General features: G+C 35.3%; 55 protein-coding genes and 1 tRNA gene (1 of these 56 only partly in view). 26 read left to right on the forward strand and 30 right to left on the reverse strand.

Annotated features, from left to right (window positions below):
* The first annotated feature begins 233 nt into the window (after nucleotides 1–233).
* The 3 genes from LUA86_RS17450 (at nucleotide 234) to LUA86_RS17460 (ending at nucleotide 2,940) form a co-directional block, all read left to right on the forward strand.
* Nucleotides 234–1,208, forward strand: coding sequence for a M28 family peptidase (locus LUA86_RS17450; protein WP_231465178.1), 975 nt, complete (start codon nucleotides 234–236; stop codon nucleotides 1,206–1,208).
* 176 nt (nucleotides 1,209–1,384) lie between these two features.
* Entirely contained in the window at nucleotides 1,385–1,753 is a 369-nt protein-coding gene (locus LUA86_RS17455) for a BlaI/MecI/CopY family transcriptional regulator (RefSeq protein ID WP_231465180.1), read from the forward strand.
* Nucleotides 1,754–1,755: 2 nt separating this feature from the next.
* Nucleotides 1,756–2,940, forward strand: a complete 1,185-nt coding sequence (locus tag LUA86_RS17460) for a M56 family metallopeptidase (RefSeq protein WP_231465182.1) — start codon at nucleotides 1,756–1,758, stop codon at nucleotides 2,938–2,940.
* Nucleotides 2,941–2,950: 10 nt separating this feature from the next.
* Here the strand turns inward: LUA86_RS17460 and rsmG are convergent, their stop codons facing one another.
* Nucleotides 2,951–3,586: a 16S rRNA (guanine(527)-N(7))-methyltransferase RsmG gene (gene rsmG / locus LUA86_RS17465; RefSeq protein ID WP_231465184.1), complete on the reverse strand. Its 636-nt coding sequence runs from the start codon at nucleotides 3,584–3,586 to the stop codon at nucleotides 2,951–2,953.
* 24 nt (nucleotides 3,587–3,610) lie between these two features.
* On the reverse strand, nucleotides 3,611–4,666 hold the full coding sequence (locus tag LUA86_RS17470; protein WP_231465186.1) for a glycosyltransferase: 1,056 nt from the start codon (nucleotides 4,664–4,666) through the stop codon (nucleotides 3,611–3,613).
* A gap of 299 nt (nucleotides 4,667–4,965) precedes the next feature.
* Here LUA86_RS17470 and tgt point away from each other — a divergent pair, with 299 nt between their 5' ends.
* The 5 genes from tgt to LUA86_RS17495 all read left to right on the forward strand — a co-directional run bounded on the left by tgt (nucleotide 4,966) and on the right by LUA86_RS17495 (nucleotide 12,379).
* Nucleotides 4,966–6,096, forward strand: coding sequence for a tRNA guanosine(34) transglycosylase Tgt (gene tgt, locus LUA86_RS17475; protein WP_231465188.1), 1,131 nt, complete (start codon nucleotides 4,966–4,968; stop codon nucleotides 6,094–6,096).
* Nucleotide 6,097: 1 nt separating this feature from the next.
* Complete coding sequence (locus LUA86_RS17480) at nucleotides 6,098–7,201, forward strand: LptF/LptG family permease (RefSeq protein ID WP_231465190.1); 1,104 nt, start codon at nucleotides 6,098–6,100, stop codon at nucleotides 7,199–7,201.
* Nucleotide 7,202: 1 nt separating this feature from the next.
* Nucleotides 7,203–8,081, forward strand: coding sequence for a DMT family transporter (locus LUA86_RS17485; RefSeq protein WP_231465192.1), 879 nt, complete (start codon nucleotides 7,203–7,205; stop codon nucleotides 8,079–8,081).
* A gap of 1,207 nt (nucleotides 8,082–9,288) precedes the next feature.
* Nucleotides 9,289–12,093 (forward strand): hypothetical protein, encoded by a 2,805-nt coding sequence (locus tag LUA86_RS17490; RefSeq protein WP_231465194.1) that lies wholly within the window; start codon nucleotides 9,289–9,291, stop codon nucleotides 12,091–12,093.
* A gap of 4 nt (nucleotides 12,094–12,097) precedes the next feature.
* Nucleotides 12,098–12,379, forward strand: coding sequence for a hypothetical protein (locus tag LUA86_RS17495; RefSeq protein ID WP_231465197.1), 282 nt, complete (start codon nucleotides 12,098–12,100; stop codon nucleotides 12,377–12,379).
* A gap of 220 nt (nucleotides 12,380–12,599) precedes the next feature.
* Here LUA86_RS17495 and LUA86_RS17500 read toward each other — a convergent pair whose 3' ends face one another.
* From LUA86_RS17500 to ispE, 5 genes are all read right to left on the reverse strand, one after another.
* Nucleotides 12,600–12,896: a hypothetical protein gene (locus tag LUA86_RS17500; RefSeq protein ID WP_231465199.1), complete on the reverse strand. Its 297-nt coding sequence runs from the start codon at nucleotides 12,894–12,896 to the stop codon at nucleotides 12,600–12,602.
* A 65-nt stretch (nucleotides 12,897–12,961) separates the two neighbouring features.
* Nucleotides 12,962–13,684, reverse strand: a complete 723-nt coding sequence (locus LUA86_RS17505; protein WP_231465201.1) for a pirin family protein — start codon at nucleotides 13,682–13,684, stop codon at nucleotides 12,962–12,964.
* A 413-nt stretch (nucleotides 13,685–14,097) separates the two neighbouring features.
* Nucleotides 14,098–15,264 (reverse strand): PLP-dependent aspartate aminotransferase family protein, encoded by a 1,167-nt coding sequence (locus tag LUA86_RS17510; protein WP_231465203.1) that lies wholly within the window; start codon nucleotides 15,262–15,264, stop codon nucleotides 14,098–14,100.
* Nucleotides 15,265–15,344: 80 nt separating this feature from the next.
* Complete coding sequence (locus LUA86_RS17515) at nucleotides 15,345–15,767, reverse strand: OsmC family protein (protein WP_231465205.1); 423 nt, start codon at nucleotides 15,765–15,767, stop codon at nucleotides 15,345–15,347.
* 341 nt (nucleotides 15,768–16,108) lie between these two features.
* Nucleotides 16,109–16,912: a 4-(cytidine 5'-diphospho)-2-C-methyl-D-erythritol kinase gene (gene ispE / locus LUA86_RS17520; RefSeq protein WP_231465207.1), complete on the reverse strand. Its 804-nt coding sequence runs from the start codon at nucleotides 16,910–16,912 to the stop codon at nucleotides 16,109–16,111.
* Nucleotides 16,913–17,345: 433 nt separating this feature from the next.
* Between ispE and LUA86_RS17525 the strand changes: the two genes are divergently transcribed.
* The 6 genes from LUA86_RS17525 (at nucleotide 17,346) to LUA86_RS17550 (ending at nucleotide 25,377) form a co-directional block, all read left to right on the forward strand.
* Nucleotides 17,346–18,140: a thymidylate synthase gene (locus tag LUA86_RS17525; RefSeq protein WP_231465209.1), complete on the forward strand. Its 795-nt coding sequence runs from the start codon at nucleotides 17,346–17,348 to the stop codon at nucleotides 18,138–18,140.
* 101 nt (nucleotides 18,141–18,241) lie between these two features.
* On the forward strand, nucleotides 18,242–18,622 hold the full coding sequence (locus LUA86_RS17530) for a four helix bundle protein (RefSeq protein WP_231465211.1): 381 nt from the start codon (nucleotides 18,242–18,244) through the stop codon (nucleotides 18,620–18,622).
* A 55-nt stretch (nucleotides 18,623–18,677) separates the two neighbouring features.
* Nucleotides 18,678–19,184 carry a dihydrofolate reductase gene (locus LUA86_RS17535; RefSeq protein ID WP_231465213.1) on the forward strand — a complete coding sequence of 169 codons (507 nt, stop codon included), beginning with the start codon at nucleotides 18,678–18,680 and terminating at the stop codon, nucleotides 19,182–19,184.
* Nucleotides 19,185–19,649: 465 nt separating this feature from the next.
* The gene (gene secDF / locus LUA86_RS17540) at nucleotides 19,650–22,625 is read left to right on the forward strand and encodes a protein translocase subunit SecDF (protein ID WP_231465215.1); all 2,976 of its coding nucleotides are present in this window, start codon (nucleotides 19,650–19,652) and stop codon (nucleotides 22,623–22,625) included.
* A gap of 369 nt (nucleotides 22,626–22,994) precedes the next feature.
* On the forward strand, nucleotides 22,995–24,317 hold the full coding sequence (locus tag LUA86_RS17545; RefSeq protein WP_231465217.1) for an NAD(P)/FAD-dependent oxidoreductase: 1,323 nt from the start codon (nucleotides 22,995–22,997) through the stop codon (nucleotides 24,315–24,317).
* A 199-nt stretch (nucleotides 24,318–24,516) separates the two neighbouring features.
* A complete protein-coding gene (locus LUA86_RS17550) occupies nucleotides 24,517–25,377 on the forward strand; it encodes a hydroxymethylglutaryl-CoA lyase (RefSeq protein WP_231465219.1) in 861 nt (286 codons plus the stop codon).
* 188 nt (nucleotides 25,378–25,565) lie between these two features.
* On the opposite strand, the gene LUA86_RS17555 is transcribed toward LUA86_RS17550, so the two are convergent.
* The 3 genes from LUA86_RS17555 to fbaA form a co-directional block, all read right to left on the reverse strand.
* On the reverse strand, nucleotides 25,566–25,988 hold the full coding sequence (locus LUA86_RS17555; RefSeq protein WP_231465221.1) for a GNAT family N-acetyltransferase: 423 nt from the start codon (nucleotides 25,986–25,988) through the stop codon (nucleotides 25,566–25,568).
* Nucleotides 25,988–26,470 carry a low affinity iron permease family protein gene (locus LUA86_RS17560; RefSeq protein WP_231465223.1) on the reverse strand — a complete coding sequence of 161 codons (483 nt, stop codon included), beginning with the start codon at nucleotides 26,468–26,470 and terminating at the stop codon, nucleotides 25,988–25,990. Before LUA86_RS17560 ends, LUA86_RS17555 begins: the two co-directional genes overlap by 1 nt.
* Nucleotides 26,471–26,593: 123 nt before the next feature.
* Complete coding sequence (fbaA, locus tag LUA86_RS17565; protein ID WP_231465225.1) at nucleotides 26,594–27,673, reverse strand: class II fructose-bisphosphate aldolase; 1,080 nt, start codon at nucleotides 27,671–27,673, stop codon at nucleotides 26,594–26,596.
* A gap of 602 nt (nucleotides 27,674–28,275) precedes the next feature.
* Between fbaA and accD the strand changes: the two genes are divergently transcribed.
* The 3 genes from accD (at nucleotide 28,276) to LUA86_RS17580 (ending at nucleotide 31,511) form a co-directional block, all read left to right on the forward strand.
* Nucleotides 28,276–29,121: an acetyl-CoA carboxylase, carboxyltransferase subunit beta gene (accD, locus tag LUA86_RS17570; protein WP_231465227.1), complete on the forward strand. Its 846-nt coding sequence runs from the start codon at nucleotides 28,276–28,278 to the stop codon at nucleotides 29,119–29,121.
* A 179-nt stretch (nucleotides 29,122–29,300) separates the two neighbouring features.
* Complete coding sequence (locus tag LUA86_RS17575; protein WP_231465229.1) at nucleotides 29,301–29,747, forward strand: nuclear transport factor 2 family protein; 447 nt, start codon at nucleotides 29,301–29,303, stop codon at nucleotides 29,745–29,747.
* Between the two features lie 216 nt (nucleotides 29,748–29,963).
* Nucleotides 29,964–31,511, forward strand: coding sequence for a M20/M25/M40 family metallo-hydrolase (locus LUA86_RS17580; RefSeq protein WP_231465230.1), 1,548 nt, complete (start codon nucleotides 29,964–29,966; stop codon nucleotides 31,509–31,511).
* A gap of 654 nt (nucleotides 31,512–32,165) precedes the next feature.
* Here the strand turns inward: LUA86_RS17580 and LUA86_RS17585 are convergent.
* From LUA86_RS17585 to LUA86_RS17620, 8 genes are all read right to left on the reverse strand, one after another.
* Complete coding sequence (locus LUA86_RS17585) at nucleotides 32,166–33,170, reverse strand: cytochrome d ubiquinol oxidase subunit II (protein WP_231465232.1); 1,005 nt, start codon at nucleotides 33,168–33,170, stop codon at nucleotides 32,166–32,168.
* Nucleotides 33,171–33,200: 30 nt separating this feature from the next.
* Nucleotides 33,201–34,523: a cytochrome ubiquinol oxidase subunit I gene (locus LUA86_RS17590; RefSeq protein ID WP_231465234.1), complete on the reverse strand. Its 1,323-nt coding sequence runs from the start codon at nucleotides 34,521–34,523 to the stop codon at nucleotides 33,201–33,203.
* 216 nt (nucleotides 34,524–34,739) lie between these two features.
* Nucleotides 34,740–35,639: an MBL fold metallo-hydrolase gene (locus tag LUA86_RS17595; protein WP_231465236.1), complete on the reverse strand. Its 900-nt coding sequence runs from the start codon at nucleotides 35,637–35,639 to the stop codon at nucleotides 34,740–34,742.
* Between the two features lie 73 nt (nucleotides 35,640–35,712).
* Nucleotides 35,713–35,916, reverse strand: coding sequence for a hypothetical protein (locus LUA86_RS17600; RefSeq protein ID WP_231465238.1), 204 nt, complete (start codon nucleotides 35,914–35,916; stop codon nucleotides 35,713–35,715).
* Nucleotides 35,917–36,051: 135 nt separating this feature from the next.
* Nucleotides 36,052–36,255, reverse strand: a complete 204-nt coding sequence (locus LUA86_RS17605) for a hypothetical protein (RefSeq protein WP_231465239.1) — start codon at nucleotides 36,253–36,255, stop codon at nucleotides 36,052–36,054.
* 494 nt (nucleotides 36,256–36,749) lie between these two features.
* Nucleotides 36,750–37,898 carry a cysteine desulfurase family protein gene (locus LUA86_RS17610; RefSeq protein ID WP_231465241.1) on the reverse strand — a complete coding sequence of 383 codons (1,149 nt, stop codon included), beginning with the start codon at nucleotides 37,896–37,898 and terminating at the stop codon, nucleotides 36,750–36,752.
* 3 nt (nucleotides 37,899–37,901) lie between these two features.
* Entirely contained in the window at nucleotides 37,902–39,290 is a 1,389-nt protein-coding gene (gene glmM / locus LUA86_RS17615; RefSeq protein ID WP_231465243.1) for a phosphoglucosamine mutase, read from the reverse strand.
* A gap of 127 nt (nucleotides 39,291–39,417) precedes the next feature.
* Nucleotides 39,418–39,633, reverse strand: coding sequence for a hypothetical protein (locus tag LUA86_RS17620; RefSeq protein WP_231465245.1), 216 nt, complete (start codon nucleotides 39,631–39,633; stop codon nucleotides 39,418–39,420).
* A gap of 214 nt (nucleotides 39,634–39,847) precedes the next feature.
* On the opposite strand from LUA86_RS17620, the gene LUA86_RS17625 reads away from it, so the two are divergent.
* Genes LUA86_RS17625 through LUA86_RS17635 form a run of 3 tightly spaced genes read left to right on the forward strand, consistent with a single transcriptional unit; the run spans nucleotide 39,848 to nucleotide 41,862 of the window.
* Nucleotides 39,848–40,579: a bifunctional 2-polyprenyl-6-hydroxyphenol methylase/3-demethylubiquinol 3-O-methyltransferase UbiG gene (locus tag LUA86_RS17625; RefSeq protein ID WP_231465247.1), complete on the forward strand. Its 732-nt coding sequence runs from the start codon at nucleotides 39,848–39,850 to the stop codon at nucleotides 40,577–40,579.
* Nucleotides 40,576–41,139: a phosphatase PAP2 family protein gene (locus LUA86_RS17630; protein ID WP_231465249.1), complete on the forward strand. Its 564-nt coding sequence runs from the start codon at nucleotides 40,576–40,578 to the stop codon at nucleotides 41,137–41,139. Before LUA86_RS17625 ends, LUA86_RS17630 begins: the two co-directional genes overlap by 4 nt.
* Before the next feature lie 3 nt (nucleotides 41,140–41,142).
* Nucleotides 41,143–41,862, forward strand: coding sequence for a ZIP family metal transporter (locus LUA86_RS17635; RefSeq protein ID WP_231465251.1), 720 nt, complete (start codon nucleotides 41,143–41,145; stop codon nucleotides 41,860–41,862).
* Nucleotides 41,863–41,950: 88 nt separating this feature from the next.
* Here LUA86_RS17635 and LUA86_RS17640 read toward each other — a convergent pair whose 3' ends face one another.
* The 8 genes from LUA86_RS17640 to LUA86_RS17675 form a co-directional block, all read right to left on the reverse strand.
* Nucleotides 41,951–42,094, reverse strand: a complete 144-nt coding sequence (locus LUA86_RS17640) for a DUF5522 domain-containing protein (protein ID WP_231465253.1) — start codon at nucleotides 42,092–42,094, stop codon at nucleotides 41,951–41,953.
* Nucleotides 42,095–42,183: 89 nt separating this feature from the next.
* The gene (locus tag LUA86_RS17645) at nucleotides 42,184–43,131 is read right to left on the reverse strand and encodes an MBL fold metallo-hydrolase (protein WP_231465255.1); all 948 of its coding nucleotides are present in this window, start codon (nucleotides 43,129–43,131) and stop codon (nucleotides 42,184–42,186) included.
* A 78-nt stretch (nucleotides 43,132–43,209) separates the two neighbouring features.
* On the reverse strand, nucleotides 43,210–43,836 hold the full coding sequence (coaE, locus tag LUA86_RS17650) for a dephospho-CoA kinase (RefSeq protein ID WP_231465257.1): 627 nt from the start codon (nucleotides 43,834–43,836) through the stop codon (nucleotides 43,210–43,212).
* On the reverse strand, nucleotides 43,836–44,783 hold the full coding sequence (locus tag LUA86_RS17655) for a YbbR-like domain-containing protein (RefSeq protein ID WP_231465259.1): 948 nt from the start codon (nucleotides 44,781–44,783) through the stop codon (nucleotides 43,836–43,838). The genes coaE and LUA86_RS17655 overlap by 1 nt, the downstream gene beginning before the upstream one ends.
* Before the next feature lie 100 nt (nucleotides 44,784–44,883).
* Nucleotides 44,884–45,198 (reverse strand): preprotein translocase subunit YajC, encoded by a 315-nt coding sequence (gene yajC / locus LUA86_RS17660; protein ID WP_231465261.1) that lies wholly within the window; start codon nucleotides 45,196–45,198, stop codon nucleotides 44,884–44,886.
* Between the two features lie 115 nt (nucleotides 45,199–45,313).
* Nucleotides 45,314–45,757 carry a DUF1573 domain-containing protein gene (locus LUA86_RS17665; protein WP_231465263.1) on the reverse strand — a complete coding sequence of 148 codons (444 nt, stop codon included), beginning with the start codon at nucleotides 45,755–45,757 and terminating at the stop codon, nucleotides 45,314–45,316.
* A gap of 1 nt (nucleotide 45,758) precedes the next feature.
* On the reverse strand, nucleotides 45,759–46,709 hold the full coding sequence (gene nusB / locus LUA86_RS17670; RefSeq protein ID WP_231465265.1) for a transcription antitermination factor NusB: 951 nt from the start codon (nucleotides 46,707–46,709) through the stop codon (nucleotides 45,759–45,761).
* Nucleotides 46,710–46,753: 44 nt separating this feature from the next.
* Complete coding sequence (locus tag LUA86_RS17675) at nucleotides 46,754–47,842, reverse strand: Glu/Leu/Phe/Val dehydrogenase (protein ID WP_231465267.1); 1,089 nt, start codon at nucleotides 47,840–47,842, stop codon at nucleotides 46,754–46,756.
* A gap of 608 nt (nucleotides 47,843–48,450) precedes the next feature.
* On the opposite strand from LUA86_RS17675, the gene LUA86_RS17680 reads away from it, so the two are divergent.
* Nucleotides 48,451–50,241: an ABC transporter ATP-binding protein gene (locus LUA86_RS17680; RefSeq protein WP_231465268.1), complete on the forward strand. Its 1,791-nt coding sequence runs from the start codon at nucleotides 48,451–48,453 to the stop codon at nucleotides 50,239–50,241.
* A 77-nt stretch (nucleotides 50,242–50,318) separates the two neighbouring features.
* Nucleotides 50,319–50,642: a DUF3276 family protein gene (locus tag LUA86_RS17685; protein WP_231465270.1), complete on the forward strand. Its 324-nt coding sequence runs from the start codon at nucleotides 50,319–50,321 to the stop codon at nucleotides 50,640–50,642.
* Between the two features lie 62 nt (nucleotides 50,643–50,704).
* On the opposite strand, the gene LUA86_RS17690 is transcribed toward LUA86_RS17685, so the two are convergent.
* The gene (locus tag LUA86_RS17690) at nucleotides 50,705–51,166 is read right to left on the reverse strand and encodes a DUF5362 family protein (RefSeq protein WP_231465272.1); all 462 of its coding nucleotides are present in this window, start codon (nucleotides 51,164–51,166) and stop codon (nucleotides 50,705–50,707) included.
* Nucleotides 51,167–51,344: 178 nt separating this feature from the next.
* On the opposite strand from LUA86_RS17690, the gene ychF reads away from it, so the two are divergent.
* Nucleotides 51,345–52,445, forward strand: coding sequence for a redox-regulated ATPase YchF (ychF, locus tag LUA86_RS17695; RefSeq protein WP_231465274.1), 1,101 nt, complete (start codon nucleotides 51,345–51,347; stop codon nucleotides 52,443–52,445).
* Between the two features lie 433 nt (nucleotides 52,446–52,878).
* Here the strand turns inward: ychF and LUA86_RS17700 are convergent, their stop codons facing one another.
* Nucleotides 52,879–53,493 (reverse strand): HAD hydrolase-like protein, encoded by a 615-nt coding sequence (locus tag LUA86_RS17700; protein WP_231465276.1) that lies wholly within the window; start codon nucleotides 53,491–53,493, stop codon nucleotides 52,879–52,881.
* Nucleotides 53,494–53,502: 9 nt separating this feature from the next.
* On the reverse strand, nucleotides 53,503–54,876 hold the full coding sequence (gene mgtE, locus LUA86_RS17705) for a magnesium transporter (RefSeq protein WP_231465278.1): 1,374 nt from the start codon (nucleotides 54,874–54,876) through the stop codon (nucleotides 53,503–53,505).
* A gap of 392 nt (nucleotides 54,877–55,268) precedes the next feature.
* Between mgtE and LUA86_RS17710 the strand changes: the two genes are divergently transcribed.
* Nucleotides 55,269–55,340: transfer RNA gene (locus tag LUA86_RS17710), tRNA-Arg, on the forward strand.
* A gap of 116 nt (nucleotides 55,341–55,456) precedes the next feature.
* On the opposite strand, the gene LUA86_RS17715 is transcribed toward LUA86_RS17710, so the two are convergent.
* Nucleotides 55,457–56,239 (reverse strand): phosphatidylinositol-specific phospholipase C/glycerophosphodiester phosphodiesterase family protein, encoded by a 783-nt coding sequence (locus LUA86_RS17715; protein WP_231465280.1) that lies wholly within the window; start codon nucleotides 56,237–56,239, stop codon nucleotides 55,457–55,459.
* Nucleotides 56,240–56,428: 189 nt separating this feature from the next.
* Between LUA86_RS17715 and map the strand changes: the two genes are divergently transcribed.
* Both map and LUA86_RS17725 read left to right on the forward strand, forming a co-directional pair.
* Entirely contained in the window at nucleotides 56,429–57,223 is a 795-nt protein-coding gene (gene map / locus LUA86_RS17720; protein ID WP_231465282.1) for a type I methionyl aminopeptidase, read from the forward strand.
* Nucleotides 57,224–57,236: 13 nt separating this feature from the next.
* Nucleotides 57,237–57,671 carry the 5' portion of an FAD:protein FMN transferase gene (locus LUA86_RS17725; protein ID WP_231465283.1) on the forward strand. Its footprint extends 567 nt past the window's final position, so 435 of the gene's 1,002 nt are visible here — the first part of the coding sequence; it begins with the start codon at nucleotides 57,237–57,239; its stop codon lies off the right edge, out of view.

Below are 57,671 nucleotides of genomic sequence, written 5' to 3' on the forward strand. Positions count from 1 at the left end.
TGAAAGTGAAAAGTTGAAAGCTCATATTTACTATAATGCACTTAGATTTTTAAAATTAGAAAAGCAAAGCAATCCTCTATGGCCGAATCCAGTCCTGCTGTACATTTTAGTCCCGATGAAGAATCGGGAGCTGCCATTCCCATCAGGTTTATAAACGCAATACAGTATAAAACACAATGTTTTCCTATCAATATCCCAATAATTAATATCTTTAGCTTTTAATAATCGTAAAAATGAAATTCCTTTACTTAATTCCATTAGCAATTACGCTAAGCTGTTGCTCATCCGTAAAAAATCAGGGTTCAACAGATTCATCTAAACTAGATACGCAACTACTAAAAGATGTTGAAACGCTTTCATCTGATGCATATCAAGGCAGAAAAACAGGGACAAAAGGTGCAGAAATGGCTAGAGCATACATCGTAGAACGATTTCAAAAACTTGGTTTAAAATCTTATCCACAAAATATAAATTATGCTCAGGAATTTTCTTTCAACTCAAGAGGCGGCACAAAAGTAAATGGCACAAACGTAATTGGATATATTCAGGGTAAAACTTCCAATGTAATTGTAGTTTCTGGACACTATGATCATCTGGGTGTGGTTAAAGATCAGGTTTTTAATGGTGCTGATGATAATGCATCGGGCACAGCTGGCTTATTAAAAATTGCAGCTTATTTTGCAAAACATAAACCAACTAACACCATTATATTTGCAGCCTTTGATGCAGAAGAAATGGGTTTACAAGGCGCTAAAGCATTTGTTGCTAATCCACCAGTACCAATTGAAACCATAGTGGTAAATTTAAATATGGATATGATTAGTCATAGCGATAAAGGAGAATTATATGTTGCCGGAACCTTTAAGTACCCATCTTTAAAAAAGCATGTAGATACCAATAGAAAGGATATCAAAGTAAGCTTAGGTCACGATGACCCAAAACTTGGCCATGATGATTGGACAAACCAAAGCGACCAGGGTGCATTTAATGCTAAAAATATTCCTTTCCTTTATTTTGGTGTAGAAGATCATAAAGATTACCACAAAGCAACTGATGAGTATCAAACCATTACAAAGCAATTCTTTAGCAATGCTGCAAATGTTGTTTTAGATGTTGCTAAAAGCATAGATAATCAATCGGGCTTACAACAGTTATTAAAAGATAAAATGATAATGATGGATAATCCGCGGAAGCAGGAAAAGTTCTAATCCATATAAAACAAATTAACACCTGCCCCAACGAGGCAGGTTTTTTTATGCCCTAAAAAAGGCTAATAGCTAATTAAAACGCTAAAAATCAATAAATTAAAAAAAACTATAAAAATAGTTTGTAAACTACATAAATAGTTGTAAATTAGATTAAGCAAACTACAAAAATAGTTAAGATGTTAAAAGAACTTACAAAAGCAGAAGAGCAAATCATGTTAATCCTTTGGGAAATGGGTGAAGCACTCGTAAAAGACGTTATTGAAAAGATGGACGAACCGAAGCCAGCTTACAATACGGTATCTACGGTTATCAGAGTTTTAGAGGGCAAAGGTTTTGTGGATCATAAGGCTATCGGAAACACACACATATACTTCCCTATTGTAGCTGAAGCTGATTATAAACGTTTTGCCCTGAATAAAGTAATGAACAATTACTTCGAAAACTCTTACGAGAGTTTAGTTTCTTTTTTAGTAAAAGATAAAAAAATGAATTCCGATGAACTTGACGAAATTATTAAACTAGCCGAAAAGCTTAAAAAAACCTAATTATGAGTTGGATATATTATTTACTCGAAGCAAATCTGTACTTATCCGTTTTTTACGTTTTTTACAGATTAGTATTGCATAAAGAAACTTTCTATGCAGCCAATCGATTCTATCTTTTAATCTCTTCAGTTTTAGCATTTACATTGCCTTTTTTACAGATTGGATTTCTTTTAAAGCCTGCGCTTCAATACCAACAAATTGCTTACAACCAAGTTGAAGAATCTCCCATTTTAACTTTAGAAAATGGCCTCTTACTTATCTATGGAATCGGAGCGGCATGCTTGCTATTAAGGCTTTTGGTAGGTTTTAAACACATTATAGCTATGCTGGCAAAAGCCGATGTAAAACTAGAAAACGGGCTTAAAGTTATAGAATTATCCAACACGAAAACTGCCTTCTCGTTTTTTAACTTACTTTTTATCGACCCATCCTTACCTCAAAAAAACATTGTAGTAAAGCATGAAATGGTTCATATTAATCAAAAACATAGCATTGATGTGCTCCTATTAGAATTCGTGCAAATTATAAGTTGGTTTAATCCTTTAATCTATCTTCTAAAGAAAGACATAAAGCTTTTACACGAATATCTGGCAGATGAAGCCACGACAAAAAACGAGATAGCAAAGTATGAATATGCAATGTTTTTAATCCAGAATACCTACGATAGCCAGAATTTATCGCTTACGAATCAAATATTTAATTCATCAATTTTAAAACAAAGAATCACTATGTTAAATCAAAAGAAATCGGCTAAATGGGCAAGGCTAAGATTGCTTGTTGCCATGCCACTTGTTGGTGCGATGTTATGCACATCAACAATGGCCTTTACAAAAGATTATGGAATTTTAGACTTGTATCCAAAAAGCAATTTGGGCAATTTTAGTCCAAAGCAAACAACGCCTAAAAAAGCAAAGGCTAAAGAAATTGTAATAGAAGAGCCAACGAGACAGGTTCCGCCGCCGCCACCGATTGAAAAGCCCAGGAATAAGAAGCTGTATGGCAAGAAAAATGGTCAAAATCCGCCACCTCCGCCAAAAGCTCCTGCTACGAAATCGTTGGACATAAAGATAGCACCACCGCCACCACCGGTAGAACCAAAAGCACCGAAAGCTGCTAAAGGTGAAGTTTTGGAAATAAGGTTAGCGCCACCGCCACCAATCGAGCCAAAGCCGGCAAAAAAAGGTTAGAAAAAATAGTCTACTGTGGAACGTAAACAACATATTTCGTTTCAAAGAAATCTTCCTCAAAATAATCTGAAAGCGGATATAATTCTGCTTTCAGTTTTGATTCTTTAATTTCTTCGGTCAAATCTCCACCTTTTAGGTATAAAATTCCATTCGGAATTGCGTTTAAAGAATCCTTTTTGAATTTGCCCTGAATCCAGGGATAAAATTCTCCCAAACGAGTTACTGCTCTAGAAACAATAAAGTTAAATTTATCTTTGATTTGCTCTGCCCTTAAGTGTTCTGCTTTTAAATTATCAAGTCCTAATGCAGATGCAACCTCATTTACAACCTTAATTTTCTTCCCGATAGAATCTACCAGGTAAAATTCTGTATCAGGAAATAAAATAGCCAATGGAATGCCCGGAAAACCACCTCCTGTACCAACATCAAGTACATTTTCCCCTTTTTTAAAATTACAGACTTTTGCTATACCTAAAGAATGTAATACATGGCGTTCGTAAAGCTCCTCAATATCTTTTCTCGAGATTACGTTGATTTGAGCGTTCCAATGGCTATACAAATCGAACAATTGAGAAAACTGTGAAAGTTGCTTTTCTGATAAATCGGGAAAATATTTGAGGATGATATCAGGCTTTATTTCAGACATATTATTTTTATTTCAGGCTTTGCTTTATTTCCAGTTTACTTTTTTCTTTCCAAAAATAGATAAAAAGCCATTTAAGATTAAAAAGAAGAACAAAAGTATATCTAAAATAGGGAACCACCAACGTAAATCTCTATAATTTAAGCGATTTAGCAACTTCGGATAAATTAAACTTCTGATGATAATACTTAATAATAGAATGCCGCCGGCGATATATTTAGCTTCTAAACTAAAGAACATACAAGCTGCAAAAGCGATATAAAACAGAAACTGAAAAACGATTTGAAAAGTGAGTACAAATTTATGCTTAGGCTTGTAAAATTTTCCAGCCCCAAAATGACGCTTTTTTTGTCGCAGATAACCTGCCCAGCTATGATTAGGTTCACTCCAAACCTGGCTATCTTTATTAATTCTTATTTCCGTATTCCTTTTATTTGCATGTGCATTTACAAACAAATCATCATCTCCTGATGGTATATGCATGTGGGCAGCAAAGCCTTTGTTCTTAAAAAATAAAGACTTTTTGTAAGCCATATTTCTACCTACACCCATGTAAGGCATTCCTTTTAAAGCGAAAGCGAGGTAATTTACGGCAGTGAAAAATGTTTCAAAACGAATAAGCGCATTCAATAAACTACGTTTCTTTAAGTAAGGAGAATAGCCGATGACAATTTCAGTCGCTTCATCAGCGGGTTTTTGCATACACCTTATCCAATTATCACTGTCCGGAACACAATCAGCATCTGTAAACACCAGCCAATCGTATTTGGCAGCTTTTATGCCCATTGTAACTGCGAATTTTTTGCCGGCGATAAATTTATCATTATCTAAAATCTTAACAACTTTTAGATTTGGGTGTTGCTTTTCCAGGTGTTCCAAATACTCTTCAGTACCATCCCACGACCTATCATTTACCACCACAACCTCAAATTGAGGGTAATTCTGATTAAAGATTGCCGGTAAGTGCTGCTGCAGATTTTTAATTTCGTTACGGGCACAGATAATTACGCTAACAGGCGCAACAGCAATCTCGGGTACCTCTTTTACAATTACGTTTGCAAGCCTTAGATGTACAAAAAGCACATAATATAATTGAATTAAGAAACAAAATATAAAAAATGAAATCAAACAGATTTCGACAAGGGTTAGTATCACAGCGTTAAAATAAGGAGGCGCAAATTTCTCATTTTAAATCTGCAATACCAGCCTTTTTCTTAAAAAAACATCAACATTATTAGTGAATGTTAGTATTTTGAAAGCAGATATTTTGGCAAATTTTTAATGAAAAGCATTAGTAAGTGGAATTTAGAGCCATGTGTTTATCCATTAAACTGATTTACTGTATATATAGATAAGGCAAATTTGTTACTTTTGCATCCTATATGAAATTTACTTTAAAGGCTAACGACCCATTATCTAAAGCCAGAGCCGGAACTGTAACTACAGCACATGGCGAAATACAAACTCCAATTTTTATGCCTGTTGGCACCGCAGGTACAGTTAAAGCCGTACATCAGCGTGAGCTAGAAAACGATATAAATGCACAAATAATTTTAAGTAATACATATCATCTATATCTAAGACCAGGACTTGACATTTTAGAGGCCGCCGGCGGATTACATAAATTTATTGGATGGGATAGACCGATTTTAACCGATAGTGGTGGTTATCAGGTATATTCTTTAAGTAAAGTTAGAAAGATTAAAGAAGAAGGCGTTACGTTCCACTCTCACATTGATGGCTCTAAACACCTTTTTACGCCAGAATATGCAATGGATATTCAGCGTACTATTGGTGCTGATATTATTATGGCTTTTGATGAGTGTACGCCATATCCATGTGATTACACTTATGCTGCCGAATCCGTAAAAATGACGCACCGTTGGTTAAAACGTTGCTGCACACATTTTGATAACACCGAACCAAAATACGGCTTCGACCAAACATTGTTTCCAATTGTGCAAGGCTCTGTATACAAAGATTTGAGAATTAAATCTGCAGAATTTATTGCAAGTATGAACCGTGAGGGTAATGCAATCGGAGGTTTATCGGTTGGAGAACCTGCTGATGAAATGTATGCAATGACTGAAGTAGTTTGCGACATATTACCTGCTGATAAACCACGTTATTTAATGGGTGTTGGTACTCCAATCAATATACTTGAAAATATTGCCTTAGGTGTAGATATGTTTGATTGTGTTATGCCGACCAGAAACGCCAGAAATGGAATGCTTTTTACCAAAAACGGTATTATTAATATCAGAAATAAAAAGTGGGAAAACGATTTCTCGCCAATTGAGGCTGATAGCGATTTACATGTAGATTTAGTTACCAGTAAGGCATATTTACGTCATTTGGTGCATAGCAATGAAATGCTTGGTGCCCAGATTGCAACATTGCATAATCTTCATTTTTACCTTTGGCTAGTTCAAACTGCAAGAGAGAAGATTATTAGCGGCGAATTTTACGACTGGAAAAACCAAATGGTTAAAGTATTGGGCAATAAATTATAAAATGAACTTAATAAAGGGAAATATAAAAATTATCGACCGCTTTATAATCGGCAAATATTTAGGCACGTTTGTTTATACACTTGCCATTTTTGTGGTTATAATTGTTGTTTTCGATTTATCGGAAAAACTGGATGATTTTTTGAAAAGTGGATTAAGCTTTTGGGGTGTTTTAACTAAATACTACGCAGGCTCTATTCCGTTTTACATTAATATGCTTTCGCCTTTAATTAACTTTATTGCCGTTATTTTCTTTACCGCAAAAATGGCCGATCAAACCGAAATTGTACCAATTTTGAGCGGCGGAGTGAGTTTCAACAGGTTCTTATGGCCATATTTTATTTCTGCTAGTGTAATTTTCTCCGCAAATTTATTATCGAATTTATACATACTTCCCTATACCAATACTTTAAAAAATAGTTTCGAAAATACTTATGTAAAGCGCAACGACCCATCAACAAAAGCGAATATCCACATGAAATTGGATAACAAAACGTATATCTATATACAGAGTTTCGATAATAAAACCAATTATGGTTATCGCTTTTCTCTTGATAATTTTGATGGCGATGTGCTAACCAAAAAGATTATTGCAGAAAACATAAAATGGGATTCAACCAAGCGAAAATGGCAGTTGAGCAATTACACAATCCGTAATATAAATGGATTGAAGGAAAGTATGATTTACGGAAGTGGAAAGCTTAAAGACACTATTTTAGATATGCGTCCGGATGACTTTTCTGCTTATGATAACGTGGTTCAAAACCTATCCACTACCGAACTTTCTGAGAAAATCAGAAAAGAAAAAATCCGTGGAACGGGAATTATGAACGACCTAAAATTTGAGCAGTATAAACGCTATCTGCATCCCCTATCGGCCTTTGTTTTAACGCTCATAGGAGTGGCATTGTCTTCTAGAAAAGTGCGTGGCGGTGTAGGTGTATCTTTAGGTATTGGTATCTTCTTTAGCTTCGCTTATATTGTGTTTAATCAGTTTACACAAATGTTTTCTACTAAAGGTGGTTTACCGCCATTTATTGCGGTATTATCGCCAACAATAGTATTTGGTTTGTTAGGATTTTTTCTGTTGAAACGTGCGCCGAAATAGCATGGAAGCAAATAAAAAAAATCTACTTATTCTTCATGCAACAGTGTTTGTTTGGGGTTTTACAGGTGTGCTTGGCAAGGTAATTTCTATTGATGCCGTACCAATGGTTTGGTACCGGGTTTTGATTGCAACATCAACACTTTTTGTATGGTTTCTAATAACCAAAAAAAGCATCAAAGTAACCAAAAAACAATTCATTCAATTCTTTTTAACAGGCGGAATTGTAGCCATTCATTGGATATTTTTCTTCCATGCAATTAAGGTTTCTACAGTTTCTGTAACGCTAGTTTGCTTATCGTCTTTTACATTATTTACAGCAATTTTAGAACCTTTAATTAAAAAACAACCCATTTATGGCGGCGATATTTTAGTTGGCTTACTAATTATTGCCGGTATTTATATGATATTTAAATTCGAAAGCCAGTACACTTTAGGTATTATTTTCGGATTAATGGCAGCCGTTGCATCGAGTTTATTTTCTACCATAAATTCTACACTTGTTCAAAAAAGCGAGCCCGCAATTATTGGATTTTACGAATTAATTGGTGGCCTATTCTGGATTACCATTTACCGTTTTTATGATGGTTCTTTCACCTCAATGCCATTTAATTTAAGTGGAAAAGACTGGTTTTATTTAACAATTTTAGGCACATTTTGCACCTCGGTTGCTTACGTTGCAGGCGTATCTGTAATGAGAACATTATCGGCATTTCGTGTTGCACTAGTTACCAATTTAGAACCAGTTTACGGGATTATTCTGGCTTATATTTTCTTTCAAAATAAAGAACAAATGAGTACTGGTTTTTACTTCGGAGCAGTCATCATTTTAGCTTCTATCTTCCTATATCCAATCTACAAGAACAGAAAAAATCATCGTTAAATCCAGATGATTTAATAAGTATTTTTTTCACAAATTTTTATTACTGATTGCGGTAATTTTCTGTCGAGATTTTTATAAAAATAAGCCAGCTCTGCATTTTAGAATTTCGATTTATCATTACCTGATGCAAGTTAAAAAGCAGAGAAAATAGAGGGGATATTCACTACATTTCTTTATAATTTTCTCAGGTAAAAGCAGTCAAAAATGACTGATAATATTGTTCAAAAGCTATCCTTTAACCTCTGGTTTTTAGCCGTTTTCAGCTTAATTCAGGTATAATCTGTATAAAATTATTAAAGCAAAAATACAATACAGGTAATTAGTTAAGCAACTTAAAATCAGTTATTTATATACATTTTTATAAAATTCTAAATTGTGGAGATTCACATCACCCGCAAGCAAATATGAGCAGGAAAACGGATTATGATGCCTAATTTCATACCAAAAACTGAACAAAATCTTGAAAAAAACATACAGCAAACATAAAATTTCAGAGGTAAAAACAGAGACTTATATTCAAAATAACAACCTAACAAACACAAAAATTTAATCTTAATGTTAAAAACGAGCGCAATTATTTGAATGAAATTTTTGCTCCTTTTAGACAAAAACCCAATATCTAGTTTGGTTTGACAAATGCTTACACAATTTAAAAAGCAGACATTTAGTCAGCATCTCTATTTTTTAAGATTACTAATAAATGGCTGAAAAAACATATCGTAGCAAAAACTTGTTGTAGATATAAAGCGGTAATCTATTGAAAATTAAAACCGAAAAATTGTTCATAAAATCAGTGTAAAACATAAATCTAAAATGCAGCATACGTGATGAAAAAAATTGCACGAAATATATTGAAAATCCTAAGTTAATCTTGCAAAAAATTCTAATAAAATGCACAAAAAATAACTGATTGATGTTGAAGCTTTGGTAATCTAAAAGCTGATTGTTGTAAAAAATCTCCCAAGAATTCGGATTAATAAGTGTAAATTTAAGCATTGAAAATTATCAAAATATTTATCCGACTAAAGCCATCGAAAAAGCTTTACAACAATAAAAAAGAGCGCTATTACAACCTACATTTTTTATTTTTTATAATATTATAAATCAATAAAAATCAAACACTTATAATAATATATATAAATTTTAATTTTAATAAGATAGCATGTCAAATTTTGATTAATACTAAATATTTTAGCAAAACATATAAATGATTTACAATTTATACTTTAAAAAATTAATTATCAGATACTTATCTTTAATTACATTAAGTTCTGTTTCAATACCCGTTTTTGGGCAAATATTCAGCAGTGCCCAAAACCCACTTAGTGTAAAATGGAACTACATCCAGGCTAAAGGCTTCAAAATCATCTATCCTAAAGAATTAGAAAATGAAGCCCAAAGAATGGCTAATACCCTACCCTTCATATATACTAAAGTTGGATTTAGCTTAAGGCAACAAAAGACCTCCATCCCACTGCTGTTACAGAATAGAGGAACCATCGCAAATGGCTTTGTTCAGCTTGCTCCAAAGAAGTCTGAATTTTACGCTACACCACCACAATATTTCGATAGTCAGGATTGGTTAAATAACCTTGCTGTTCACGAACTTCGACACGCTGCACAATTTGACAAATTGACAGGAAACCAAAAACATCCTTTTCCGGAGTTGGTTTACTTTGCTTATTTCGGGGCAGCTTTACCGATATGGTTTTTTGAAGGAGATGCGGTAGTTAATGAGACTGCCCTAACCCAATCTGGCAGGGGAAGACAGCCAAGATGGATCATGCCTTTTAGAACCTCACTTTTAGAAGGAAAAAAATTTTCTTATAGTAAAGCTTATTTTGGCTCGAATAAAGATGCCACACCTGGCTACTACCAAACGGGATATTTAATGGTAGCTGATATGAAAGAAAGATATGGAAAATTTATTTCAGACAGCCTGCTATCAGACATAAAAAAAAGACCGTTAAGACTCTATCCATTTGCTCAGAGCTTGAAAAAAATTACGGGCAAAAACACAAAAAATTATTTCCTTTCTACACAAAATAAAATCGCAGAAAACTGGAAAGCACAGGCAGATAAAATTCAAGCAGAAAACTATAAAAGTTTAAACAAAAAAACATCCCTTGCCACCAATTATTTCTTACCTGTTCGCATCAACAAAAATCAGATTTTAGCACTGAAAGAAAGCAAACAAGATGCCCGGTATTTTGTTCTTGTAAATGATGATAAAACTGAGCAAAGGTTATTTGGAATTGGCTATCAGGAGCAGCCATGGTTTAGTTATAAAAATAATGTTTTAGTATGGGACGAAATCCGCTACGACCCACGCTATAAACAGAGAAGCTACAGCGTAATCTGTTCGTATAATTTTAAAACTAAAAAATTTAAAAAACTAAGTAGCCAAAGTCGTATCTTCTCCCCTAGCCTGTCCAATGATGGAACAAAAATTATCGCCGCTAAAGTTGAACTTAACAACCAATTCAATCTTATAGAAATTGATGCTTCAAGTGGCGCCATTTTAAAAACCTATCCAAATCCTGAAAATGAAATTCTGCAAACTCCGGCTTTTGATAAAAGCGGAAATCGAATTACATACATCAGCGTAAGCGAAAATGGAAAAAGTTTATGGTTGATAGAGGGCAATAAAAAAACCCGTTTAATTTTTAACAGCAGGCAGCAACTTAGCCGGCCAATTTTTATTGGTAAAAACATTGCATTTAATGCGCACTTTAATGGTATCGATAACATTTACAGTATCGATATCCTTTCGAAAAAAATTACCGCCCTCAGTAATTCTAAATATGGTGCCTTTAATGCATCAGAAACAGAAGATGGAAAAATTATTTTTAACGATTATAAAATCAATGGTTATGAAATTGCCGAGCAAACTAAAACGGAGAAACCTGTAGGTAAAGATATTTTTATTGATTTTTCTGCCGCAGCCGAAAAGCAGGAAAACGTTGGCAATGTTTTTAAAAATATTCCAGATAGCGCATATCAATCTAAACCTTTTCATCAGGGTTTAAACCTGTTCAGTTTCCACAGCATCATTCCGGTTATAGATAACGAATATGTATTCGGTTTGGAACTTCAATCCAACAATTTATTAAACACCATGAACTTTTACACAGGTGTAAAATACCACCGGGATTTAAAGCGATTTGAATACACAGCAGATATTAGCTATAAAGCACTTTACCCAATTTTAAGCTTACAATACCGCAACAGACCAAGAAGAACGTTCTATCAAACTAAAAACAATATCCAGCAGGGAGATTGGAGAGAACAATATTACAAACTTAATGCATCAGTACCCATTTCGTTTAACGCTCGCAATAGTACGTATGCTTTTACGCTCAACACGGCAACTTCTTTTACGCAGCGTTATTTAACAGAAAACATGCCTGCTAGTTTTATTCGCCAGGTAAAATTCCCTATGGAATATAATTTAACTTTTAACCACAGCGTAAATACAACCGAAAGAGATATTGCACCGCGATGGGCACAAATATTTAGAGCAACATACAATCATCAACCTTTTGATAAAAACCTTGGCGGCGAGATTTTAGCTTTAGAAAGTTTTCTTTACTTCCCTGGTTTTGCAAAAAATCATTCATTTTTGGCAAGTTTCAATTATCAAAAAGCAAGTGGTGTAAATCAGTACGCTACAGAAATTGCAACTGTATATGGCTACAATAACATTTTAGCAAGAAATAAATTGCAAAACACAATGCTTATCAATTATCGCTTTCCATTTGCCTTTCCCGATTGGGAATTAAGCTCTATTGCCTATGTTAGAAATTTTAGAGCGGGTTTGTTTTGCCATTACGAAAACATAGGTATTAACACCAGAATTACCGAACCAAAAACTTACGGCGTAGAAATAAATAGTAAATTAAACCTTTTGCGGTATCAACCTGTTGTAGATGTTGGCGCAAGATTAGTTTTCGTTAACAAAATTTACAACCAAAACCCGATATTAGAATTTTCATTTAATTACAGCTTTTAAAACCATGAGCGGAAAAACCATTTTTATAATCGTACTAACGGCACTTCTAACAGCATTTTTATTTCTAAATAGCGATGAAGTTCTATTTAATTTCATTGTTGTAAACGATGTTTTAGTATCCAAACTGCTGGTAATCGGCGTTTGTGTGCTCATTGGCTTTATCATCGGCTTTATTGTTGGTCGCCCTCGTAAAACAATAAGCAGCTATGATGCCGAAATAGAAAAAAACAAGCCGGTTTTAAATAAGAAAGAGTTAACCGACGAAGACAAGGATTATATTTCTTAATTTATATTTTGAAAAGCAAAGCCTGTACTTCGATTTAATGCTGCCCGGGCCTTGCGCTAAATCTTTTTGGCCCTTAAAGAAACTTACGAAGTTTAATGCCGTTATGCTTTGTCAAACTTCGTAAGTTGGCCAACAGCTGCCAAAAAGGATATCGCTTCAATCCCGTTTATTGGGCAAGGCAATTTATAACTATTGAAGTTAGCTTAGCAAAATACTCCAACTATGCCAAGGCCGTCATAATTTCTCCGTAAAGCAAACCGCTTCCGCCACCATAATGCTGAATAATTTTTACATCAGGTTTTAAAGCAATTATATTCGATCTAAGCGCCTTTTCGCATTCCAGACTTATTCCATTACCCAAAAGAACCAAATCTACCTTCTGCGCTTTTAAAATCGAAATTGCTTCTTCATCAGAACAAACGCAAATGCCTTTCCATTCTGGTCGGGCATTAAGCAAGCGGTTCATTACAACCGTAATTTCTGTATCTCTGCCAATGTAAAGTATGGTTGTTTGCATATTTCCAAAACTGTAAACCTCATAGGTTTTAAAACCTATGAGGTTTGGTAAAAATAATTATTATCTTAACTTAATTCCATCGGTACATCCATCAACAAAACTTCTGCACCTTCAGTATTTGCCTTAAAACTAATACTATCGGTATCCCAAATACCTAAACCATCTCTCTTGCTTAAAGTTTGTCCGTTAATGGTAACTTCTCCGCTAATTACGAAAGCGTAAACACCATTGCCGGCTTTTTTCACTTTATATTCCGTTTCAAAGCCTTCATCAAATTTACCTAAAGAAAACCAGGCATCCTGATGAATCCAAACGCCTTCATCATCTTGATTTGGCGACAAAATTTGCTGGAAATTGTTCTGACGGGCATCTACATCTAAAGCCAATTGGTCGTAACGTGGTGTTACATTTTTTTTGTTAGGGAATAACCAAATTTGCAATAAACTTAGTTTTTCGTCTTCCAAAGCATTAAATTCGCTATGACTTACGCCTGTACCGGCGCTCATTACCTGAATTTCTCCACTTTTTATTACCGCCGAGTTACCCATGCTATCTTTGTGCGCAATGGCTCCGGCTAATGGAATCGTAATAATTTCCATATTATCATGCGGATGTGCTCCAAAACCCATTCCACCATCAATCAAGTCATCATTTAAAACCCGCAAAACGCCAAAGTGCATTCTTTCAGGGTTGTAATAATTAGCAAAGCTGAATGAATGATGAGCATTTAACCAACCATGGTTTGCATGGCCTCTGGTGTTTTCTTTGTGCAAAATAAACTGTGACATAAATTTCCTTTCTTGTTTATGATACAAATTTACTGCAGGTTTTAAACCTGCGCATTGATGTAGGGTAAGTAATATCAGGATTATCGGATGTTAGGATTAAAAGATTGTGGCTATTAATGTTATAGCTAAGAAGAATTGGACTTCTTATTGTTCAAAAAGGCGAGTTTGAGTTTTTAGCAACTAACTGAGTTAAATAAACCAGATTGTAGTGGAAAGACTTTTTAATTTGCAGCAACCCTGAATACATTGTCATGCTGAGGTACGAAGTATCTGCAGCCGATGAAACAGATGCTTCGTGCCTCAGCATGACAGTGAGTATTAAAAAGCTTGAAACAAAAAGCGGGGGCTATCGTAACCAATGCCCCACTGTTATTGCTTTTCAAAAAACGTAATCTGTAAATCTAAAATCGTAATTACGATAGTGCTTGCTCAATATCAGCCAAAATATCATTTATATGCTCTAAACCGATTGATAAACGGATAGAACCCTGCTCGATACCAACAATATTGCGCTCCTCTTCGCTTAGCTTACTGTGTGTACTCGTAGCCGGATGCGTTGCAATTGAGCGTGTATCTGCAAGGTTAGCCGAAATAGAGAACATTTTTAGTCCGTCCATAAATTTACGGGCGCCTTCTACGCCACCATCAACAACGATGGTAACAATACCACCGCCTTGTTTCATTTGCTTTTTAGCAATTTCATACTGCGGATGCGATGGCAGGAAAGGATATTTAACCAATTTAATTTTTGGATGTTTCTCTAAATATTCGGCTACTTTCAGTGCATTTTCGCAATGGCGATCCATACGAACAGCCAGCGTTTCTAAACTTTTTGATAAAATCCATGCGTTAAATGGTGATAAAGCCGGACCACTGTGGCGGGCAAAACCAATAACTTCGGCTATTAACTCTTTAGCACCTAAAATAATGCCGCCTAAAACACGCCCTTGTCCATCACTATATTTAGTAGCCGAATGGATAGAAATATGTGCGCCAAGCTTAATTGGCTGCTGCAAATATGGTGTGGCGAAGCAATTATCTACCACTAAAAGCTGATTGTATTTTTTGGCTAAATCGCCCAGAAATGCCAAATCAATAATATCAATACCTGGATTTGAAGGCGTTTCTACAAATATCATTTTCGTATTCGGTTTAATCAAACCTTCCCAGTCTTGTGGTTTATCTAAATCTGCATAATCGAAAGTAACACCCCATTTAGAAAAAACATTAGTTAATAATTGGTGGGTAGATCCAAAAACCGAGCGACTGGAAACAATATGGTCGCCAGCTTTTAAAAATGCACCGAACGTTGTAAAAATAGCAGCCATTCCGGTTGCAGTTGCAAATCCATCTTCGGCGCCTTCAAGCAAACACATTTTCTCAATAAATTCTGATGTATTTGGATTTGAATAGCGGCTGTACACATTGCCTTCTTTCTCGTTGGCAAATAAAGCACGCATTTCTTCTGCATCATCAAATTTATAACTCGATGTTAAGTAAATTGGCGCAGAATGCTCTTTGTGTGAACTGCGTTCTGTTTGAGTGCGTATTGCTATGGTTTCAAAATTCTGGGATTTCATTTTTTAGTATCAAGATTTGAGTATCAAGTATCAAGATTAGCTGCCGAGTGTCAAGAACTTGTCTTGCTACTCGATACTTGCTACTTACTACTATTTATTTTATATGTAAAGTTAATTTTTGCAGAGCGGCCTAAAATATTTGATACCGAGCAATACTTATCGAATGTCATAGCTAACGCCCGTTCTACTTTTGGGGAGCTTAAATCGCCAAATAGTTCGAAGTGAATGTTAATAACATCAAAAATCGGCGGCATTTCTTCATCTTTTCGTGTTGCATTAATGGCAATTTTAATATCGGCTAAAGGTTCCTTTTGCTTGGTTAACACATTTACCATGTCAATACCACTACAGCCGCCAAGTCCAACAAGAAGCATTTCCATTGGCCTAAAACCTTTACCCTCGCCACCTATTGCAGCCTTAGCATCCAATTCTACAGTAAAACCGCTTTCATTTTCTGCCTCGAAATTAAATTTCCCGCTTTTGCGGATGAGATTTATAGTCATATTGTTAGTATCAAAGCCCCACCCCAACCCTCCCCAGAAGGGAGGGAGCGTAAGACGTTCATGTTAGTTTCAAGTGTTGAGTATAAAGTGTTAAGCCATAAACCTTATAACCTTTTACCTTTTATGTATCTAGTAATAAGACCTTAAGCGATACACCATACGACCCTCTACCTTTGTTAAGTATCGAGTGATAAGACCTTAAGCCATAAACCTTAAAACCTTTTACCTTTATTAAGTATCTAGTAATAAAACCTTAAACCATACACCTTACAACCTTTTACCTTTATTAAGTATCTAGTAATAAGACCTTAAGCCATAAACCCTACAACCTTTTACCTTTGTTAAATATTATAATAAACTAAATTGTCTTTTTCCAGTTCGGGCAGTTTAACGGGTTGGTTAAAAATTGCAAAAACCGACGAACCGCTGCCACTCATTAAAGCGAATGTTGCGCCTGCATCGTATAAACTGGTTTTTATTTGATGAATTTGGGGATATTTCGCGAATACCGATGACTCGAAATCGTTGATAACCTTACTCTTCCATGTTGTTAAGGGCAAATGTATGATTTCTTTTAGGCTTTGCAAAGGCTTTTGAGGTTTTACTAACGCATAAGCATCGGCTGTGCTTACGTGTACAGGCGGTTTTACCAAAACTTTAAACCAGGCTGACAAATCTATTTCACATTTTTCAAATTCATCGCCTTTATTAAATGCATAAACAGGTTTATTCTGAATAAAAAAGGCACAATCTGCCCCAAGTTTTCGGGCATAATCTTCCATTTGATTGTTGCTCAATTTCAAATCAAACTTGTCATTAATTAATTTGATAACGAAAGCACAATCTGCCGAGCCACCACCCAAGCCTGCACCTACCGGAATATTTTTCATTAAATTTATTTGCTGCGCAGGTATAGCATAATCAGCCTTAATTAAATTATAAGCCTGTACACATAAATTGTTGTTTGCATCTCCAGGTATATCAATTCCATGAATTTTACAGGTAGTTATATCGGCATCAACAATCTCCACCGCATCTTTAATTTGGATTGGATAAAAAACCGTTTCCAGATTATGGTAACCATCCGAACGTTTTTCGGTAATATGTAAGCCTAAATTTATTTTTGCGTTTGGAAAGGACAGCATTTTAGTATTATATAGTTAGTATCGGGTATCAAGGTTTTCTTTCTACCGCCTCTACATAGCGCAAACATACAAAAGTGTTTTTAGTGATTTATGTTTCTTTACAATTCTTAAACCGAATTTGAAGCGCAAAACCTGTAACCCTATTTAAGTTTGTTCCTGTGTTTCGCTTTTACGCCTGCCTGCCTGGTAGGCAGGCTTCGCTTCGCCGTGCCTCCTCGCTGCGGGGTAATCGCTGCACCCAGGGCTATGAAGCAAATTTATGCAACTATTTAAGTTTCAAAAAAAACCCTTACGGCTAATATCATTTCAATGTTAGTAAGTATTAAGTGTGCATAAAAATGCGCTTCAACAAATCATAAATTTTCGATATTTGTAGCTGATTATTTATTTATTTAAGATTTTGGAAGTTCCGATTAATCGGGATTAGGGATATATGAAACAATATTTAGATTTAATGCAGCATGTGCTGGATACCGGCGCACAAAAACACGACCGTACGGGAACTGGAACCATTAGCGTTTTTGGCTACCAAATGCGTTTTAATTTGCAGGAAGGTTTTCCGATGGTTACCACAAAGAAATTGCATTTAAAATCTATTATTCATGAATTAATCTGGTTTTTAACCGGCGATACAAACATTAAATACCTTAAAGATAACGGCGTTAGAATTTGGGATGAATGGGCAGATGAAGATGGAAACCTCGGTCCGGTTTATGGTTCGCAGTGGAGAAGCTGGCCAACACCAGATGGAAAACACATCGACCAGATTAAAAACATCATCAACACGATAAAAAACAACCCAGATTCGCGTAGAATTATAGTATCTGCGTGGAATGTGGCGGAAATCGAAAATATGGCTTTGCCGCCTTGCCATGCTTTTTTTCAGTTTTATGTAGCCGACGGCAAACTGAGTTGCCAACTATATCAACGCAGTGCTGATATTTTTCTTGGTGTGCCTTTTAATATTGCTTCTTACGCATTATTAACGATGATGGTTGCGCAGGTTTGCGGTTTAGAAGCCGGAGATTTTGTACACACTTTAGGCGATGCACATTTATACAATAACCACATTGAGCAAGCGAATTTACAACTAAGTCGTGAGCCAAAACCATTGCCCACAATGAAAATTAATCCTGATGTGAAAAGCATCTTCGACTTTAAGTTTGAAGATTTTACATTAGAGAATTACGAAGCGCATCCACATATTAAGGGTATAGTGGCTGTCTAGTTGATTCGCTCAATAGTTCATTGGTATCATTAGGCTAAGTGTTTATTTAAAAAATCTCTATTCAATTTCATCCTTATAATTAATGTGTAAACAAGATAATTATGAGTTATAATCGAATTGAAGATTTAGAAGTTTATATTCTTGCTGAAGATTTATCAAATGAAATTTGGGATATTACAACGCAATGGGACTTTTTTGCCAAAGACACTGTAGGGAAGCAGATTTGCAGAGCTGCAGATTCGATTAGTGCAAACATAGCTGAGGGTTATGGACGTTTTCATTTCAAGGAAAATAAAAATTTCTGTTATTACAGCAGGGGTTCTATTTTGGAAACTAAATCTTTTTTGAGAAAAATGAAACATAGGGGTTTGGTTAGCGAAGAAATTTATAACCAACTTTTTAGTAAGCTCGAAATAATACACATTAAGCTTAATGCTTATTTAAAATATATTGGAAAGAAATCTTCTGGTACTAAACCATGAACGGATGAACCCATTGAACCAATGATACTAATGAACTAATGACACAAGTGAACCAATGACAATTGAACCAAAAACCCTTTCCATTGCCGTTGCTGTAGGCGAAAACTTTGCCATCGGCAAAAACAATCAACTTTTATGGCACATGCCTGCCGATTTAAAGTTTTTTAAACAAACTACATCCGGTCATACTGTTATTATGGGTCGCAAGACTTTTGATTCTGTTGGTAAACCTTTACCAAACCGCAGAAATATTGTAATTACCAGAGATGCTTCATTAAATATTAATGGCGTAGAAGTTGTGAATAGTTTAGATGAAGCTTTAGCAATTACTCAAACTGAAGAAAAACCAGTGTTTATTGTTGGTGGTGCGGAGGTTTATCGTCAGGCTTTGCCAAAAACCGATACACTCTATTTAACTACCATACATCATAATTTTGATGCTGATACCTTTTTTCCTGAAATAAATAGAAATGAATGGGAAACAGTAAGTTCTGAACCTCACAAAGCTGATGAAAAGAACAAATATGATTATACTTTTGAGGTTTTAAAAAGGAAGAAATAATCGACAATCGTCATTGCGATGCACGAAGCAATCTTATTGAAAGACATTGCTTCGTGCATCGCAATGACGAAATCTGTATAAGCATACCAACTGCGCCACCTAAACCTGATAGAGTGGATATACTTTTTTGTTGCACTATCGTCAATAAGCTGTCATGCTGAGGCACGAAGCATCTGCAACCGATGAAAGAGATTCCTCGTTCCTCGGAATGACAGAAGTTTAAAAAGATTGGAACGATAGCGGGGCCGAACCAAAGCCAAAAACTACTGCAATTGCTTTCCAAATAAATTTATCAATCAAAATTTTCGGCAAAAACCTGTTTAACGTAACGATTGCATTGCGATAATTCCATGTTAGAAATTAATCTTAATAAATTATCAATTAAGGGGTTCTATAATTTAAAAATTTAATTAGATTTGCCGACTTGTTAAAAAACAGCGAAAGACAAATTATTTTAAACAAACAATGCAAGGAAAAGGTTTTATTAAGTTTATAGCGATAGTTTTAGCTATCGTTTGTGCGTATGCCCTTTCTTTTACACTGGTAGCATCTAGTGTAGAGAAAGACGCCAAAAACTATGCGAAAGGTGATTCGGCCAAAGAAAAGGCTTATTTAGATTCGATGAGTACTGAAAAAGTTTACCCTTTATTGGGCTTTACTTATCAGGATGTTAAATCGAAAGAGATTAATTTAGGTCTGGATTTAAAAGGTGGTATGAACGTTACGATGGAGATATCGTTAGCGGAATTAGTTAAATCGTTAGCAGATAACACAACTGATGCTAATTTTAACCAGGCATTACAAAATGCGCAAACCCAATTAAACGCAGGTGGTAAAGATTACATCAAACTTTTTGTTAACGAGTTTGAAAAATTAAGTCCTGGTGTTAAACTTGCAGATTATTTCTCAAATCAGGACAATGCTTCACAGTTAAAGCCAAATGCTTCAAATTCTGAAGTTCAATCTTTTTTATCAAAAGAAGCTGAAAGCGCAATTGACCGTTCATTTACAATTTTACGTTCACGTATTGATGGTTTCGGTGTAGTTAGTCCGAACATGCAAAAACAACCTGGAACAAACCGCATTTTAATTGAAATGCCGGGTATTCAGGATAAAGAACGTGTTTATAAATTATTACAAGGTTCTGCTGAATTACAGTTTTGGCAAGTTTACCAGGTTCAGGAAGTTGTTTCTTTGCTTGAAAACATTAACAAAACTTTAGCTTCTACTTTAAAAGAAACAGCTCCGGTTGTTAACGATACTACTGCAGCACCTGCGGCAGGTAGCAAATTAGCAGGCTTAGAAAAAGCTGCAGATACCGCTAAAGGTGGTAAATTAGCTGGCTTAGCTAAAAAAGATTCAACAGCTGCTAAAGCAGAAATTGCAAAATCTAACCCATTATTCTCAGTTTTAAGTATTCCTACTTATCAGGCAGAAAATGGTCAGCAATCTTTACGCCCCGGACCAATTGTTGGTTGGGTTGCACAAAAAGATACGGCTAAAGTAAATTCATATTTCAGATTACCAGAGGTTGCCGCTTCTATTCCTTCTTCGATGAAGTTTATGTGGAGCGTTAAGCCGATGGAAGGCTCTAAAGTTTTCGAACTTTATGCAATTAAAGTTACAAGTGCTGATGGTAAACCGGATTTAGGTGGTGAAGCAGTTAGTGATTCACGTAACGATTTTGACCAAAAAGGCAAGCCAGAAGTAACCATGTACATGACCAGCGAAGGTGCTGCGAAATGGAAAAAAATTACTGCTGAGGCTTCTGCTGATGCTCAGAATAAAAAATCTATTGCAATTGTATTAGATAATCAGGTTTATTCTGCTCCAACGGTTCAAAACGAAATTCCAAATGGTGTTTCATCAATCTCTGGTAACTTTACACAAGAAGATACAAAAGATTTATCGAACATCTTAAAAGCTGGTAAACTTCCTGCTCCTGCCCGTATTGCAGGTAGCTTTATTGTTGGCCCAACTTTAGGTGCACAGGCTATTCACGATGGTTTAATCTCTTTCGTAATTGCGTTTATCGTAATCTTAATCTTCATGGCGTTATATTATCACCGTGCTGGTTGGGTTGCAAACTTTGCGTTGTTAATCAACTTATTCTTCATCATTGGTATTTTAGTATCATTAGGTGCTGTATTAACATTGCCTGGTATTGCCGGTATCGTTTTAACCATCGGTTTATCAGTTGATGCGAATATCCTTATTTTTGAACGTGTACGTGAAGAACTTGCTCTAGGCAAAAACATCCCAACAGCAATTAAAGAAGGTTTTAAACATGCAATGCCATCAATTTTAGATGCAAACATTACTGTATTTATCTTAGGTGCTATCCTTTATGCTTTCGGTAGCGGTCCGGTTCAAGGTTTCGCAACTACATTGTGTATCGGTATCCTTTCTTCATTATTTGCAGCTGTAGCAATTTCAAGAGTAGTTTTCGATGCGATGTTAGATCGTAAGATGGAAATCAGCTTTGATAATAACTTTACTCGTAATGCATTCAAAAATTTAGCATTCAACTTCGTTGGTCGCCGTAAAATTTACTATATCATCTCGTCAATTATTATTCTGGCAGGTATTGGTATGTATTTTAAACATGGCGGTTTAAACTTAGGTGTAGATTTTAAAGGTGGTAGAACTTATTTGGTTCACTTTGATAAAACAGTTAACACTGAAGATTTGAAAAGCACTTTAGCACCTGTTTTCGGTAACGAAACACCAGAGGTTAAAACTGCAGGAGAAGATAGCCAGGTAAAAATTACCACTACTTTCCACATCGAAGATCAAGATCCTAAAACGGATAAAGTTGTAGAAGATGCTTTAAACAAAGGTTTGGCAGGTTCTAAATACGAAATTGTAAGCTCGCAAAAAGTTACGCCAATTATCGCCAGCGATATAGTTAACGGCGCTTTCTACGCAGTTTTAATTTCATGTATCTTCATGTTTATCTACATCGTTGTACGTTTCAAAAAATGGCAATATGGTTTAGGTGCAGTACTTGCATTAGCACACGATGTTTTAATGGTATTATCTTTTTATACAATTTTAGATGGTCTTTTACCATTCTCATTAGAAATTGGACAAGATTTTATCGCAGCAATTTTAACGGTTATGGGTTACACTATGACGGAAACTGTTGTTGTATTCGACCGTATTCGTGAGCGCTTAAAGGAATCAGGTAAAGAAGATTTACATGGTGAAGAGCGTAATCAGTTAATCAACTTCGCGTTAAACAGTACCTTAAGCCGTACAATTTTAACCTCGTTAACTGTATTTTTCGTGTTATTGGTAATCTTTATTTTCGGTGGCGATAGCATCCGCGGATTCATCTTCGCATTGTTAATCGGTCGTATCATTGGTACGTACTCATCTTTATGTATCTCTACGCCTATCGTAATCGATTTGGGTAGCTCTGCAGAAAAAAGAAAATAAGATTCTCTAAATCTTCAAAACATATCAAATGCCTCGATTTTTAATCGGGGCATTTTTTTTGCTATTGATAATTGAATTAACCAATAGTATTAATTTTTTGAAAAACAATTGCAGTGTTACATGGGTTACATTAGCCCTGCTGTACATTCCAATCTTTTTCAAACCTATAAGGTTTCAAAAACCTTAAAGGTTTAATCAAAAGTATTTCCATTGCCATCAGGTTTATTAAACTAAATTCATTGGTTAAAACTTAAAGAAAACCCAAGGTCATATTAAAGTTATATTACTTTCAATAATTGCTGAAAATTCAATTTCTAAACCTTTTGGCTATCTTTTTGTTACATTCGCAACAGATAAAGCAATAGAAAAATGGATTTACAACTTCCAAAAAGCGAGTACCCAAGAGTAGTTATAGTTGGCGGTGGTTTCGGCGGAATTGAGCTGGCTAAACGATTAAAAAACAAACCTTTTCAAGTAGTGATGTTAGATAAACACAACTACCATACCTTTCAACCATTACTTTACCAGGTTGCTACTGGCGGCTTGGAGGCAGATTCTATTGCTTTTCCACTTCGTAAAATATTTAAAGGACAAAAAAATCTAATTTTCAGGGTAACTAAAGTTACCGAAGTTAACGCAGCCGAAAATTGTTTACATACAGATATTGGCAATATCGGTTACGATTATTTAGTCATTGCCACTGGTTCTACAAGTAATTTTTTTGGCAATAAAGAAATTGAGCAAAATTCAATGCCAATGAAATCCATTCCTGAAGCATTGGATTTAAGAAGTTTAATTCTGCAAAATTTCGAGAAATCATTGATAGAAACGGATTTAACCAAAAAAAGCGCCTTACTAAATTTCGTGGTTGTTGGTGGCGGACCAACGGGTGTAGAAACTGCCGGAGCAATTGCTGAACTTAAAAAGCACGTTATTCCTAACGATTATCCGGAGATGGATTTAAGTAAGGTTAATATTTTTCTGATTGAAAATTCACCTGAATTATTAGGCCCAATGTCGCCGCAGGCTCAACAAAAATCTAAAGAGTTTTTGCTAAAAATGGGCGTTCAGGTGATGAACGAAACCCGCGTTTTAGGTTACGATGGACATACACTTTCTTTGCAAGACAAAGCCCCTATTTTAAGCTCAACAGTAATTTGGAGCGCAGGTGTAAAAGGACAGGTGCTTGCCGGATTAGATAAAGCCGAAATTGTTCGAGGCGGACGCTTAAAAACGGATACGCAAAGTTTAATTGTAGGCTATCCTAATATTTATGCCATTGGTGATGTTGCAGCAATTATAGATGAAGAAACTCCTAACGGACATCCGGGAGTGGCGCCTGCTGCTATTCAACAAGGACATCAATTGGCTAAAAATTTAATCAACATTATAGAAAATAAGCCATTAGAAAAGTTTAAATATTTCGATAAAGGCTCAATGGCTACCGTAGGTAGAAATAAAGCTGTTGTAGATATAGGCAAAATTCGTTTTCAAGGTGTTTTTGCCTGGTTTACCTGGATGTTTGTGCACTTAATGACATTGGTTGGTTTCAGAAACAAAATTATAGTATTTGTAAACTGGGTTTGGAGTTATTTTAGCTACGATAGAGGCACCCGTTTAATTATCAGAACATTTGCTAAAGACCGTAGCATTGATTATCGTGAAGAAGTAAAAGAAATCGTTAGCCATTAGTTATTTTGATAATTGTTAATTTGGTAATTGATATTTGGTAATTGTTAATTTGATAATTGATATTTGGTAATTGATAATTTGATAATTGGTCATTTTTCAATTAGTCATTATTGTAAAATCGGGTTGTAAACTTCACTATCATTTATCTTCTTCTCTTTTGAGAAAAACTTTGCGCATTTTGCGTTCAAACCAAAATACTATGAGCCAAAATCAGTATAAATTAGTCGAATGTCCTCGTGATGCCATGCAAGGATTGCATAATTTTGTTTCTACTGAATTAAAATCTGAATATTTGAATTTGTTGCTTCAGGTTGGTTTCGATACATTAGATTTTGGAAGTTTTGTATCGCCGAAAGCTATACCGCAAATGGCCGATACTGCTGAAGTTTTAGCAAACTTAGACTTAAGTTATACCTCAACCAAACTTTTAGCCATTGTAGCTAATTTAAGAGGTGTAGAAGCCGCGGTTGAGCATGAACAGATAAATTATCTAGGTTTCCCTTTTTCTATCTCAGAAACATTTCAGCAACGCAACACTAACTCTAGCATTTCACAATCCTTAAGCACCGTTGAAGATATGCTATCGCTTTGCGATAAAAATAATAAAACCGCTGTGGTTTACCTCTCCATGGGTTTTGGAAATCCTTTTGGTGATGAATGGAATTATGAAATTGTGGAACAGTGGGCGGATGTTTTGGTTGGTAAAGGCGTTAAAATTCTTTCTTTGGCTGATACGGTTGGAGTTTCTACACCTGAAAAGATTGAAAATATTTTACCAAAGCTGATATCAAGATTTAGTCGTACAGAAATTGGGATTCATTTACATTCTACCCCTTTAGATAGATTTGAGAAAATTGAAGCTGCCTACAAAACAGGCGTTAAGAGAATAGATTCTGCTCTAAAAGGCTTTGGAGGTTGCCCGATGGCGGCTGATGATTTAACCGGAAACATCGCTACGGAGGATTTGATTAGCTTCTTGAATTCAAAAGGAGAAAACCTCGGCCTTAATATGGATAAATGGAATGAGGCAATGATTTTATCTGGTAGGATATTTGGGTAATAATTTAGCTTTACACAGTCGTCATTGCGAGGTTTAAGTTGTTCCGATTAATCGGGAAAGCAATCTCTAATGATTAGATTGCTTCGTACCTCGCAATGACGGAAAGTTCAAAATTAGACAACCCCATGGATAACAATCATTAACAAAAATAAAATTTCCGTGACTTCCGTGTTTCCGTGGCAAAAAACCTAAACCTTCTTTACCATTTTAAAATGCTGAATACCAGCTTCTTCAAATTGCTCCCCTACAGCAGAAAAACCAAACTTGGCATATAAACTCATCGCATCTAATTGCGAATTCAAGTAAATATAATGAGCATCATCAGGCAAATCTGATAAAGCCTCTGCAATCAAAGCTCTACCCACTCCCATTCCTCTAAATTCTTTGAGTACGGCAAAGCGTTCCAATTTGTAGCCCAGGTCTGTTTTGCGCCAACGGCAAGCCCCACAAGGCTGCCCATTATGCGAAGCTAAAAAATGAACAGACTCATCCTCATGTTCCCATTCCAGTTCTGGCGGACAATTCTGTTCGTCTACAAATACAACTTTTCGTATGGCAAATACTTTATCTAAATCTTCGGGATGATTGACTTTTTGAACTAGTAGACTCATTATTTATCGTTTTTAAAATGTTTATTCGTTTTAACCTTTAATTCATTTAGTGCTGTTGCCACATCAATTGAGTGTGAGCAGTGAATATCGGCCTCTTTTTTGGCAAGTTCTGCAATCGTAACATAAAATTTATGCAATTGGTCTAATTCATTTTCACTTAGATTTTCAATATCAACCATACGATTACTTGCACCTTGCTGAGCAGCAATTAGTTCATTTAATTTCAATTGAATAGCTTTCCCATCTTTGTTCTGTGCTTTCTGGATTAGAAAAACCATTAGAAAAGTAATTATTGTTGTTCCGGTATTTATAACTAATTGCCAGGTTTCAGAATAATGAAATACTGGCCCCGTAACTGCCCAAATAATTACAATGGCTGTGGCGGCAATAAATGCAAAAGAACTTCCCGTAAACTTAGTTGCAGCGTTAGCAAATTTTTCAAAAAAATTACTATTTTTTGGTTTCGACTTAGATTTTGCCATCACATCAAGGTTTGATTAAATATAAGCATAAAACAAACAAAAGCGCCATTGGTTTTTAAACCAGTGGCGCTTTTGTTTTTCAACTTAAAGGTTAAAATGTTGCAAGTTTACAACATTCAATTATTAAAGTTTATCATTTGCGTTGATGCAATTTAAATCTTCGAAAGCTAAAGTTAAACGTTTAACAAAAGCTTCTTCCGCTTTGCGTAACCAAACCCGTGGATCGTAATACTTTTTATTAGGTTTATCATCTCCATCCGGATTGCCAATTTGGCCTTGAAGATAAGCTTCGTTTTGCTTGTAGTAGCCTAAAATACCTTCCCAAAATGCCCATTGCATGTCAGTATCAATATTCATTTTAATGGCACCGTAAGAAATTGCTTCTCTGATTTCTTCCTGAGAAGAACCTGAACCACCATGAAAAACAAAGTTTATAGGTTTTTCAGCGTTTAAGCTATATTTTTCTTTGATAAAATCCTGAGAATTTTTCAAAATTACCGGCTGCAATTTAACATTACCAGGTTTGTAAACACCATGAACATTACCAAAAGCTGCAGCAACCGTAAAACGAGGAGAAATTTTGCTTAATTCATCGTAAGCATAGGCAACTTCACTCGGTTGAGTATATAATTTTGAACTATCTACATCGCTATTATCTACACCATCTTCTTCACCACCGGTTACACCTAGTTCAATTTCTATAGTCATATTCATTTTTGCCATACGAGCAAAATATTTTGAAGAAATTTCCATGTTTTCTTCGATAGATTCTTCAGATAAATCTAACATGTGTGATGAAAACAGAGGCTTTCCGGTTTCAGCAAAGAATTTTTCACCGTGGTCTAAAAGGCCATCAATCCATGGCAATAATTTTTTAGCGGCGTGGTCTGTATGTAAAACTACAGCAACACCATAATGCTCTGCCAATAAATGTACATGCTTAGCTGCCGATACAGCACCTAAAATACATGCTTGCAATTTCTCATTATCTAAAGATTTACCAGCATAAAACTGTGCACCACCATTAGATAGTTGAATCATAACTGGCGAATTTACTGCCTTTGCAGTTTCTAATACCGCATTAACCGTGTTTGTACCGGTTACGTTAACTGCTGGTAAAGCAAACTGGTGTTTTTTAGCCTGCTCAAATAATTCTTGAACGGCATCTCCGTAAATTACGCCTTTGTAGCCTTTTAAACTCATCTCTTGTTAATTTTTATTTGTTCGAAGTTATAAAAAAAATTTACATTCCAAGCTTTTGTAACAACAGAATTATTTGCCTTAAAACCAAATAGAGGGCATTTAGTGTAGAAAGCACATTATCCTTAGTGTAAGAAACACACACTATTTATAAATTACAATGTTCAAGAATCAATTTTCAAAAATCTAGAGCAACAGGGTATTATAAATCTCAAATTTCAAGAATCAATTATCAAAAACCTAAAGCAGCAGGATATTATAAATTTCAAATTTCAAGAATCAATTTTCAAAAACCTAAAGCAGCAGGATATTATAAATCTCAAATTTCAAGAATCAATTTTCAAAAACCTAAAGCAGCAGGATATTATAAATCTCAAATTTCAAGAATCAATTTTCAAAAACCTAAAGCCACGGGAGATTTTGATTTTTAAGATTTGGTTATTGCAATTTGATAATTGAGTTATTGGTAATTGAAATTTGGTTATTGCAATATGATTATTGAGTTGTTGGTAATTGAAATTTGGTAATTTCAATTTGCTTATTGGTTATTCCTCATGTTAATTATATTTTTCGTTTCTTTGCAATCCAATTCTTTAAAAAATTATATGGCCTGGTTTAAAAGAGAAAATAAAGGTATTATTACCACAACTGAAGAGAAGAAAGAGGCACCGGATGGCGTGTGGAATAAATGTCCAAATTGTAAAAAACCGTTGCACCAGACAGAATTACAAGAAAACAAATATGTTTGTCATTATTGTGATTACCATCTGAGAGTAGGTTCAAAAGAATATTTCGAAGTTTTATTCGATAACAATGATTTTAAAGAGCTTTTTGCAAATTTAACTTCTGGCGACCCGCTAAACTTTAATGATAACAAACCTTATACAGAGCGAATCAAAGAAAGCCAGGCTAAAACCGGCTTAAAAGATGCTATTAGAGCAGGTGTTGGTAAAATTGAAGGCGAAGAAATTGTTATTGCCTGTATGGATTTTGCTTTCATTGGCGGTTCTATGGGTTCGGTTGTAGGCGAAAAAATTGCCCGTTCTATCGATTATTCCATAAAACATAAAATTCCGTTTTTAATGATTTCAAAATCTGGCGGAGCACGTATGATGGAAGCCGCATTTTCACTAATGCAAATGGCAAAAACATCAGCCAAACTGGCGTTATTAAGTCAGGCTAAAATCCCATACATCTCTTTACTTACCGATCCAACAACTGGTGGCGTTACCGCATCTTATGCAATGCTTGGCGACATCAATATTGCTGAACCAGGTGCGTTAATCGGCTTCGCCGGTCCTCGTGTAATTAAAGAAACCATTAAAAAAGATTTACCAAAAGGCTTCCAAACCTCCGAATTTGTTTTAGAACATGGCTTCCTTGATTTTATTGTAGATAGAAGAGCAATGAAAGCTAAACTTGCTTCATTTATCAAAATGATGAATAACTAAGTTTTAATAATTGCTCAATTGTTTTAATTGTTCAGTTGCTAATTGATATTTGAAAAGCAGGACTTAAGTAACTTCGGTTATTTAAGCCCTGCTTTTTTGCTTTATAGATTTCACAACAAACAGCATACAACTATAAGCTTTATAAATTTTATATCTTTAGGCAACAAACTAACCAAACAATGAAATACTTCATTACCTGTGCCTTTCTTCTTATCATGAGTAAAATTGCATCCTCACAAACTAAACAAGATACCTTATCGATAAAACAAGCAGCATTCGATTATATTGAATCTCAGCATCAGCCAAATCCATCAAGAATGGAACGTGCTCTTCACCCAAGAATGGTTAAGCGAACTTTTTGGAAAGATAAAGCAACCAATAAGGATTACGTTAGGGAAACTTCTACTGAATCGATGATATTACTTGCTGAGAGCTACAATGTTAAAGGAGATAAATTTCCAGCAAAGCCTAAAAAAGAAATAAAATTATTAGATGTTTCTGAACGAACCGCATCTCTCAAACTTATTGCAGACGAATGGATTGACTATATGCACCTTGTAAAGTTAAATGGTGCATGGAAAATTATCAATGTGTTATGGCAATACAATGATGTTAAGCAACATTAAAGCCTCAAAAATAGACAAACATTAAACCCAGCATGGTTATATATTTTCCTATATAGAAAAATAGATTGCAAGTATTTCGATTCTGAATTTCCCTGTTTAAAATTATTAGATGTTTGGTTCACCAGCAAGGTTTGATTGATCTGCAACATTTCCATTAACATCATATCTCAAAGTATTTATTCCTTAATTTAGCTTATCATTTCAACTAAACTTATTATGAATAAAAAACTACTACTACCATCCCTACTGCTATTTACATCATCTTTTACTTTTGCACAAGACAAGAAGTTAATTGATAATATCGTAAAAGAGGTAAATGAAAATTCGCAATTGGAGAAATTGGCTCATGAGCTTTTAGATGTTGTTGGACCACGTTTAGTAGGTTCACCACAAATGAAACAAGCCAACGATTGGGCAGTAAAAAAATACGGCGAATGGGGCATTTCTGCCAAAAATGAAAAATGGGGCGAATGGCGTGGATGGGAAAGAGGCGTTACGCATATCGATTTGGTTAGTCCTCGTTTAAGAACTTTAGAAGGCACACAATTAGCCTGGAGCCCATCAACCAATGGCAAAGCAATTAATGCTGAAGCGATTGTTTTACCTGCAATTACCGATTCTGTTTCCTTTCAACAGTGGTTACCAAATGTTAAAGGCAAACTGGTTTTAATATCCATGAACCAACTTTCTGGCCGACCAGAAAAAAACTGGGAAGAATTTGCCACAAAGGATTTATTTGAAAAATTTAAAAAGGAAAAAGCCGATGCTACAAGAGCATGGGCTGCTAGCCTTTCAAAAACAGGCTTAAATGCTAAAAATTTGGCTTTAGCAATTGAAAGTAATGGCGCTGCTGGAATAATCATTAATAACTGGTCGCAAGGTTTTGGCGTTGATAAAATTTTTGGTGCAAATACAACTAAAATCCCAACGTTAGATTTATCTGTTGAAGATTATGGCTTAGTTTATCGTTTGGCAAAAAGCGGCAATAAACCAATGCTAAAAATCGAATCAGAATCTAAAGAACACGGTGTTGTACCAACATTTAATACAATAGCTGAAATTAAGGGGAAGCAAAAACCTAAAGAATATGTAATGCTTTCTGCTCACTTCGATTCGTGGGATGGTGCAAGTGGTGCTACAGATAACGGTTCGGGAACTATTATGATGATGGAAGCCCTGCGTATTTTAAAGAAATTTTACCCTAACCCAAAACGCACAATTTTAGTGGGCCATTGGGGAAGTGAAGAACAAGGTTTAAATGGGTCAAGAGCTTTTGTAGAAGACCATCCTGAGATTGTAAATAACATACAAGCCTTATTTAATCAGGATAATGGAACAGGTCGTGTGGTTAATATTGGCGGACAAGGTTTTGCAAAATCTAAAGATTACATTACCCGTTGGTTAGCTGCAGTTCCAGATACCATTAAAAATCAGATTAAAACCAGCTTTCCAGGTACGCCAGGTGCCGGAGGTTCTGATTTCGCATCTTTTGTTGCTGCTGGCGCTTTAGGTTATTCTTTAAGCTCTACCAGTTGGGATTATGGAACTTACACCTGGCATACCAACCGCGATAGCTACGATAAATTAGTTTTTGATGAAATTAGAAGCAACGTTATATTGGCTGCAATTATGGTTTATATGGCTTGTGAAGACGCGGAAAAAACGTCAACAGAAAAATCAACTGATTTACCTGTAAATGAACGTACCGGAAAGCAAGCAACTTGGCCTGTTCAAAGTAAAGCGAACAGAAAAGGTGGTTTATAAATAAAAATTTATTAATAAATTAGAAAAGAGCATTTGGAAACAGATGCTCTTTTTTTGATTCGACTGTAATTCATAAAATCCTTTTACAGAAACGAACCCTATAAAGTTGAAATCCCTTTGCAACCTTGAATAATTTGTTATGCTGAGGCACGAAGCATCTGCAACCGATGAAACACCTGCCTGCCGCAGGCAGGGATTCTTCGTTCCTCAGAATGACAGTATTTTAAAAAATTTAATTTTGAAGCGCAAAACCTGTGGTTCTTGGCTCAAGTCCTGTCCCGCCAATACTAAAATCTTTAGGTGAAAATATTACGAGAACGGTGGTCTGAGTTACCAAAAGTATTTCCATTATGTCGGGGCTATTTAACTTTATGCAGTGCCGTTATTAGTGGTTTTCTTGCACCATCCATTCTTCCTAAACCCGATATAGTGAAAATCCTTTTTTATTACCCCGAATTTAATTGATTACCACATTGTTCTTACAAGCAATGACGATTAACAGAAGCTAAAAAAGATTGGAACGATAGCCTGCCTGCTGCAGTCAGGCGGGGCTTTCGGAAACGAAGAGCTACTGTATTTGCTTTTCAAGTAATTTTAAGAACTTGTTTTGGAACTTAATGGTCTTCGACAAGCTCAGACTGACAGATTTAATATCTACTCCTCTTTTTTCTGGAATTTATAAAACAAATAACCTAAAAAGGGAAGAATTAAAATACTACCTAAAAGCAAAGCTAAACCTAAGCTGTAAATGGTTTTTTCTGGTCCAACGGTTTCGAAAAGTGACATTGCGTTGCCATTTTTTAATCGGATAAAATTAGGGAAATGTGCATAGCTAATCGCAACCAAAATCATCGTTACCTGAAATCCGGCTAAAATCCTTAACACTTTGGTTTTTCCTTTAATCAATAAATACCAAAGTAAAATCAGCGATAAACTGGCCAACACAATTGCGGTTAAGCCAACGGTATTTTTGAAAACCCAGTCGATTAACGGAATGTTATCAAAATGAGCAGCAATGAAAACCATTGCACCAAATACAACCGCTCCGATGTTCATGTATTCTGCCTTTTTGATAAACCTTTGCTTGTCGTGGGCGTCTTTAGTTTCTCCAATTAAGTAAATCGCCGCTAAAAAGCCACAAAGTGCTACGGTAAAAAATCCAACGGCAATCGAAAACCAATTTAGCCAGCCAAAAACGTAAGCCGAAAGGAAATCATTCGAATTGGTATCAATATGACCGGAAATTAAACTCCCGGCAATTATGCCCAAAAAAAGTGCTGTTATAAAACTAGAATAGCGGAAAATTCTATTGTAAAGCCATTGCATATCATCTTTAACTGCATCGTAATGGCGAAAAACAAATGCCGTACCACGAGCTATGATTCCGATAAGCATAATGAGTAAAGGAATATGCAGGTAAACCGACATGGTTGTGTAAATCTTCGGGAAACCTACAAAAAGAATTACGATAGCAATAATTAGCCACATGTGGTTGGCTTCCCACACTGGGCCAATGGCTTGATAGAGCGTTTTACGCGTTCTGCTTCGATTTTTTGTGGATGTAAAGAGCTCAATAATTCCTGCACCAAAATCGGCACCGCCTAAAAGGAAATAAAGCAATATGCCTAAACACAAAAAAGTTATTACAACGTATTCCATAATTTATTTTGTTGCCACAGATTAGCTGAATTATACTTCGGATTTTTTATTATTATAAAGTATTGGAACCATTTTTATCTGCCGATAAAGTAAAAAAGTAACGACAACACTTAACGAAATATAAATTGCCGAGAAAATATAGAAAGAATATGCAATGCCCGGCATTGGCGTTACTGCATCTTTGGTGCGCATAACACCATAAATAATCCATGGTTGCCGTCCAACTTCGGTAACAACCCAACCCGCCTCTAAAGCGATATAACCAAGAGGAACGGCAAATACAAATAACTTTAGCAGCCAACGCTTACTTGATAAATCTCTCTTGCGAAGCAGGAAGAAGAAGTAAATTAAAGAGATGAGCATTAATAACGTACCGATACCCACCATAATTTGGAAGGCATAATGCGTAATTGCTACAGGCGGTTGTTCGTCCTTTGGAATTTTATCCAAGCCTTTAACTTCTGCCTTGAAATTACCATGCGCCAGAAAACTTAACGCTCCTGGTATTTTTATTGCGCCCTTAACAGTTCTGTCTTTTTCATTTACAATTCCGCCTATTAATAAAGGAGCCGGTTTTTCAGTTGTGTACAATGCTTCCATCGCGGCAAGCTTAGCTGGTTGACGTTTGGCTACATCTTTTGCAGAAATATCGCCGCTAATTGGCTGAAGCAATGCGCCAATGCAAGCAAAAACTGCGGCGATTTTAAATGCTTTTAAATGAAATTCTTTATTCTGATTTCTTAAAATCATTAGCGCATGAACTCCGGCTACCGCAAAACCTGTAGCTGTGAAAGCGGCTAAGCACATGTGTAAGGCCTGAGAGAACCAGGCTTTATTAAACATGGCTTGTATTGGGTCGATGTTTAGGTATTGTCCATCTACAAAATCAAAGCCTGCCGGACTATTCATCCAGGCATTTGCAGCAACAACTAAAATACCTGAAGCCAACCCACTTACACCTACAACCATTCCGGTAAACCAATGAAACCATTTGTTTAATTTATTCCAACCGTAAAGAAAAAAACCCAAAGCAATAGCTTCAATAAAAAATGCTGTTCCTTCTAGAGAAAATGGCATACCGAAAATTGGTCCGGCGTGTTCCATAAATTTTGGCCACAATAAACCAAGTTCGAAAGACAACATCGTACCAGATACTGCTCCGGTTGCAAAGAAAATAGCTACGCCTTTACTCCAGGCTTTAGTTAGGTTTTTATAAACTTCATCGTTTGTTTTAAGCCACTTATAGTGCGATACAGCCATAAAAAATGGCATAACCATACCGATACAGGAGAAAATAATGTGAAAGCCTAATGATAAGGCCATTTGGGAACGAGCTGCTAAAAAATCATCCATATCTGATATTGGATTTTGTGTAACACAAATATAGCGGATAAGGCATTAGTAATGACAGATTTGCAAGGCTTGTTTAGATTTATTTTAAATATAGAATGTTTATAAATTGGAGAAAGATTTGGAAAAATATTGCCTAGTCATTCCCGATTTAATTGAGAATCTTAAAGCGAACTTGTATCTCGCTTTAAGATTGCAGCCTATGCGAAGATAACAATATTAGGCGCCTTTTAATTCTTCGTATGCAGCGGTTAAACTTCTCTGAATACCTTCGCCTTGCCATTCAGAAGCATTTGGAATGGTGGTAATTTTTAAAATATCATCCTTAGATTTTCCGGCTTTAATTTCAGCCGAAACCAGTTTCAAAAGGTTCTGCAAGTAATTTTGGAAAGCTTTAACGTCTCCTTTATTGCCAGTTATTTTTTCAGGTTCTCTGCTGTGTCCGAAAATAAATAGTGTGTCGTTATCAAATTGGTTATGAATTTTATCTAATGCAGTAATCCAGTTGCCAATATGCGCACCATTCTCTCTGTCGATGTAAGGAAATTTGCGGTTGGAGACCAAATCGCCAACGTGAACAATATTTGCATTTTCAAAATGATAAACTGCATCGCCGTTAGTATGTGCAGAGCCATAATAATAGGCACTAATTTTTTCATCGCCAACTGGTGCTTTCCAGCCAGTACCAAAGGTTGTATCGGGTAATAATTGTTTATCTAAGTTATTTGCCTTTTCTGCACCTCTTTTTTGATTTACCAAGGAGTTTTGATGCGCTACAACTTTCTCCGCCAAACCCTTAAAAGCAATATTACCAGCGGTATGGTCGCCATGGTGGTGTGTGTTGATTAAATATTTGAAAGGCTTATCGCCCAACTTTTTTAATTCATCAATTACATGTGGCGCAGAGGTTGGGAATTGAGCATCGACAACCGCAAATCCATTGGAAGAGTTTAGCCAACCAATGGTTCCACCTTGTTCTGTAAAAACGCCAACATTGTTTCTTAAAGCCTTGAAATTATATGCCCTTAGCAATTCTTTTTGCGCAAAAACGTCAGTTTTGTAAATTGAAAGCAAAGCCATTGCTAATGCTGAATTTTTGATAAAATTTCTTCTTTCCATGTTAGATAAACTTAAAAAAGCCACAACAAATGTTATGGCTTAAATTTAATAATTTTATAAATAAAACACTGCTCTAAATTCCAGAACCCGGTGTTGTGCCAGGCTCATGACCAGGGCCAAAAGCATTATTTTTACGATCTTTGTCTTTATTGAACAGATTGGTAGATTGCTTTGATGATTTGTTATTATCTAAAGAATCATGCTCTCTAACATCTTCAACTTTCTTATCAAGTAAGTCATTCTGAATAACTTTGCCTTTTTCTTTATTATTTTCCATTGCTTTTCAATTTGATGTATTAATGGAACATTTAACAATCTACATTGTTTTGTTTATCACCTTTCGGAATAGTTTTTAAGCATAATAAACCTTTTCATTATTGGTAATGATTAAAAAAATATAAAGAATAAAACACTACAACATTGCGCCAGGCAACTTCCTTAAATCGTGTATACAGCCAAACGAATTAAATTTTCGCTTGTGTATTTTATTAAAATGGTGAGACGATTCGAAAGAAAAAGGAGCCAAAATAAACTTATAAATGTGCTTTCTTTCGGTTTTTGCCTGTTGCTCATTCTCAGATTTTTTTTCTTCTGATTTAGGTTGATAATTTTCCATAATGCAAAGATTTATAGAAAGCAGTGGCTTTCTGGGTTTATAAATTTCGGTTTGCTTCACCTTATACCAAAGGGAGAATTGATAAGGTTTCGTTAAGGAGCTAAATATTAAAAGCGATAGCGTTTCGTTAGCTACTTAAATTTAAGCTTTTGTTATGAGATTTGCAAGAGGAATATTAACAACCGTTGACAGAAGTCAACGGCAATGAAATGGAAAAAGCTAAAAAACCTAGACCTATTGTAATGGAATTTATTGCCGCCTGCTTCAGCAGACGGATTTAAAAATTTGATTGCTCTTCTTTATTTTTTTCATAAGAACCACGAACCTTTGTAATATAAACCTGATTGACGTGGAAACCAAAAGCTTTTTCTGCTTTTGTTGAAACAGAAAGCAGGACGAACATTAAATAAGGTGATGAAATTGCTTTTCAAAAAAAATGGCATAAAAAAAGTCTCAGATTTCTCCGAGACTGTTCCTATTTGGTTAATGATATTTTAGGCTAAAGCATTTTGCTTAACCACCATTTTAACTTTTTCTATTACATAATCTAAATCCTCTTTAGTAGTGTATTTACTGAAAGAAAAACGTACAGACGGACGATTCGGATCTGCATTGATACCATTTAATACATGCGAACCGATATTTGAACCTGATGAGCAAGCGCTGCCACCAGAAGCACAGATTCCATTAATATCGAGGTTAAAAAGCAACATATCTGCCATATCCATCTCCGGGAAAGATACATTTAAAACCGTGTAAAGACTTTTGTCGGCATCAGTTTCTCCATTAAAACCTATCCCCGGAATTTCTGCAATTAATTGATTTTTTAAATAATCTTTTAAACCCTGAATATGATTTTGATGTTCTTCCATCTCTGCGTACGCAATTTCTAATGCCTTTGCTAAACCAACAATGCCATAAACATTTTCGGTTCCACCACGCATATTACGCTCTTGCGCACCACCATAAATCATTGGTGGAATTTTAATATTGCTGTTTACATATAAAAAGCCAACGCCTTTTGGTCCGTGTAATTTATGTGCCGCACAAACAATAAAATGGGCTTTTAACTCGCGTACATTGTGTACGTAGTGGCCCATGGTTTGAACGGTATCTGCATGGTAAATAGCATTATATTTCTCGCAGATATCGCCAACTCTAATCATATCTGTTAAAGTTCCTAATTCGTTATTGGCATGCATTAGGGAAACAAATGTGCGATCGTTATTTTGCAATAATTCTTCTAAATGATTGAAGTCTACATTACCCTTCTCATCGATATTTACAAAGCTTAATTTATCAATCTCGCCATTTTTTAGCATCATATTTAAAGTATGCTCCACTGCATGATGCTCGATTTTTGAAGTAATGGCGTGTTTAATTCCGTATGCCGAAATGCCACAACGAATAGCTGTATTATCAGCCTCAGTACCGCCTGAAGTAAAAAATATCTCAGATGGAGATGCTCCTAAAAGATTTGCTACAGTTTTACGAGCCTTTTCTACCAAGGTTCTAACTTCCCTGCCTAATGCATGAATGGCCGATGGATTACCGAAATAATTCTCCATCACATTAGTCATTTCAGCAATTACATCTTTATCTAAAGGTGTAGTTGCGGCATTATCTAGATAAACTCTTCTCATGTACTAGTTTAATTTAAGGATTTCCTTGATATCGGATATAATTTTATTTGCTAAATTTTCGGCTACAGTTTCATTTTCTGCTTCGCTGTAAATACGGATAATTGGCTCAGTATTAGAACGACGCAAATGTACCCATGTTTTATCGAACTCAATTTTTAATCCATCAATTGTACTATATGGCTGTTTTTTGTACTTCTCTTCTACCTGTTTTAATAAATTATCGATATCCATTTCTGGCGTAAGCGTAATTTTATTTTTTGAAATATGATATTGTGGATAGCTGCTTCTTAATAACGAAATAGATTTACCAAATTTTGCTAAATGCGTTAAAAACAAAGCGATACCTACCAAAGCATCTCTACCATAATGAGATTCAGGATAAATGATGCCACCATTACCTTCGCCACCAATAATTGCATTGGTTTCTTTCATTTTGTTAACCACATTTACTTCGCCAACAGCCGAAGCATTATACACAGAACCTGCTTTTTCTGTTACATCGCGTAAGGCACGCGTTGATGATAAGTTTGAAACCGTGTTTCCAGGTGTATTTTTCAAAACATAATCAGCAACAGCCACCAAAGTATATTCTTCGCCAAACATGCTGCCGTCTTCATTTACAAAGCACAAACGGTCAACATCCGGGTCAACCACAATACCTAAATCAGCATTTTGTTTTTGTACTTCTTTAGAAATTTCAGTTAAATTTTCTGGAAGTGGCTCCGGATTGTGTGGGAAATGACCATCTGGCGTACAATATAATTCAGTAACCCTGGTTACACCTAAAGCCTTTAATAAAGTCGGAATAAAAATGCCTCCTGTAGAATTTACACAATCGATAACAACTTTAAAATCTGCTTTTTTAATCGCTTCCACATCAACCAAAGGCAATGCTAAAACTTTATCAATATGTTTCTGTAAATAAGTATCGTTTTTAATTACTTTACCCAGTTTATCAACCTCTGCAAAATCAAAAGCTGCACTTTCTGCTAAATCTAAAACCTCTTTACCATCTAAATCGCTAATAAATTCGCCATCGGCATTTAGCAATTTTAAAGCATTCCATTGTTTTGGGTTATGGCTTGCAGTTAAAATAATTCCGCCGCCGGCTTGCTCATCTGGTACGGCAACTTCTACAGTTGGTGTTGTAGATAAACCTAAATCGATAACCTCAATACCTAAACCTTGCAGCGTACCGATAACTAAATTGTTAACCATTTCGCCAGAAATGCGGGCATCTCTACCTAAAACAATTCTTTTATTACCTGTTTTTTGAACTACCCAACTACCAAAAGCAGCTGTAAATTTTACTACATCTATTGGTGTTAAGCCATTTCCAGCTTGTCCGCCAATTGTTCCCCGTATTCCCGAAATCGATTTTATTAAAGTCACTTTTTGTATTTTAATTAGAGGCTCAAAAATAATAAAAAAATTAAGATAGCAGCTATTTCAAAATGCCTGAACCACTTAATTTACATTGTTTTTATATCTATTTATACGATGTATTTAATAGAAATATTTAATCAATCGTTTGTCCTTTTTTTTGAAAAGCAATCGCGGTATTGCTTCGGCTAATAAGTCCCGCCCCCGTTTTAAGCCGCAACCCGATAAAACCTGTGAAATAGGAAAGCAATCTATTAAAAACAATAGCCTTGCTGCCCAAATCGGGATTGCGGGCTTTCTCACTTCGGTCGGGTTTAGGTGGCTTATGATGTAGTGCTATTATGCTGAGCATGGCGTACAACAAATCAAGGTATCTTACAATCTACAAGCACAATTCGCCAAAGCAAAGTAAATTGATTTAACCTCTGGATTCCATGGTAGCAAAGATGAAGATGACCCAACAAATAATTAATTTTGCAATATTGTTGCATAAAACCAGGTGAGCACTTCTGATGCAAAGCTAAAATCTTATATTTGCAACCTTTTAAAATACAAAATGGCTTTTTATGCAGCGCAAATGGTTTCAGTATTGGTTTAATTCGCCATATTATCATATTCTATACCAACAAAGAAATGATGCTGAAGCCGAATTTTTTATAGATAACCTTACAAAATATCTTAAGCCACAAGAAGATTCCAAAATGCTGGACATTGCTTGCGGAAAAGGAAGGCATTCTATTTACTTAAATAAAAAAGGCTTTGATGTTACCGGGATTGATTTATCCGAACAAAGCATTAAATACGCAAAACAATTTGAAAACAATAAATTGCATTTCTTAGTGCACGATATGCGTAAATTGTTCTACATCAACTACTTTGATGTAGCTTTAAATTTATTTACAAGCTTTGGCTATTTCGATACGGAGAAGGAACATGTAAATGCCCTAAAAACGTTTAGAAAATGTTTAAAAGCTGATGGAATGTTAGTGCTTGACTATTTTAATACTGCAAAAATTATCAGAAACCTAAATTCCTGCGAAGCAAAATCATTAGATGGTATTACCTTTAACATATCAAAAAATGTAATTGAAGGAAAAATTATTAAAAAGATAAACTTCGAGGATAAGGGTAAAATATACAATTTTGAGGAACGCGTCCAGGCATTTAGTTTTGAAGATTTTGAACGTATGCTAGCTAAAGCCGGGATGATAATCGAAACTACTTTTGGCAATTATTCGCTTGATAATTTTGATGAATCATCATCAGACAGGTTAATCTTAATTTGTAAGAAAGCATGATAGAAAGCATACAGCAATTTGATATTGAGCTATTTTTGAAAATCCATCGTGGTTTATCAAATGGCTTTTTCGATTGGCTGATGCCTTTGCTACGCAACCGATTTTTTTGGTCGCCGCTGTATTTATTTATTATAGTTTTTTGCATAAAACAGTATAAAAAGCAAGGTTATTACATTATTGCAATGTTACTTTTTACGTTTGCCACATCCGATTTGGTTGCATCCAGAGTAATAAAACCTTTGGTTTCGAGAGTTCGCCCTTGTAACGATTTTAGCCTTGCTAATGAAATTGTACATCGCGTACCATGTGGCAGCGGTTTAAGTTTTCCATCGGCACATGCAACCAATCATTTTGCAATAGCAGTATTTCTAATTTGTTTGTTTTACAGCCGTTGGAAACCAATTTTACCCATTGGGATATTTTGGGCTGCAATTATCTGCTTTGCGCAAGTATATGTGGGCGTACACTATCCTGTAGATGTAAATTCTGGCGCATTACTCGGAGCGCTAATTGGTTTTGTTTGTTCAAGAATTTTTAAAAAATTACAACCTGATTTTTAAGCTATGGAAATCTGGAAATTTGCCGTACTTTTTTTCTGTGCACTGTTGGGTGGCTCGTCTATATTTTTGGTTAAAAGTGATAAATCGAAATTACTTAAGCTGATTTTATCTTTTAGTGGCGCCTACCTTTTTGGCATTACCGTTCTTCATTTAATTCCCGATGCTTACAGCGGACCAGATAAATGGCAGATTGGTATCTTCATTCTGATTGGTTTTCTACTTCAAATATTTTTAGAACAATTTTCTGAAGGTGTAGAACACGGACATATTCATAAACATCACAACGGAAATGTTTTTCCCTTTGGGATAATGATTAGTTTATGCTTACATGCCTTTTTAGAGGGTATGCCTTTAGCTAAAGACCAGCACAACGAATTAATATTCGGGATTTCTTTACATCACATTCCTGCTGCTTTTGCTTTAGCAAGTATTTTAATGCAAAATCATTTCAAAAAAGGAAGTATTTTTTTGTACCTGCTCATTTTTGCGGCAATGGCACCTCTAGGTTTTTATGTAAGTGTGGGCTTAAGCAATGGCACAATTGGTGGTGTTGATGCCTATTTCAACAAAATAATGGGTATTGTAATTGGTATTTTCTTACACATCTCTACTACAATTTTATTCGAATCAAGTGCCGACCATAAAATAAATACCCGCAAAATGGTTGCTGTTTTATTAGGTATTGGGGTTTCTTTGATAGGATTTTTCGCCGGAGGGCATTAAGAAGCAAAATTTATATCTATGGGTTTTGAAGTTAAATTATCTGAGATTTATAACAGCGTTCGGACCTAAGTCTAAATTAAAATCTGTCTTATTTCTTCTCTTTCTTTTTCCCATAACCCCAAGGGCAGTGTTTACATTTATTTTTACAGCAGTAGCCACGCTTTAAATGGTAAGCTTCTGTAAAAACCATAAAACCTTGTTCGTTGAAGTAAAAATCTTCGCCTTCTTTCATATATAGTTAATGAATGAATGAGTTTTGAATGATTGAATTTTAAATTATCGGATTAACAAATCTGTTTGCGTCAGCTTTATTTCATCATTCTATCTTTCATTCATTATTTTAATTTCCAGAGTATCCTTAAAATATTCTTTCAAATGTTTTCCGTCACCATGTAAAGTCCATACTTGTTTTGGTTTTACCTTTTCGATGGTTTCTAATATGGCATCCCAATCCGCATGATCTGAAATATACAAGGAAATTCCATTTGTCTGCTGCAAATTTTTCCAGCCCGATGCGAATGCCCTAACAACATTTATAGCTTTATGGTAACTGTGAAAAACCATTGGCGGTACGATATAAACCTGATGTTGTTGGTTATTCTTCATCACCTTTCTATCGTACATTTTATAATCACCAAGCTTAACGCCATAGTTTTCATAAATTTTTACAAAAGGCATAATACTATGGTGCACCATAATATTTCTGTTTGGGCAATGTTCATAAAGCAGCTGGATAATCCTTTGGCTCTTACCTAAAGCGTAAGCCCCAAGCATAATATTTGCTTCAGTTTCATTCAGTTTTTTTATCTCATCAATTGGCGAAGGGTGTTTAGTTTCTGGGTTTGCGAAGGTACTTTCTGTAATTAAAACATCTGCTTCAACAAATTCAAATGGCTCACAGGTTGCATCTGGTTCAATTTTATAATCACCGGTGTAGAGATATTTTACGCCATCATATTCTATTAAAACTTGCGCAGAACCTAGAATATGTCCGGCTGGATAAAAACTTATGCTAACCTCTTTAATTTTGAAATTCTCGTGGTATGTTTTTGTATGAAAATCGACCGCAGCAAATTTTCTATACCTATGTTCCATAAAAGTTTTGGTTGCCGCAGTACAATAAACATTTTGGCTTCCGCCTATTGCATGGTCGCCATGTGCGTGAGAAACCACTGCATTTTGAACTGGCTGTTGTGGGTCGAGGTAAAAATCTCCATAAATGCAATATAAACCAGTTGGTGTTATGGTGATAAAATCTTCTAAAATCATGAATAGGATTTGTTGGGTTGAAGGATAAGGCAGGATTTTAGGTAGATACAATAAGCATCAGATTTACAGATATTACTTTTAAATTTTCTTTGCTGCTAAATAATGCTCTTGTTTAGCTGTATTTAAAAATGTTTTATGTAGAGCTAAAACCTGTTCAATAATTGAAATTTTTTCATCATTATGAATAAAGTAATTAGCCAGTTTAGATTTTTCTTCGTCACTTAATTGCTTATCCATTCGTGCTTTCACTTGTTCTGCTGTAACATTATCACGTTGCATAACTCTTTTTATTCTGGTATCTGTAGGCGCTGTTACCAAAATCGTAGCATCAGTCATTTTGTAAGATCCACTTTCAAATAACAAAGCAGCTTCTTTTAATGTATAAGGAACATTAGCATCAATTTGAGCTTCCCAAGTATCAAAAGCTCTAAATACTGCGGGGTGCACTAAAGCATTCAATTTCGCTAACTCGGCTTCGTTATTAAATACAATACCGGCGATATGCTTATTATTCAGTTTGCCATCTTCAAAATAACTCTCTTTACCGAAAGCCTTTTTTATACCATCTACCAGCAAAGCATCTGTAACCATAATTTCTTTCGCAGCCGTATCAGCATAAAAAACAGGAATGCCTAAAACCTCAAACACTTTACAAACGGTAGTTTTACCGCTGCCAATACCGCCCGTTATACCAACTTTATACATTATTTCTCTACAACAAAATCAATTTTTGATGGAACAATCCGAACAAGCTTACAATAATCAGGAAATTGAGATATTTTTACCGTTAATTGATGGTGATTAAGCTTTTGCCATTCATCTGCATCAACCGTAGCCGTAATAAAATTTTCATCAACCTGCGCATAATTTCCTAAAGCAACTAAAAAAGTAACCTTTACTTTCTTCGGATATAATTTTATGCTATTGTAATTCCAATTGTTAGTAATCTTCAATGGCACTTCAACTGTTTTCTCGGTAAATTCATCAACCGGAATTTTAACCTCAACAACAGATGGGAAAATATTCACATTCTTTAAGGTGCTGTGTTGTAGAGCAACCCTAACTGATGCATTATTTTGAACTTTGAACAATTTCAAGGTATCAGTATTCCAGCTTTCAATTTTTTGCAGTTCTTCAATTGGTCCGGTTACAGTTACTTGTGTTGGCGTGAGCCTGATATCGTTAGAAATTCCATATTGACTCACAAAATCTATTTTCTGCACCAATTTTATATTTACCTTTTTTGTCGACCTTTTAGTGAAATCGAAATAAAGTGTATCTGGTTTAACAGAAATTATCTTTTGAGAAGTTTCTAATTGTTTGTTTATACCATAAAGCTGGTCGGAAAGCACTACATAATCTCTACGGTTTAGCTGATTTAAGCTTACGGTTATCGATTGTGGGTTTATCCTCAATCTAGCGAAAAGTAACTGCCATCCCGTACCTTCAACCCTTAAATCTACCGTATCTGATTGTGAAGGATGAAATGCTCTTTTCTGCGGGAAATTTTTATAAATAAGAACCGTTTTGGCAATGTATTCATATTTGTTGTTTAATGCCATAAATAGCCAGGCAGCAATTGCCAAGAGTAAACAAGCTAAGAGGCTTATTACACGTCTTTTTTCTATTTGAGTTAACTTTATAAACGGCATAGTAATATTTGTAGTTCAGAAAAGCTACGTGCTCAAATGTAATAAAACAAAAACAGTCCCGAAAGTTTTCGAGACTGCTGTAAAATTGAAATTACTTTTATTATGCTTTTGGCGTTATTGCAGCTTTAGTTGCATCTAATGAAACGGCAGATTTATCAAAACGTAACTTAGCTCCAAATTCTGATTCGATTACAAAAGTAGTTTCATTCATATCAATAATTTTTCCATGAATACCTGCTGTTGTAATTACTTTATCGCCTTTACCTAATTCTGCTACTAATTTTTTATGATCTTTTGCTTTTTTAACCTGCGGACGAATCATGAAAAAGTAGAATACCACCATGATTAATACCATTGGTACAACCGTACCCAACATACCACCACCTGCTGCTTGTAAAATTACTGTCGAAATCATTTCTTGTATTTATTTGTGTTGTTAAATTTATTTAACTCTTCTAATTGTTTATTAAAAATTGTGATTTGAATATTGAAATATTTAGATATGCTAATTTGAACATCCAACTATCTAATTATTTCTTCGCAAGCACCTCACCTACCAAGTGCACTGTGCTTGTGTTTGGATTTGCATTTGAGGTAACGGTAACCACTTTATCTTGCATTCCACCTTTACCGGTACTGTTAAAAACAACTTTAATTATACCTTCTTTGCCAGGCAATATAGGCTCTTTTGGTGTTTCTGGAATTGTACAACCACAAGTTGCGGTAGCATTTGAAATAATTAACGGACTCTTACCTACATTTTTAAACTTAAACTCATGGGTAACCGCAGCACCTTCTTCAATTTTTTCAAAATCAAAAATTTCCTGTTCAAATTTAATAACTGGTGCATCTGCAGGTGCAATAGCCGAAGCTTCGGTGCTGTTTACAGCAGCAACTTCTGTTGTAGAACTATTTGCGTTACGGCAAGCTGATAACGATAAAGCGGCAATTGCCAGGATGAATATCTTTTTCATATTATTCTTCAATTAATCCGCGACCTAATTTTTTAATCGTGTTATTCTTTTTCAGGTCGCCTAAAATTTTGTCTAAAATACCGTTAATAAACGAATTACTTTTCGGTGTACTGTAATCTTTTGATAATTCAAGGTATTCGTTTATGGTAACTTTAACCGGAATAGATGGGAAATTTAACAATTCGCAAATTGCCATTTTCATTAAAATTGTATCCATTAAAGCAATACGCTCCGATTCCCAGTTTTTAGTTCTTTCGGCGATCATTTCCTGATATTTTGCGTCATTTTGCAAAGTATGTACAAATAAATCCTGCACAAATTTGCTGTCTTCAATCCAATCAGCGCTTATTTCAGTAAGTTTATTTTTAAACGGATCATCAAATGTAAAGTTCTTTAGCGTTTTAGCAACCATGCCTTTCATTACTTCATGATCAACCTGCCAGTTAATAAACTTCTCTTCAAAAACCTGAATAATAGCCTGGTTTTTTAAAATTATCTTTCTGAAAATATATTTAATAATATCTTTTGATGATTCTAAACTTTCGTTTGGATCTGCAAGATATTCAGCATATTCTTTTGAAGCTTTTAATGAGTTAAATACCGTTTTACGGATTTCAGGATCGAAACCCCAATCAACTTTATATTTTTTAATTGCAGAAATATATTCTGGATTTTGCTGCATTAAAACACTGAATTTGTTGTTAAGCAATTTCAGGTTGGGATTAATATCCTCAGCGGTTTTGATGTGTTTGTTGGCACGTTCAGCAGCATCATTGGCTGTAAATTCCGTAACCTCTACCATTAGAGATAGCATCCAGATATACATTTCGTATACGCTGTCGATGCTTTGCATTAAGACTTTTAAATCACCTTTAATGTCTTTTTTATCTGCCATGTGCCAAGCAAAAATGTTTTGCAAAGCTTTAATTCTTAAGTGCCTTCTATTTAACATGAATGTAAGAACGAGTGTGGTTTGTTAAACCGGTTAATAATTATTTAATATGTTGATTTTATTTTCTTTATGTCCGCAATTCTTTTTTCAGCAATGCGGTTTGCTGCAATATTTGTAGGTATTTGTTCAGCTTTGCTCAGTTTTATAACATTTCTGGTTGCCTCGTAAATATTCTCAGTTAGCTGTACGGTGCGTTTTTTACCAAAGCCGGTTAATTCCGAATAACAAGCAATTAAACCTCCGGCGTTAATTAAATAATCAGGAGCAAAAAGAATACCCTTTTTCAAAAGCAACTCACTGTCTAAAACCTCATCTTTTAACTGGTTATTTGCAGAACCTGCAATAATTGCAAATTTCATGCGCTCAATGGTTTTATTATTAACGGTAGCACCCATAGCGCAAGGCGCATACACATCGGCATCAATTCCAAAAATTTTATCAGCCTCAATTGGCTTTGCTTTGTATTTTCTGGCTACGTAAGTAAGTTGGTCTTGATTAATATCGCTAATTAAAACTTCGGCGTTTTCTTTACGTAATAAAGCCACTAAATGTTCGCCAACGTTGCCAATTCCTTGTACTAAAACAGTTCTGCCGGCAAGCATATCTGTACCAAAAACTTCTTTAACACTGGCTTTTATACCTAAATATACGCCTTGTGCTGTAAATGGAGCAGGATTACCAGCGCCACCAATAGATTCTGGCACACCTGTAACATAATTGGTTTCCATACGGATATATTCCATATCACGCGTGTTCGTTCCCATTTCTTCGGCTGTAATGAATTCGCCATTCAGGTTTTTTATAAACTTGCCGTAGCTACGCATTAAAGTTTCCGATTTGTCTTTTCTAGAATCACCAATAATTACACCTTTGCCACCACCTAAATTTAAACCGGTAATAGCCGATTTATAGGTCATGCCTCTTGATAAACGAAGTGCATCTTCTAATGCTTCGGCTTCTGTTGTGTAGCTCCACATGCGTGTTCCGCCTAAAGCTGGCCCTAAAGTAGTATCGTGAATGGCAATGATTGCTTTTAGACCAGTGTCGGGATCATTACAGAAAACCAACTTTTTATGCCCGTAAGCACTTAATTGCTCTAAAATAGATGAATCTGACGAAGAATTTGCTGGCATAATGAACGTTAGGCTTAACCTGCAGCAAAAATAAAATAAAAAACCATTATTACACGTATTAAAAACAATCTATAGTGAAATTAATTAGACAAGCCCGTTAAACATCTGCCGAAAAGCCAAATACTCCTTTTAAGAATGTAAAATAAACCATTCGTTCTTTTGTAGAAAATCAGTTACAATAGTATTTAGGTAATTGCAGTCCCACCATTTGCTACCTGCCTACCGCAGTCAGGCAATCTTTTTGTTGATGTTTATAGCTGTAATTATTGGAGCTGAACACAAAAAGTATTTTCGCTGCTGTCGGTGTTAGATAACTTCTTTAGGAACTTGCTATTCATTGCCGTTGGTTTTGAACCAATGGATAATAGAAAATCAGATAGGAAATTTGAGTTTTAAGGCTTCGGTTTTGAGTTAATTAAACCTGACAGTAGCGAACACGCAGCCGAATTTTTATGAGGCAAGTAAAGCGAATGGCGGGGCCAACCCTAACCAATGAAAAGCTGAAACCTGCTTTTCAAAACCTTAAAAATGTCATTAGTTTTTAAAGCTTAAATACTTAAAAGTAAATATGCGGTATAGAATAACAAATTTATCTAAGTTTGTATTGTATGAAACACCTGAAACGCTTAAATAAATATTTCTTAAAATATAAATGGTGGATTATTCCGGGAAGTATTTTCGTGGTAATTTCTAATATTTTTGGTGTTGTGCCTGCTCAGGTTATTGGTTATGCCTTCGACTTAATTACCGAAAACATTCAGATTTATAGCCTTTTTGATGGTTTTAACCGCCAGCAAATTATTTATGATATTTTTAGCAATAGCCTTTTGTATTTTGGTTTTTTGGTTATTGCACTTTACGTTTTGAGGGGATTATTTTTATTTTTCATGCGCCAAACCATTATTCTTATGTCGCGACATATAGAATTTGATATGAAAAATGACATTTACCAACACTACCAAAGGCTCAGTTTAGGCTTTTATAGAAGAAATAATACCGGCGATTTAATGAATCGTGCTACGGAGGACGTAAACCGGGTGAGAATGTATGTTGGTCCGGCAATAATGTACACCATAAATACTTTTGTTTTATCGGTGCTTATTATTTGGTCGATGTTTGATGTAAACTCAAAATTAGCCATTTATTGTTTATTGCCACTGCCATTTCTGGTGTTTATAATTTACTATGTAAACACCCTTATTTTTAAGAAAAGCGGAAAGATACAAGAAAGGCTCTCCAGCTTATCAACATTTGTGCAAGAGCGGTTATCGGGTATCAGAATTATAAAATCTTATGTACGCGAAGATTATACACGCAGCATGTTCGAAATTCAAAGTAACGATTACAAAAAAGACTCGATGAGTTTGGTTAAGGTATCTGCACTTTTTTACCCAACAATGCTACTTTTAATTGGTTTGAGCACAATTTTAACCATTTATGTTGGCGGCATACAGGTTATGAATGGCAGCATAACGGCTGGTAATATTGCAGAATTTATTATATATATTAATCAATTAACTTTTCCGGTAACGATGCTCGGCTGGGTTACCTCATTAATACAAAGGGCGGCAGCATCGCAAAAGAGGATTAATGAATTTTTGGATATCCCATCAGATATTCAATCAACCAACAACAACGAAAGGTTAGTTAACGGAAATATCTCATTCAAAAACGTAAGTTTTACCTATCCTGATACAGGCATTGAAGCTTTAAAGAATATAAGTTTTGAGATTAAAAGTGGTGAGTTTGTAGCCATAATTGGCAGAACAGGCTCGGGTAAATCTACATTGGCAAACCTTATAATGCGAATGTATGATGTTGAAAACGGAGCTATAAATATCGACGGTGAAAATTTAAAAAACTTAAACCTTAAGGATTACCGGAATCAGATTGGTTTTGTGCCGCAAGAGGTTTTCCTTTTCTCTGATACCATTAAAAACAATATTGCATTTGGTTTGGATACTGTAACTGAAGATGAAGTTTACGAAGCGGCAAAAAATGCATCAGTTTATAACAACATTATTGATTTTGAAGAGCGTTTTGAAACCATGCTTGGCGAACGTGGAATAACGTTATCAGGCGGCCAAAAGCAGCGAGTATCGATAGCCAGGGCGCTAATAAAATCGCCACGTATTTTGATATTTGATGATTGTTTATCAGCAGTGGATACTAAAACTGAAGAAGAAATTCTGCAAAACCTTGGCAAAATAATGCACAATAAAACCAGCATTTTAATTGCACACAGAATTTCGACCATAAAAAATGCTGATAAAATATTGGTTTTAGATGATGGAAAGATAATAGAACAAGGCACACATAATGAACTGATTAACCTGAATGGCAGTTATACTGAGCTTTACAACAATCAGCTATTAGAAGAAGAAAGCCGTAGCGCTTAATTTGTTTGAATTCTATTTTGAACTTTAAATATTTGCTTTATATTTACCGAAACCAAAAACCAACATCAATACCAACCATGGGAGAATTCGACAATAAAGAGAGAGAAGAAGTTTTTTCAAAGAAAGTAAGAGCAGGTAAGAGAACTTATTTTTTCGATGTGAAGGCCACTCGTTCGGGAGATTATTACTTAACAGTAACTGAAAGCAAGAAAAGATTAGAAGACGGCGTATTTGTGAAACATAAAATCTTTCTGTATAAAGAAGATTTCGAAAAATTTACAGAAGGTTTAAATGAAACTGTAGATTACATTAAAACGCATCAAGATGTTGTAGAAAAACGCTACGAATATTCGGAAAACGGTGAGCATAGTGCAAAAACTACCGACGATTTTTCGTTTTAATTTAAGATAAATAGAAAGAGCCTTTAGAAACTAAAGGCTCTTTTTTGTTATGCAATGTTTTTTTATGTTGCTGCAATTCCGGCACCTACCATAAATATCATAAGAAAATAGAAGGCAATAATCATAATTGTAAGGATACCCCAATATTTAAAGAGCGATTTTAAGTTTGAAAATGAATCCTCTAAACTTTCCTGATCGCCAAAAAGCACTGCTTTTTTCGCCTTACTGGCAATTTTGTTGAGCAATAAACTTGGGTAAAATAATAAAAGACTTGTAATTAAATATATTACTGTAATGATGTTTGTACCAGCAGAACCTAATTGACTCATTTGAGCTGCCACCTTCGGATTGCTATTCATTAGAGTTGGAATACTAAAAGCAACCATAAATATGAATATAGAAACAACAATACCTACAATGGAGAGAAATTTGGCCCATTTAGTAATGTCGTAAATATAGCTTCTCATATTTTCTGATACGACCAATTTCACCTCGGCTTGCTGTTGCCCTTCCAAATCTTCCATAATGTTTTTTAAATTTTGCTAAACTTAGATAAAATATCCATCTGGCACAAATTACTGCCTTTAATTAAAGATTTTAAAAGCTTATCTTTGCCGCCTGAAAAAGGTGAAAGGTGAAAGGTGAAAGGTGAAAGGTGAAATCGTAAATCGTAAATCGTAAATCGTAAATCAAAACATATAAATGGCATTACAGTGTGGTATAGTTGGCTTACCAAATGTGGGTAAATCGACACTTTTTAATTGTTTATCAAATGCAAAAGCGCAAGCAGCAAACTTTCCGTTTTGTACAATTGAGCCAAATGTTGGCGTAATTACCGTACCTGATGATAGATTAACAAAGCTTGCGGAATTGGTTAAGCCAAATAAGGTGCAGCCAAATACAATAGAAATTGTTGATATTGCTGGTTTAGTAAAAGGAGCATCAAAAGGTGAAGGTTTAGGCAACCAATTTTTAGGAAATATTCGTGCTACAAATGCTATTATCCACGTTTTACGTTGTTTTGATGATGGAAATGTAATACACGTTGATGGTTCTGTAGATCCAATTCGCGATAAAGAAATTATCGATACTGAATTACAGCTTAAGGATTTAGATACTGTTGAAAAACGTATTCAGAAAGTTGAAAAAATGGCTAAAACCGGTGGCGATAAGGATGCTAAGCGTACTTATGAAATTTTAATTGTGATTAAAGCTCATTTAGAAAGTGGAAAATCTATTCGTACTGCCCCATTAGCACAAGAAGATTTTGATTTTATTGAAGATTTAGGCTTACTTACCCAAAAACCGGTAATGTATGTTTGTAACGTTGATGAAGCATCTGTTGTAACAGGAAATAAATATGTGGATTTAGTTAAAGCAAATGTTGCCGATGAAAATGCTGAGGTTTTAGTGATTTCTGCAAAAATCGAATCTGAAATCGCTGAATTAGAAAGCTATGAAGAACGTCAGGAGTTTTTAGCCGACTTAGGTTTGGATGAATCTGGTGTAAACAAACTGATTCGTGCTGCTTATAAATTATTAAACCTTTATACTTACTTCACCGCTGGTGTACAAGAAGTTAGGGCCTGGACAATTACCAAAGGTTTTACAGCACCACAAGCTGCTGGTGTAATCCATACCGATTTTGAGAAAGGTTTTATACGTGCAGAGGTTATTAAATACACTGATTTTGTAACCTTAGGCTCTGAAAATGCCTGTAAAGATGCTGGTAAACTTGGCGTAGAAGGTAAAACTTACGTTGTTGAAGATGGAGATATTATGCACTTCAGGTTTAACGTATAATTTTAAAAAAATATTTAAAAAATATAGGCTGCCAGAAATGGTGGCCTTTTTGTTTTTGCCACGGAAACACAGAAGACACGGAATTATTTGAATTAGTAACAAACCCGTCATTGAGAGGCACAGCCTGCCCCAAAGATTCGGGGAAACAATCTACATTAATCTATTTCTGCGCTTATCAGCGAAATCTGCGGGAAACTAAAAACTATTTGCCACGGAAACACAGAATACACGGAATTATTTGAAATGAATGAGTTACTAACATGTAAGCCTTACTCTGCGCTTATCAGCTAAATCTGCGGGAGACTAAAAACTATTCGCCACGGAAACATTGAATACACGGAATTATTTGAAATGAATGAGTTACTAACATGTAAACCTTACTCTGCGCTTATCAGCGAAATCTGCGGGACACAAGAACATCAATCAAAAATCCTCATACTACCAATCCGTAAGCCGCCAACTGGGCTTTAGTATCTTCATAACTAGTATGATGAATACCCTTTAAACCTAAACCTTCTGATACCTGTACGAAAAGCATTCTATCATCAATATATAAGCTTGTTTCAACATCGCTTTGCGAAATATCGATTGCAACTTTAAAAATATCTGCGTCAGGTTTGCGGAAATGAACAAAACTTGATGAAACAAAGAAATCAACAAACTCATTAAGCTTAAAAGTATTTATTCGATATTGATTTAGTTCCCTCCCTTCGTTACTAATTACAGCAACTTTGAGGCTATATTTTTTCTTTAAATCGCATATTAATTGAATCATTTCAGGGTAGGGCAATGATTTTTTAAACATGAATTCCTTAAAATCATCATAACTAAAAGAACGCTCTTCAAAGAAAACAATTCTTTCCAGGTATTCATCAAGCGTAAGCTTACCAACTTCGTAAGTATCAAAAGTTAAATGATGGCGCTCTTCTAAATCTACAGAATCAAGGTTAAAAAGAACCGCAGCTTCTCCCCTTGCCTTTCTATCCCAACCATTGGTTAATAAAACGCCACCTATATCGGTAAAAAGTGTTGTGATTTTTTTTTGCATAACTCATTATTAAAGTAAAATTCCACTTAAGAATAATATCGCGAAAGAAAAGTAGATTATCAAGCCAGTAACATCAACTAGTGTTGCCACAAAGGGCGTTGATGAAACTGCAGGGTCTGCTCCTACTTTTTTAAGCAAAAGCGGCAACATTGAGCCCATTAATGTTCCCCATAAAACCACTCCAATTAACGAGCAACCAACTACTAAACCAATTCTAACATAATGATCGGTAAAGCCTGGCATAAAAAGGTTCCAGCTGGCAATTACGGCAAAACTCAGCAAGCATAAAGTTCCGCCTAGTAACATACCCGAAAAAATTTCCCTTCGCATTACGTTCCACCAATCTCTAACCGTTACTTCGCCTAAAGCCATCGCCTGGATTATTAATGTTGCAGCCTGCGAACCGCTATTTCCTCCGCTAGAAATAATTAAAGGGATAAATGTAGCCAGTATAACCACTTTTGCAATCTGGCTTTCGAAGTTTGACATTGCCGCTATGGTTAGTAATTCACCAAAAAACAATACAATTAACCAAACCACACGCTTCTTGTAAAGCTCAAAAACCGGAACATCTAAATATGGCTCGTCTAAAGCCTGCGAACCACCAATTTTATGAATATCCTCTGTGTATTCTTCATTGGCAATCCATAAAATATCATCAACAGTAACAATACCTAAGAGGATATTTTGCTCATCAACAACAGGTAAAGCAACACGGTTATTCATTCTAAAAATACTGATAGCATCTTCCTGGGGGTCGTTTGCTTTTAAAGCGATAAAACGTTTATCGGTAAGTTCACCAATTATGGCTTCAGGATCTGCCAGCAAAACTTCCCTAATCCTAATATCATCAAGCAATACACCGTCTTTATCAATAACGTAAACTACATCAATGGTTTCAGAATTTTTACCATAACGCCTAATGTGCGCCAAAACCCTGGTAATAGACCATTCCGGTTTAACAGCAATGTAATCTGGCGTCATTAAACGCCCAATACTGTATTCATTGTAACCTAAAAGTGCCAGCGATTCCTTACGCTCTTCGGGAGGTAAAAGCGTAATCATTTTCTTAACCACATCACCCTTTAACTCACTAAAAAGTGCGGTACGGTCATCAGGAGGCAAATCTTTAATAATTTGATTTAGCTTATTGCCCGATAATTTTTTGATAATTCTTTCCTGGGTACGAAAATCGAGAATTCTGAAAACATTAACCGCTCTGTTTAAAGAAATCGTTTCAATAAATTTGGCTGCATGCTGCGGAAGTTCGTCAATCAATTCCTCCACATCCGAGATATTCAGTTCATCAAGATATCGCTTTAATGCTTTATCATTATCTTTTTCAAGTAGTTCCTGAATCTCCTCTACAACCAATTCTTCCATAAGCAAATTAATATTTTTTTACATGCTAAAACCTCTGTTAACGGTTCGCAAAGGTGCGGTTTTATTTTCTAAAATGCCAATTTTGGCGTTAAGGCAGCGTTAATTTTAAGTAAAGCAGTTGCTGTAACTCGGTTTTAGGTCAGTCCTGCTTTCCGCTAAATCTTTCTCGCCGAAAAGCTCAAAAGGATACCGCTGCAATAAGGTTTAATTAACAAAGTTTGCACACATTTGTTATTTCAGTTTGCAAAAAGCAGATTAAAGTTTGCGCTAAATTTTGTTTATTAAACGCAATCAACACAAAATCAATAAGTTATTAAGGATGGTTAAAATAGCAACATTAGCTTTCAAATTAAGTAAACTAACATTTTGATTCTATATATTTGCATCGTTTTGCTCCCGTAGTTCAATGGATAGAATTATGGTTTCCGGTACCATCGATATGAGTTCGAATCTCGTCGGGAGCACAATTTAAAAGCTACAATTAATGTTGTGGCTTTTTGTATTTGTAAATCCATTTAAATTATTTGCTTAAAGACCATTGTGCCTTACAGCTACTAAGCTTAGTTCAAAACCCGGCATCTCATTTATCCCGACTAATATAATACTCTGCTAATTCGTTTGGTTTATCGGTATTAATCCAATCTACACCTAAACGTTCTAAAATCATCCAGGCATTACGATTGTCGGCTGTTGCCCAAAACCTAAAAGGCTTGCCTGCATTGTGCGCATCATTAATTAGTTTTTCAAGCTTCGCATAATCGGCTGGTGTGGGTTCGTCCGTTCCGTTCCAAGCCGTATATTTTTTAATGTTTTGACTAATCATGCCTACTCTTTTAAGCTGATTCTGAGTATAGCTGGTTTCTGGTCTGCCATCAAAGAAGATGTATTCTGGCCAATTTGCGAAATCTACAGGCTGAGGCATATCTCCGCTTATTACAATTTTTATAGCCTCAGGATTTCTCACAATATTAAAAACCTTCTCAAACTCCTTTAATTCTATAATTAGTTTTTTAAGTACGTTAACATGGTCTTCTTTTATATCGATAACCAATTGCAGATGTTTTGTTCTATCTTTAAAAGCATGGTGATTATGCGCTTTAAATAACTCAGCCAATGGAGATAAATACAATGATTTTAAGGTTTTTAGAATATTGATTTCTTTAGCTTCATGCGCTACATACAATTCTCCATCTTTTAAAAAAACATCGGCTTCTATCGAATTCATCCCAGCCTTGTATGCCATAACTAATGGTAAATTTTGATGATAATCGTTATGACTGTGCCCTTTGCTTTTAACATTTTGAGCCAATGTAGAAACCGATAATAAAATTATAAAAGCAAGGCTGGATAGAATTATTCTCATGGATGATTGTAAGTTGCTGACAAATTAAATAATATTACTTTGATTTCAACTATGCTTAAACCAAGAGACGGAAACATCCTTTGTATCAAAATGGATTATTGACAGACTTCAACAGAAATAATGAATAATCTTCTTGCTGCTTAATCATAATCAAAAGCTTTTAAAAAACTAATTGTTATTTTTGCGGCAATGATTATTTACAAAACCGATGAACAAGTAGAACTGATGAAAATCAGTGCGCTTCTGGTAAGCAATACTTTGGCAGAAATTGCAAAAATTTTACGTCCGGGTTTAGCGACAATTGAGATTGATAAACTGGCAAATGAATATATTTTGGATAATGGCGCTGTGCCTTCTTTCTACAACTACAGCGGCTTTCCACACCATATTATAACTTCTGTTAACGATGTTGTTGTACATGGATTTCCGGGCAAAGAAATATTAAAAGATGGCGATATTATCTCTGTTGATGTTGGCGTTATCAAAAACGAATATCACGGAGACCATGCTTATACATTTGTAATTGGCGATGCCAGCGAAGAAATTTTAAAGCTGGTAAGAACCACCAAAGAATCCCTTTTTATAGGCATTAACGAAGCGGTTGCTGGTAAGCGATTGGGCGATATTGGTTTTGCTATTCAAAATCATAATGAAAAACAAGGCTATGGTGTTGTTAGAGATTTTGTTGGTCACGGACTTGGGAAAAGCATGCATGAAGCGCCGCAAGTGCCAAATTACGGCAAACGTGGAAGCGGTTTAATGCTAAAAGAAAACCTGACTATGGCTATTGAGCCCATGATTAATTTGGGCAAAAAAGATGTATTTATCGAAAAAGATGGTTGGACGGTGAGAACCGTTGATGGAAAACCATCCGTACATTTTGAACACGATGTTTGTGTTAAAAAAGGCAAAGCACTTATTTTATCTGATTACAGCCCAATCGAAGCAGCTGAGCAAAATAATATCAATTTAAAAGTTAGCTAGCTCATTACAAGATTTGAAATTCTACAGCATAATTGCATTATTTTTTTTAGGTTTTAGCAGTAACGCACAGGTTTTGAGAAAGAAAACCACCATGCTAATGGGCGGTCGATTTGAAATTACCATTGTTGCAAAAACTGCTGTATTTGCCGAGCAAAATATAGACACCATTATAAATGAAATTAGCAGAATTGAGTATCTAATTTCTGATTGGAAACCAAATTCACAGGTTTCGGAAGTGAATAGAAATGCTGGAGAGAAGCCTGTAAAAGTTGATAAAGAGGTTTTTGAGCTTACCAAACGAGCAATTAAACTATCGCAACTTACAAACGGTGCTTTCGACATCAGCTTTGCTGCGATGGATAAAATCTGGAAGTTTGATGGATCGATGACTGAAATCCCATCTGTTGATGAAATTAGGAAATCTGTAGAAAAAGTTGGCTACAAAAAC

Origin of the sequence: Pedobacter sp. Leaf132 (genome assembly GCF_920984695.1) — a bacterium.
Classification (GTDB): Bacteria; Bacteroidota; Bacteroidia; order Sphingobacteriales; family Sphingobacteriaceae; genus Pedobacter.

What these genes read in the sequence shown, in the direction of transcription:
- LUA86_RS17450 (WP_231465178.1), top strand. Translation starts at nt 234, where the DNA reads ATGAAATTCCTTTACTTAATTCCATTAGCAATTACGCTAAGCTGTTGC.
- LUA86_RS17455 (WP_231465180.1), top strand. Translation starts at nt 1,385, where the DNA reads ATGTTAAAAGAACTTACAAAAGCAGAAGAGCAAATCATGTTAATCCTT.
- LUA86_RS17460 (WP_231465182.1), top strand. Translation starts at nt 1,756, where the DNA reads ATGAGTTGGATATATTATTTACTCGAAGCAAATCTGTACTTATCCGTT.
- rsmG (WP_231465184.1), bottom strand. Translation starts at nt 3,586, where the DNA reads ATGTCTGAAATAAAGCCTGATATCATCCTCAAATATTTTCCCGATTTA.
- tgt (WP_231465188.1), top strand. Translation starts at nt 4,966, where the DNA reads ATGAAATTTACTTTAAAGGCTAACGACCCATTATCTAAAGCCAGAGCC.
- LUA86_RS17480 (WP_231465190.1), top strand. Translation starts at nt 6,098, where the DNA reads ATGAACTTAATAAAGGGAAATATAAAAATTATCGACCGCTTTATAATC.
- LUA86_RS17485 (WP_231465192.1), top strand. Translation starts at nt 7,203, where the DNA reads ATGGAAGCAAATAAAAAAAATCTACTTATTCTTCATGCAACAGTGTTT.
- LUA86_RS17490 (WP_231465194.1), top strand. Translation starts at nt 9,289, where the DNA reads ATGATTTACAATTTATACTTTAAAAAATTAATTATCAGATACTTATCT.
- LUA86_RS17495 (WP_231465197.1), top strand. Translation starts at nt 12,098, where the DNA reads ATGAGCGGAAAAACCATTTTTATAATCGTACTAACGGCACTTCTAACA.
- LUA86_RS17500 (WP_231465199.1), bottom strand. Translation starts at nt 12,896, where the DNA reads ATGCAAACAACCATACTTTACATTGGCAGAGATACAGAAATTACGGTT.
- LUA86_RS17505 (WP_231465201.1), bottom strand. Translation starts at nt 13,684, where the DNA reads ATGTCACAGTTTATTTTGCACAAAGAAAACACCAGAGGCCATGCAAAC.
- LUA86_RS17510 (WP_231465203.1), bottom strand. Translation starts at nt 15,264, where the DNA reads ATGAAATCCCAGAATTTTGAAACCATAGCAATACGCACTCAAACAGAA.
- LUA86_RS17515 (WP_231465205.1), bottom strand. Translation starts at nt 15,767, where the DNA reads ATGACTATAAATCTCATCCGCAAAAGCGGGAAATTTAATTTCGAGGCA.
- ispE (WP_231465207.1), bottom strand. Translation starts at nt 16,912, where the DNA reads ATGCTGTCCTTTCCAAACGCAAAAATAAATTTAGGCTTACATATTACC.
- LUA86_RS17525 (WP_231465209.1), top strand. Translation starts at nt 17,346, where the DNA reads ATGAAACAATATTTAGATTTAATGCAGCATGTGCTGGATACCGGCGCA.
- LUA86_RS17530 (WP_231465211.1), top strand. Translation starts at nt 18,242, where the DNA reads ATGAGTTATAATCGAATTGAAGATTTAGAAGTTTATATTCTTGCTGAA.
- LUA86_RS17535 (WP_231465213.1), top strand. Translation starts at nt 18,678, where the DNA reads ATGACAATTGAACCAAAAACCCTTTCCATTGCCGTTGCTGTAGGCGAA.
- secDF (WP_231465215.1), top strand. Translation starts at nt 19,650, where the DNA reads ATGCAAGGAAAAGGTTTTATTAAGTTTATAGCGATAGTTTTAGCTATC.
- LUA86_RS17545 (WP_231465217.1), top strand. Translation starts at nt 22,995, where the DNA reads ATGGATTTACAACTTCCAAAAAGCGAGTACCCAAGAGTAGTTATAGTT.
- LUA86_RS17550 (WP_231465219.1), top strand. Translation starts at nt 24,517, where the DNA reads ATGAGCCAAAATCAGTATAAATTAGTCGAATGTCCTCGTGATGCCATG.
- LUA86_RS17555 (WP_231465221.1), bottom strand. Translation starts at nt 25,988, where the DNA reads ATGAGTCTACTAGTTCAAAAAGTCAATCATCCCGAAGATTTAGATAAA.
- LUA86_RS17560 (WP_231465223.1), bottom strand. Translation starts at nt 26,470, where the DNA reads ATGGCAAAATCTAAGTCGAAACCAAAAAATAGTAATTTTTTTGAAAAA.
- fbaA (WP_231465225.1), bottom strand. Translation starts at nt 27,673, where the DNA reads ATGAGTTTAAAAGGCTACAAAGGCGTAATTTACGGAGATGCCGTTCAA.
- accD (WP_231465227.1), top strand. Translation starts at nt 28,276, where the DNA reads ATGGCCTGGTTTAAAAGAGAAAATAAAGGTATTATTACCACAACTGAA.
- LUA86_RS17575 (WP_231465229.1), top strand. Translation starts at nt 29,301, where the DNA reads ATGAAATACTTCATTACCTGTGCCTTTCTTCTTATCATGAGTAAAATT.
- LUA86_RS17580 (WP_231465230.1), top strand. Translation starts at nt 29,964, where the DNA reads ATGAATAAAAAACTACTACTACCATCCCTACTGCTATTTACATCATCT.
- LUA86_RS17585 (WP_231465232.1), bottom strand. Translation starts at nt 33,170, where the DNA reads ATGGAATACGTTGTAATAACTTTTTTGTGTTTAGGCATATTGCTTTAT.
- LUA86_RS17590 (WP_231465234.1), bottom strand. Translation starts at nt 34,523, where the DNA reads ATGGATGATTTTTTAGCAGCTCGTTCCCAAATGGCCTTATCATTAGGC.
- LUA86_RS17595 (WP_231465236.1), bottom strand. Translation starts at nt 35,639, where the DNA reads ATGGAAAGAAGAAATTTTATCAAAAATTCAGCATTAGCAATGGCTTTG.
- LUA86_RS17600 (WP_231465238.1), bottom strand. Translation starts at nt 35,916, where the DNA reads ATGGAAAATAATAAAGAAAAAGGCAAAGTTATTCAGAATGACTTACTT.
- LUA86_RS17605 (WP_231465239.1), bottom strand. Translation starts at nt 36,255, where the DNA reads ATGGAAAATTATCAACCTAAATCAGAAGAAAAAAAATCTGAGAATGAG.
- LUA86_RS17610 (WP_231465241.1), bottom strand. Translation starts at nt 37,898, where the DNA reads ATGAGAAGAGTTTATCTAGATAATGCCGCAACTACACCTTTAGATAAA.
- LUA86_RS17620 (WP_231465245.1), bottom strand. Translation starts at nt 39,633, where the DNA reads ATGCTCAGCATAATAGCACTACATCATAAGCCACCTAAACCCGACCGA.
- LUA86_RS17625 (WP_231465247.1), top strand. Translation starts at nt 39,848, where the DNA reads ATGCAGCGCAAATGGTTTCAGTATTGGTTTAATTCGCCATATTATCAT.
- LUA86_RS17630 (WP_231465249.1), top strand. Translation starts at nt 40,576, where the DNA reads ATGATAGAAAGCATACAGCAATTTGATATTGAGCTATTTTTGAAAATC.
- LUA86_RS17635 (WP_231465251.1), top strand. Translation starts at nt 41,143, where the DNA reads ATGGAAATCTGGAAATTTGCCGTACTTTTTTTCTGTGCACTGTTGGGT.
- LUA86_RS17640 (WP_231465253.1), bottom strand. Translation starts at nt 42,094, where the DNA reads ATGAAAGAAGGCGAAGATTTTTACTTCAACGAACAAGGTTTTATGGTT.
- LUA86_RS17645 (WP_231465255.1), bottom strand. Translation starts at nt 43,131, where the DNA reads ATGATTTTAGAAGATTTTATCACCATAACACCAACTGGTTTATATTGC.
- coaE (WP_231465257.1), bottom strand. Translation starts at nt 43,836, where the DNA reads ATGTATAAAGTTGGTATAACGGGCGGTATTGGCAGCGGTAAAACTACC.
- LUA86_RS17655 (WP_231465259.1), bottom strand. Translation starts at nt 44,783, where the DNA reads ATGCCGTTTATAAAGTTAACTCAAATAGAAAAAAGACGTGTAATAAGC.
- yajC (WP_231465261.1), bottom strand. Translation starts at nt 45,198, where the DNA reads ATGATTTCGACAGTAATTTTACAAGCAGCAGGTGGTGGTATGTTGGGT.
- LUA86_RS17665 (WP_231465263.1), bottom strand. Translation starts at nt 45,757, where the DNA reads ATGAAAAAGATATTCATCCTGGCAATTGCCGCTTTATCGTTATCAGCT.
- nusB (WP_231465265.1), bottom strand. Translation starts at nt 46,709, where the DNA reads ATGTTAAATAGAAGGCACTTAAGAATTAAAGCTTTGCAAAACATTTTT.
- LUA86_RS17675 (WP_231465267.1), bottom strand. Translation starts at nt 47,842, where the DNA reads ATGCCAGCAAATTCTTCGTCAGATTCATCTATTTTAGAGCAATTAAGT.
- LUA86_RS17680 (WP_231465268.1), top strand. Translation starts at nt 48,451, where the DNA reads ATGAAACACCTGAAACGCTTAAATAAATATTTCTTAAAATATAAATGG.
- LUA86_RS17685 (WP_231465270.1), top strand. Translation starts at nt 50,319, where the DNA reads ATGGGAGAATTCGACAATAAAGAGAGAGAAGAAGTTTTTTCAAAGAAA.
- LUA86_RS17690 (WP_231465272.1), bottom strand. Translation starts at nt 51,166, where the DNA reads ATGGAAGATTTGGAAGGGCAACAGCAAGCCGAGGTGAAATTGGTCGTA.
- ychF (WP_231465274.1), top strand. Translation starts at nt 51,345, where the DNA reads ATGGCATTACAGTGTGGTATAGTTGGCTTACCAAATGTGGGTAAATCG.
- LUA86_RS17700 (WP_231465276.1), bottom strand. Translation starts at nt 53,493, where the DNA reads ATGCAAAAAAAAATCACAACACTTTTTACCGATATAGGTGGCGTTTTA.
- mgtE (WP_231465278.1), bottom strand. Translation starts at nt 54,876, where the DNA reads ATGGAAGAATTGGTTGTAGAGGAGATTCAGGAACTACTTGAAAAAGAT.
- LUA86_RS17715 (WP_231465280.1), bottom strand. Translation starts at nt 56,239, where the DNA reads ATGAGAATAATTCTATCCAGCCTTGCTTTTATAATTTTATTATCGGTT.
- map (WP_231465282.1), top strand. Translation starts at nt 56,429, where the DNA reads ATGATTATTTACAAAACCGATGAACAAGTAGAACTGATGAAAATCAGT.